The organism is Aquisalimonas sp. (assembly GCF_007120195.1).
Lineage (GTDB): Bacteria > Pseudomonadota > Gammaproteobacteria > Nitrococcales > Aquisalimonadaceae > Aquisalimonas.
In genome coordinates this window covers 1-51,286 of sequence record NZ_SKOG01000105.1, presented here as the reverse complement: position 1 = coordinate 51,286, position 51,286 = coordinate 1, and the positions used below count along the sequence as shown (strand labels likewise).

46 protein-coding genes are annotated in these 51,286 nt (G+C 64.1%); 14 read left to right on the top strand and 32 right to left on the bottom strand.

Going from position 1 to position 51,286, the window contains the following annotated elements; genetic code table 11:
- Positions 1-179 precede the first annotated feature (179 nt).
- The 5 genes from QZT63_RS08400 to QZT63_RS08380 form a co-directional block, all read right to left on the bottom strand.
- A complete protein-coding gene (locus QZT63_RS08400) occupies positions 180-614 on the bottom strand; it encodes an HIT domain-containing protein (protein WP_290650254.1) in 435 nt (144 codons plus the stop codon).
- Positions 615-650: 36 nt separating this feature from the next.
- Positions 651-2,585 (bottom strand): selenocysteine-specific translation elongation factor, encoded by a 1,935-nt coding sequence (gene selB, locus QZT63_RS08395; protein ID WP_290650253.1) that lies wholly within the window; start codon positions 2,583-2,585, stop codon positions 651-653.
- Positions 2,582-3,997, bottom strand: a complete 1,416-nt coding sequence (gene selA, locus QZT63_RS08390; protein ID WP_290650251.1) for an L-seryl-tRNA(Sec) selenium transferase — start codon at positions 3,995-3,997, stop codon at positions 2,582-2,584. Before selA ends, selB begins: the two co-directional genes overlap by 4 nt.
- A 63-nt stretch (positions 3,998-4,060) precedes the next feature.
- Positions 4,061-4,585: a UGSC family (seleno)protein gene (locus tag QZT63_RS08385; RefSeq protein ID WP_290650250.1), complete on the bottom strand. Its 525-nt coding sequence runs from the start codon at positions 4,583-4,585 to the stop codon at positions 4,061-4,063.
- Positions 4,582-6,018 (bottom strand): thioredoxin family protein, encoded by a 1,437-nt coding sequence (locus QZT63_RS08380; protein ID WP_290650248.1) that lies wholly within the window; start codon positions 6,016-6,018, stop codon positions 4,582-4,584. Before QZT63_RS08380 ends, QZT63_RS08385 begins: the two co-directional genes overlap by 4 nt.
- 296 nt (positions 6,019-6,314) lie before the next feature.
- Here QZT63_RS08380 and dctP point away from each other — a divergent pair, with 296 nt between their 5' ends.
- Positions 6,315-7,358 carry a TRAP transporter substrate-binding protein DctP gene (gene dctP / locus QZT63_RS08375; RefSeq protein ID WP_290650247.1) on the top strand — a complete coding sequence of 348 codons (1,044 nt, stop codon included), beginning with the start codon at positions 6,315-6,317 and terminating at the stop codon, positions 7,356-7,358.
- A 598-nt stretch (positions 7,359-7,956) separates the two neighbouring features.
- Entirely contained in the window at positions 7,957-8,151 is a 195-nt protein-coding gene (locus QZT63_RS08370; protein WP_290650245.1) for a CsbD family protein, read from the top strand.
- Positions 8,152-8,432: 281 nt separating this feature from the next.
- Here QZT63_RS08370 and QZT63_RS08365 read toward each other — a convergent pair whose 3' ends face one another.
- Entirely contained in the window at positions 8,433-9,101 is a 669-nt protein-coding gene (locus QZT63_RS08365; RefSeq protein ID WP_290650259.1) for a protein-L-isoaspartate(D-aspartate) O-methyltransferase, read from the bottom strand.
- A complete protein-coding gene (gene surE, locus QZT63_RS08360; RefSeq protein ID WP_290650244.1) occupies positions 9,101-9,853 on the bottom strand; it encodes a 5'/3'-nucleotidase SurE in 753 nt (250 codons plus the stop codon). The genes QZT63_RS08365 and surE overlap by 1 nt, the downstream gene beginning before the upstream one ends.
- 136 nt (positions 9,854-9,989) lie before the next feature.
- Between surE and QZT63_RS08355 the strand changes: the two genes are divergently transcribed.
- The gene (locus QZT63_RS08355; protein WP_290650243.1) at positions 9,990-10,532 is read left to right on the top strand and encodes a Smr/MutS family protein; all 543 of its coding nucleotides are present in this window, start codon (positions 9,990-9,992) and stop codon (positions 10,530-10,532) included.
- On the opposite strand, the gene QZT63_RS08350 is transcribed toward QZT63_RS08355, so the two are convergent.
- From QZT63_RS08350 to dnaE, 10 genes are all read right to left on the bottom strand, one after another.
- Complete coding sequence (locus QZT63_RS08350) at positions 10,502-11,566, bottom strand: tRNA pseudouridine(13) synthase TruD (protein ID WP_290650241.1); 1,065 nt, start codon at positions 11,564-11,566, stop codon at positions 10,502-10,504. The genes QZT63_RS08355 and QZT63_RS08350 overlap by 31 nt on opposite strands.
- Positions 11,559-12,041: a 2-C-methyl-D-erythritol 2,4-cyclodiphosphate synthase gene (gene ispF, locus QZT63_RS08345; protein ID WP_290650239.1), complete on the bottom strand. Its 483-nt coding sequence runs from the start codon at positions 12,039-12,041 to the stop codon at positions 11,559-11,561. The genes QZT63_RS08350 and ispF overlap by 8 nt, the downstream gene beginning before the upstream one ends.
- 2 nt (positions 12,042-12,043) lie before the next feature.
- Positions 12,044-12,775, bottom strand: a complete 732-nt coding sequence (ispD, locus tag QZT63_RS08340; protein ID WP_290650237.1) for a 2-C-methyl-D-erythritol 4-phosphate cytidylyltransferase — start codon at positions 12,773-12,775, stop codon at positions 12,044-12,046.
- Positions 12,772-13,044: a cell division protein FtsB gene (gene ftsB, locus QZT63_RS08335; protein WP_290650235.1), complete on the bottom strand. Its 273-nt coding sequence runs from the start codon at positions 13,042-13,044 to the stop codon at positions 12,772-12,774. The genes ispD and ftsB overlap by 4 nt, the downstream gene beginning before the upstream one ends.
- Positions 13,045-13,155: 111 nt before the next feature.
- Positions 13,156-14,445 (bottom strand): phosphopyruvate hydratase, encoded by a 1,290-nt coding sequence (eno, locus tag QZT63_RS08330; RefSeq protein WP_290650233.1) that lies wholly within the window; start codon positions 14,443-14,445, stop codon positions 13,156-13,158.
- A 61-nt stretch (positions 14,446-14,506) separates the two neighbouring features.
- Complete coding sequence (kdsA, locus tag QZT63_RS08325) at positions 14,507-15,340, bottom strand: 3-deoxy-8-phosphooctulonate synthase (RefSeq protein ID WP_290650257.1); 834 nt, start codon at positions 15,338-15,340, stop codon at positions 14,507-14,509.
- The gene (locus QZT63_RS08320; RefSeq protein WP_290650232.1) at positions 15,336-16,997 is read right to left on the bottom strand and encodes a CTP synthase; all 1,662 of its coding nucleotides are present in this window, start codon (positions 16,995-16,997) and stop codon (positions 15,336-15,338) included. The genes kdsA and QZT63_RS08320 overlap by 5 nt, the downstream gene beginning before the upstream one ends.
- A 220-nt stretch (positions 16,998-17,217) precedes the next feature.
- The gene (tilS, locus tag QZT63_RS08315; RefSeq protein WP_290650230.1) at positions 17,218-18,534 is read right to left on the bottom strand and encodes a tRNA lysidine(34) synthetase TilS; all 1,317 of its coding nucleotides are present in this window, start codon (positions 18,532-18,534) and stop codon (positions 17,218-17,220) included.
- A 60-nt stretch (positions 18,535-18,594) separates the two neighbouring features.
- Entirely contained in the window at positions 18,595-19,551 is a 957-nt protein-coding gene (locus QZT63_RS08310) for an acetyl-CoA carboxylase carboxyltransferase subunit alpha (protein WP_290650228.1), read from the bottom strand.
- 158 nt (positions 19,552-19,709) lie between these two features.
- Positions 19,710-23,213 (bottom strand): DNA polymerase III subunit alpha, encoded by a 3,504-nt coding sequence (gene dnaE, locus QZT63_RS08305; RefSeq protein WP_290650226.1) that lies wholly within the window; start codon positions 23,211-23,213, stop codon positions 19,710-19,712.
- Between the two features lie 51 nt (positions 23,214-23,264).
- On the opposite strand from dnaE, the gene lpxA (QZT63_RS08300) reads away from it, so the two are divergent.
- The 3 genes from lpxA (QZT63_RS08300) to QZT63_RS08290 are packed head-to-tail and all read left to right on the top strand — an operon-like array spanning position 23,265 to position 26,256.
- Positions 23,265-24,158: an acyl-ACP--UDP-N-acetylglucosamine O-acyltransferase gene (gene lpxA / locus QZT63_RS08300; protein ID WP_290650224.1), complete on the top strand. Its 894-nt coding sequence runs from the start codon at positions 23,265-23,267 to the stop codon at positions 24,156-24,158.
- Entirely contained in the window at positions 24,155-25,117 is a 963-nt protein-coding gene (locus QZT63_RS08295) for a Gfo/Idh/MocA family oxidoreductase (protein ID WP_290650222.1), read from the top strand. Before lpxA (QZT63_RS08300) ends, QZT63_RS08295 begins: the two co-directional genes overlap by 4 nt.
- A 38-nt stretch (positions 25,118-25,155) precedes the next feature.
- Positions 25,156-26,256 (top strand): DegT/DnrJ/EryC1/StrS family aminotransferase, encoded by a 1,101-nt coding sequence (locus tag QZT63_RS08290; RefSeq protein ID WP_290650221.1) that lies wholly within the window; start codon positions 25,156-25,158, stop codon positions 26,254-26,256.
- A 140-nt stretch (positions 26,257-26,396) separates the two neighbouring features.
- Here the strand turns inward: QZT63_RS08290 and rnhB are convergent, their stop codons facing one another.
- The 15 genes from rnhB to rpsB all read right to left on the bottom strand — a co-directional run bounded on the left by rnhB (position 26,397) and on the right by rpsB (position 41,180).
- Complete coding sequence (gene rnhB, locus QZT63_RS08285) at positions 26,397-27,032, bottom strand: ribonuclease HII (RefSeq protein ID WP_290650220.1); 636 nt, start codon at positions 27,030-27,032, stop codon at positions 26,397-26,399.
- Complete coding sequence (lpxB, locus tag QZT63_RS08280; RefSeq protein WP_290650219.1) at positions 27,029-28,198, bottom strand: lipid-A-disaccharide synthase; 1,170 nt, start codon at positions 28,196-28,198, stop codon at positions 27,029-27,031. The genes rnhB and lpxB overlap by 4 nt, the downstream gene beginning before the upstream one ends.
- Before the next feature lie 55 nt (positions 28,199-28,253).
- Complete coding sequence (lpxA, locus tag QZT63_RS08275; RefSeq protein ID WP_290650217.1) at positions 28,254-29,024, bottom strand: acyl-ACP--UDP-N-acetylglucosamine O-acyltransferase; 771 nt, start codon at positions 29,022-29,024, stop codon at positions 28,254-28,256.
- Positions 29,021-29,461, bottom strand: a complete 441-nt coding sequence (gene fabZ, locus QZT63_RS08270) for a 3-hydroxyacyl-ACP dehydratase FabZ (protein ID WP_290650215.1) — start codon at positions 29,459-29,461, stop codon at positions 29,021-29,023. Before fabZ ends, lpxA (QZT63_RS08275) begins: the two co-directional genes overlap by 4 nt.
- A gap of 280 nt (positions 29,462-29,741) precedes the next feature.
- The gene (gene lpxD / locus QZT63_RS08265; protein ID WP_290650213.1) at positions 29,742-30,758 is read right to left on the bottom strand and encodes a UDP-3-O-(3-hydroxymyristoyl)glucosamine N-acyltransferase; all 1,017 of its coding nucleotides are present in this window, start codon (positions 30,756-30,758) and stop codon (positions 29,742-29,744) included.
- Between the two features lie 158 nt (positions 30,759-30,916).
- Positions 30,917-31,438 (bottom strand): OmpH family outer membrane protein, encoded by a 522-nt coding sequence (locus QZT63_RS08260; RefSeq protein ID WP_290650211.1) that lies wholly within the window; start codon positions 31,436-31,438, stop codon positions 30,917-30,919.
- A 122-nt stretch (positions 31,439-31,560) separates the two neighbouring features.
- Positions 31,561-33,840 (bottom strand): outer membrane protein assembly factor BamA, encoded by a 2,280-nt coding sequence (bamA, locus tag QZT63_RS08255; protein ID WP_290650209.1) that lies wholly within the window; start codon positions 33,838-33,840, stop codon positions 31,561-31,563.
- Positions 33,841-33,882: 42 nt separating this feature from the next.
- Positions 33,883-35,238 (bottom strand): RIP metalloprotease RseP, encoded by a 1,356-nt coding sequence (gene rseP / locus QZT63_RS08250; protein ID WP_290650207.1) that lies wholly within the window; start codon positions 35,236-35,238, stop codon positions 33,883-33,885.
- Positions 35,235-36,431, bottom strand: a complete 1,197-nt coding sequence (locus tag QZT63_RS08245; RefSeq protein ID WP_290650205.1) for a 1-deoxy-D-xylulose-5-phosphate reductoisomerase — start codon at positions 36,429-36,431, stop codon at positions 35,235-35,237. The genes rseP and QZT63_RS08245 overlap by 4 nt, the downstream gene beginning before the upstream one ends.
- Positions 36,422-37,237, bottom strand: a complete 816-nt coding sequence (locus tag QZT63_RS08240; RefSeq protein WP_290650203.1) for a phosphatidate cytidylyltransferase — start codon at positions 37,235-37,237, stop codon at positions 36,422-36,424. The genes QZT63_RS08245 and QZT63_RS08240 overlap by 10 nt, the downstream gene beginning before the upstream one ends.
- Positions 37,230-38,000: an isoprenyl transferase gene (locus tag QZT63_RS08235; RefSeq protein ID WP_290650201.1), complete on the bottom strand. Its 771-nt coding sequence runs from the start codon at positions 37,998-38,000 to the stop codon at positions 37,230-37,232. The genes QZT63_RS08240 and QZT63_RS08235 overlap by 8 nt, the downstream gene beginning before the upstream one ends.
- Positions 38,001-38,068: 68 nt before the next feature.
- A complete protein-coding gene (gene frr, locus QZT63_RS08230; protein WP_290650199.1) occupies positions 38,069-38,626 on the bottom strand; it encodes a ribosome recycling factor in 558 nt (185 codons plus the stop codon).
- Positions 38,627-38,631: 5 nt separating this feature from the next.
- Positions 38,632-39,351, bottom strand: a complete 720-nt coding sequence (pyrH, locus tag QZT63_RS08225) for a UMP kinase (RefSeq protein WP_290650197.1) — start codon at positions 39,349-39,351, stop codon at positions 38,632-38,634.
- A gap of 25 nt (positions 39,352-39,376) precedes the next feature.
- Positions 39,377-40,258 (bottom strand): translation elongation factor Ts, encoded by an 882-nt coding sequence (gene tsf, locus QZT63_RS08220; RefSeq protein ID WP_290650195.1) that lies wholly within the window; start codon positions 40,256-40,258, stop codon positions 39,377-39,379.
- A 148-nt stretch (positions 40,259-40,406) separates the two neighbouring features.
- Positions 40,407-41,180, bottom strand: a complete 774-nt coding sequence (gene rpsB / locus QZT63_RS08215; RefSeq protein WP_290650193.1) for a 30S ribosomal protein S2 — start codon at positions 41,178-41,180, stop codon at positions 40,407-40,409.
- Positions 41,181-41,493: 313 nt separating this feature from the next.
- Between rpsB and map the strand changes: the two genes are divergently transcribed.
- The 8 genes from map to QZT63_RS08175 all read left to right on the top strand — a co-directional run bounded on the left by map (position 41,494) and on the right by QZT63_RS08175 (position 51,159).
- On the top strand, positions 41,494-42,267 hold the full coding sequence (map, locus tag QZT63_RS08210; RefSeq protein WP_290650256.1) for a type I methionyl aminopeptidase: 774 nt from the start codon (positions 41,494-41,496) through the stop codon (positions 42,265-42,267).
- A 9-nt stretch (positions 42,268-42,276) separates the two neighbouring features.
- A complete protein-coding gene (gene glnD, locus QZT63_RS08205) occupies positions 42,277-44,979 on the top strand; it encodes a [protein-PII] uridylyltransferase (protein ID WP_290650191.1) in 2,703 nt (900 codons plus the stop codon).
- A 2-nt stretch (positions 44,980-44,981) separates the two neighbouring features.
- Complete coding sequence (dapC, locus tag QZT63_RS08200) at positions 44,982-46,175, top strand: succinyldiaminopimelate transaminase (RefSeq protein ID WP_290650190.1); 1,194 nt, start codon at positions 44,982-44,984, stop codon at positions 46,173-46,175.
- 72 nt (positions 46,176-46,247) lie between these two features.
- Positions 46,248-47,066 (top strand): 2,3,4,5-tetrahydropyridine-2,6-dicarboxylate N-succinyltransferase, encoded by an 819-nt coding sequence (dapD, locus tag QZT63_RS08195; RefSeq protein WP_290650188.1) that lies wholly within the window; start codon positions 46,248-46,250, stop codon positions 47,064-47,066.
- A gap of 2 nt (positions 47,067-47,068) precedes the next feature.
- Positions 47,069-47,404 (top strand): ArsC/Spx/MgsR family protein, encoded by a 336-nt coding sequence (locus tag QZT63_RS08190; protein ID WP_290650187.1) that lies wholly within the window; start codon positions 47,069-47,071, stop codon positions 47,402-47,404.
- Between the two features lie 49 nt (positions 47,405-47,453).
- Positions 47,454-48,599: a succinyl-diaminopimelate desuccinylase gene (gene dapE, locus QZT63_RS08185; protein WP_290650186.1), complete on the top strand. Its 1,146-nt coding sequence runs from the start codon at positions 47,454-47,456 to the stop codon at positions 48,597-48,599.
- A 34-nt stretch (positions 48,600-48,633) separates the two neighbouring features.
- Positions 48,634-49,785 carry an MFS transporter gene (locus QZT63_RS08180; protein WP_290650185.1) on the top strand — a complete coding sequence of 384 codons (1,152 nt, stop codon included), beginning with the start codon at positions 48,634-48,636 and terminating at the stop codon, positions 49,783-49,785.
- Between the two features lie 159 nt (positions 49,786-49,944).
- A complete protein-coding gene (locus QZT63_RS08175; RefSeq protein WP_290650183.1) occupies positions 49,945-51,159 on the top strand; it encodes a YeeE/YedE family protein in 1,215 nt (404 codons plus the stop codon).
- The last annotated feature ends 127 nt before the right edge of the window (positions 51,160-51,286 follow it).

Below are 51,286 nucleotides of genomic sequence, written 5' to 3'. Positions count from 1 at the left end.
TGCTCGTTGACCTGATTGATCGTTGGGTTGCTCATGGCTAAAACCTCATTTGGTTGCGGATTCTGACAAGGTCTGGAGCCCTTCTCCAACCTTGTTGCGGTGCACTATAGCAGCGGGAATGTTGCGATGCAACATTTTCTTCGCGCTATTTCACCAGCGCCGGGCCATTGAAGGAACGGTCACGAGTGGTCGCAGCGCTCGCTCTCGTCTGCCAGGGCCCCATCCAGCGCGGTCTGAATGGCGCGAAGTTCGCTCATGCACCTTGCAGCGGCCGGTGGCAGGTTACCCCAGACCACGTCCGGCCAACACGGGTCGCCTGGCGAGCGACCCACGACGTGTATATGCAGTTGCGGTACCCGATTGCCGATGGCCGCGACATTAATGCGCTGGGAACGGTGGTGGTGTTTGATGAAACGGGCAAGGGAGTCGGTGATGCGATCGACCTCCAGGCGCTCCCGCAGCGTCAACTCGTGGAGCTCAAGCGCTGCCGTCTCCGGAACGACAATATACCAAGGCACGCCCGGGTTCGTGTGCAACAGCACCTGGCACGAAGCGATACGGCCAAGGTCGTGGCAGTCCGCCTGCAACTGTGCGTGTATCTGCAGTATCGCCATAGCAAAGCACCGCGGTCATGCGCCGACATGTGGCGCCTACACAGTACCAGCACCGCCGTGGTACGCAACGGCTCCCGGTGCCATGCTGCGCCGATCCCCGGCGAATCGCGTGATGCCGGCGCGATCCAGGAATTCCAGCACCTGGATGGTGACGTTACGCCCGATGCCGGAGCGGTCGCGATAGGCGGCCGCATCGAACGTCCCCTCCAGCGACTCAGCGGCAAGTTCGGCCGCGATACGCGCCAGTGCCGCCAAGGTTTCCGGCAGGAAAAAGCGGTTGGGTGCCACACGCACGAGATAACCCAGATGGGCGAAACGTTCCAGGGACTCGCGAAGGGCTATCTGTTCCATCTCGAGCGATTCAGCCAGTTTGCCGACGACCGGCGGCCGTAAGTTGGCGCAGCGCAGCACCTCGCAAACGGCCTCCAGCAGCGCGGCATCGCTTGTGGACAGACGCGGCTGATGATCGGGCAGGCGCAGGCTGAAACCATCGCGAACCGCCTCGCCTTGTGCCAACATCGAGCGGATGGCCGCACGGATCGCCGGGGGCGCGTCCATCTCACCAAGCCTGGTCACCAGCGCAGCCTCACTCAGGCCGAGACTCGCCGGGTGCTGAGCGTGCTGATCGTGCAGTGCCGCGCGCACGCGCTCGCGAAGGGCCTGCCAGTGGCCGGGTGTCAGGCCGATCGCACCCTCACCGTGAACAATGCGCTGCATCGGCAATGCCTGGTAGAGCGTCTGCGCCTCTTCCTGCGTGAGGTTGTAAGCCCGGGTGAAGCAATCGAGATTGACTCCCGCCGAGTCGATGGCAAGCAACGCCGACAGCGCACCTCGCGGTGTCGAGCCTGACATGGCGGACAGCCGCGCGCGGCGTTCGGGTTTGCTGCGTCCCCGCTTCACGGCGAATGGGTCGACAACGAGGCCTCCGGCGACGGTCCGCTGTGCGGATGGATCCCGCAGCACGAAGCGGTCACCGTGGACGGCGTTGATCGGGCAATCGAGCACCAATTGCGCCAAACCCATTGCGCCTGGCTCGATGTGGCGGCCTTCCAGGGGAACCGCGCGCGCGTTCACCGCCGCGGCGCCGATGTGCAAGCGAACGGGTGCCCAATGGCAAAGGGGTCGCTGCTCCGTGGCAAGCACCTGCAGCCGGGTGTCAAACATCGCGGTGGGCGCGTGCGCCGGTCCGGCCACCAGCCAGTCGCCACGCCCCGCCTCCGCATGGCGGGTGTCGCTGGCGGTGATATTGAGCGCGCAGCGCATCCCGGCGCGCGCCGATTCCGATCGCTGGCCGTTGCTGTGGATTCCGCGGATGCGCACGCTGATGCCCTGGGGGGAGATCACCAGTTGATCGCCCACCTGCGTAGTGCCCGCAGACACCGCGCCGGTCACCACGCGGCCCACGCCACTGAGCGTGAAGCTCCGATCCACAGCCATGCGGAAATACCCGTTCGCTGGGTGCGCAGCTAATGTGCGGCTGATCGTCAGCAAGTGATCCCGCAGCGCAGCGATCCCCCTGCCGATCGGCGGCGCGACCGAAAAAACTGGTGCCTCACGGAGCCGGCCGCCCGCCAGCAGGGTTGCCACCTCATCGGCCACCGCCCCGACACGCCCAGGCGCTACGCGGTCGATCTTGGTGATGGCGACCGCACCCTGTTGCAGGCCGAGCAACTCCAGAATGGCAACGTGCTCGGCGGTCTGGGGCATGGGGCCATCGTCCGCCGCGACCACCAACAGGGCAAAGTCCAGGACGGAGATGCCGGCGAGCATGTTGCGGATAAAACGCGCGTGGCCAGGCACATCGACAAATCCGAGAAGTTGGTCGCTACCGGCTTGTACATAGGCGAACCCCGGCTCGATGGTGAGGCTGCGCCGCTTCTCTTCCTCCAGTCGATCGGTATCAACGCCGGTTAGCGCCTTGACCAGCGATGTCTTGCCGTGATCCACGTGACCCGCAGTGGCAATGATCATGGCGCGCAGGAGCGCTGGAACAGCGCCCGAAATCCCGCCTCATCCTCAAGGCAGCGCAGGTCCAGCAGGAACGCTCCATCGGAGACGCGTCCGATGACGGGAGTCGGCAATGCACGGAATCGACCGGCGATGCGCTTGAGTGCCCGGCCCGACGCAACGTGCCCAGGAGGTGATATGCGCAGGGCAAAGCTCGGTAACAGGTTCACCGGTAGCGAGCCACTGCCGATCTGACTCGCCACCGACACCACCTCAACATGGGTCTGCTCGCCGCCGAGCCACTGTGCGACGAACGGCCGCAAGCGCTCGGCCAAGGCGCGAATCTCCAAGGCAGGACGGGCCAGCAGACGCAGTGTCGGCACATGCTCCAGCAACCGATCCGGATCACCGTAGAGGCGCAGCACGGCCTCCAGCGCAGCTAGCGTTACCTTGTCGCAGCGCATGGCGCGTTTCATGGGATTGCGCTTGATGCGTGCCACCAGATCGGCGCGGCCGGCAATAATCCCCGCCTGGGGACCCCCCAGCAGCTTGTCGCCACTAAAGGTGACCAAGTCCGCGCCGCTCGCCAGCGTGCCCGCCGGCGTGGGTTCGCGCGGGAGCCCGAAGCGGCTGAGATCCACGACTGTACCGGCGCCAAGGTCGACGACGAAGGGCACACCGTGCTCGCCGGCCAGCTTGCCGAGCGCGCGCTCGTCGGCGTGCGCCGTGAATCCTTCGATGCGGTAATTGCTGGTATGGGCCTTGAGCACCAGCCCAGTCCTCGGCCCAATGGCCTCGGTGTAGTCGTGCAGGTGGGTGCGGTTGGTGGTGCCGACTTCGTACAGCTTGCAGCCTGCCCGCGCCATGATATCGGGCAGGCGGAATGCGCCGCCGATCTCGATCAACTCACCGCGAGAGACAATCACTTGCCGGTGTCTTGCGAGGCTGTTCAGGGTCAGCAATACCGCAGCGGCGTTGTTGTTTACTACGGTCGCCGCCTCTGCTCCGGTGAGGCGGCGCAGCCAGACTTGCACGTGATCGTCGCGATCGCCACGCTTGCCGGTGTCGAGGTTGTATTCGAGGTTGGACGCGCCAGAGGCGACCGCGACCATGGCGTCGATTGCCGCCATGGGTAGCGGAGCGCGGCCGAGGTTGGTGTGCAGCACCGTTCCGGTGAGATTGATGACCTTGCGCTGGGACGGTGCGACGACTGCGAGGACCCGGGCCTCGACATCGTCGACAAGCGCTTGCGCGGGGGCCGGCTCGTTTACAAGCCGCCGCGCGGCCAGAGCCTCCCGTATGGCCTCCACAATCAGGGGCCGGCCGTGCGTGCTGACAAGCGCAGCGATAGCCGGCCAGCCCAGCACCGTGTCAACGGCGGGCAGCCGGCTCCGGGCGTCGGGATGCACCCCTGTCATGCCGCGCCCATCGGCCATGGCGACCTGCGGTGCGGTGAACAAAACGCGGACCACCGCCCCCTGCCGGTGGCCGGCGGCGCATCAGCGCCCGGTAAGCTTGCGCAGGATTTCCTCCAGCGCCGCGTCGGCGAGCTCACGTAGTTCAGCGTCGCTACGATCCTGTATGGGATGATCGACGAACACCATCGCCGGTTCGAACCCCAGGGCACGCGACTGCATCTCCGATGCTTCAACGAATTCAATGGTCGCAACGCCGACTCCCGGAATGTCCCGACCTTCAAGATCCGCGATGTCATGCATACAGCACGACGTGCAGGATCCTCAGTCGGCCAGGCCTTCAACGATCACGCTGCATTCCGCCGCCATCTGCTGCTGTAGCTCGGTGGGAGCAATCCGGGTAAACGTCGGTTTGCGGTAGCGCTTGACTTCAATCCCGCGCTCGCCGAATCGCTCCTCGAGGCGTCCCAGAAACACGTCCCCGCGCGGCTTCGAGATGTCCAGCAGGCCGACCGTCAGCCCCTCAAGACGCTGCGGCCGCGCCGCGCGGGGCCGCTCCGCGGCCGTGCGTTCGGCCGTGGGATCGAGCAGGATTTCGGGCTCTGTCATACACTGACCTCCCTTGTTACTGGCGTTGATCCGGTGGGACCGGAGGCGGCCCACCCCGGGATGATGGCTGAAAACAGGCCGGCTGTACCACCGACGCGCACAATGTTAATGCCGCCGGGGCGGAACTTGGGCACCATGCCGCCGGCGAACTTTGCCGGTAGCCCTTCGGCGATGCCGTTGGCGCCGGTGACCATCTCGTCGCCCGGCAGCTGCAACAGGCCCTCCAGTTCCTCCAGCAGGCGTGCCTTGGACCAGCCGGCATCGGTGAACACGCGGCAGTGATCCGGTGAGACGGCCAGAAAGACGTCCGCGGCCATCGCCAGTTTGGGATGGTCCACCGTTCGCAGGCAGGCGGCAAAGGTGCGCGCCAAAGACTCGGGTGTGCGGGACTTTTGGTCAACGACGGTCTGCACCCCTTCGCCGGCGAACAGTGTCACTGTGGATGTCCCCGGTGCGAACCCCCGTTGCTGGGAAAGCGGCTCCCACCGATCATCCTCCGCCTCGGCAAAGCAGAAGGTGTACTTGCCCGGTGTGCCCATAGTGGCGCGATCCACTTCGCCGGGCCGCCCGCCGCCCACGTTGCGGACAACAAGCTGCAGCGCGCGGCCGATTGTAGCGTTGGCACGGTTGCCCTGCCCCAGCGCGTTAACCCCGGAATTCATGCCGATGGCGCGGGCCACTGGTCCGTTCACCACGACCATGGGGCCGCAGAACATCGTTGTGCACAGTACGCCGTGCATGCCGAACTCCTCCGCCAGCGCGGCCTCAACGGCGGCGAGCACCACCGGCATGTACTCTGGTTTGCAACCCGCCATCACCGCATTGACAGCAACCTTTTCCACGGTGCATGGGGCCTGGTCCGGAGGCACCTGGCCGATCAGCTCATCGGCAGCACGCCCAGTTCCGCGGAGCATGCGCAGCACGCGCTCGCCCGTGGGCGGCACCACTGGCAACCCGTCGGTCCAGCCGCGCTCGAAACAGGCTTCGATGGCATCTTCGAATTCCCCCAGCGTTATCTGGCGGGACGTCAGGCCGGCATCACCGAAGCGTACCGCCAATGCCTCGGCAATCCCCGGATCCAGTGTCTTCGAACCACAGCCGGGACGCATTTCCGGTAGCGCCAGCCCCAGGCCCCGGCAACCGGTGATTTGCTGCCAGTCACCTCGATGCCAGCCATACGTACGCTCGACTTCCTGCCCATGCTCGACACGGATCAGCGTCGGTACGAACTCGATGCTCAGACGGTAAGAGATCTCCAGGGTCCGGTCATGGACCACATTGGGAACATCCGCGGCGTAGTCCGGTTCATCCTGGGAGTAGACCGTGAGCGCGTGACCACCACGCGCGAGCTCGCCGAGCAGGGGCTCGATGAGCGTGCAAGTCGGGCAGTCGCGCTTGGCAACCACGATGAGACCGTCGGGCAAAGCGGACATGGAACCGGTTATCCCCAGAAACGCAGAGCTCCAGTTGGCAGCCCAGGAGACCCAAAACGCCGTCAGCGCCGTAAATTGGGTGCAGCCCCGCGCGTTGTCGACACGCCGCCGGCAATGGCACCGTCCACCATCATAGCCTATATATAAGAGACTTACCGACCTGCTCCAGCAGATCCTTCCCGCTGGAGCGCGCAGATCTTGGGAGCAGGAGCGCGAGCGCTGTGCCCGCTTGGGCACGCGATCACGGATGGGTTGCTGTGGACAACCAATATGAAAGTGAGGAGGAGGGCAAGACGATGCTGTCATTAAACAAGATGTCTGGACGAATTTCAGTCGCTGCAATGGGCGCGCTATTGGCCACTGCCGTTGGCTTATCGCCGCTGAGTGCGGACGAAGTCATCACCTGGAGGGTGCAGTCCCACTGGCCCAGCGCCAGCAGCTCCTATGGGGACAGCCTGGAGCTGCTGCGGGACACGGTCGACGAGCGCACCGACGGGCGCCTGAAACTGGAGCTCCACCCGGCAGGCTCCCTGTTTAGTTTCGGGGAGATCTTCAGCGCAGTGAGCCGCGGCGTCATTCCCATGGGCACGATTTCACCCGCCTACGAAATGGACCGGCTGTCGACGGCCGGTATCGCCTTCGGTCTTCCGGGGGCGTTCCAGGAGACATGGGAGGCGGTCTACTTCTTCAAGCATATGGGCTTCGAGGACATGATTCGCGAAGAAGCCGCCGAGTACGACGTCTTCTATGCCACCGAGAAGGTGTATCCCACGGAGATGGTCGCCAAGGAACCAATCGAGTCACTGGCGGACTTTCGGGGCCTGAACATCCGCTCCTCGGGCACACTGCAGACATTCCTCACCGAGACCGGTGCTGCCGCGTCCATGATCCCGGGCGAGGAGCTCTACTCCGCGCTGCAAACGGGCATCGTTGACGGCGCCCACTGGGGTGCCGTGCAGGGCGCCCAGAGCATGTCCCTGTACGAGGTGGCCCGCTACCACGTGCGCCCACCGCTCAACATCGGTGGAATCGACGCCTGGGTCATCAACCAAGAGGCCCTGGATGACCTGCCGGACGATATCCGGACTGTTCTCCTGGATGCCATCGAGGAGCAGTTCTGGTGGCGGACCACTGAGTACATGTACCAGGAGCAGGTGGCCCTGGCACAAGCCATGGCCGAAGAAGGCGTCGAGCTTATCAACCTCCCAGACGACGTGCAGGCGAGGATGGTGGAAGTCGGCGAAAAGATGTGGGAGGAACAGGCCCGGGAGAGCGAACGCGCCGCGGAAGCCATCGACATGCTGCGGGAGTTGCTCGCTGACCTCGGCTACATCGACTGAATGCGACCCTCCGCCCGCGCGGCGATCGGCCCGGTGTGAGCGCAGCCGATCGCCACGCGCGGCGAGGCGCAATCTATAGCGCCCGCCCGCCCCGACCCGCCGCTTCCGTCCCGGCACGTCCCATCGCCGAAACCCGGGGCGAGACAGACGGCACTGGCTCTTAGTGACCTTTCCGCGTGCAGGGCACGGACCAGCGTTTCCGCTAACTGGAACGATCCACGCCTTGCCGGCGTATACCTTTCAGGCGCAGTTGCTCACGACGCTGGACTCGCGATCTGGGGCCGGCTCGTCAATACATCAGGTCGCTGATTGGAGGCCACTATGAAGTACATTCTGGCATGGATCCTCGGGGTGCCCGCCTCAATTCTTGTGCTGATTTTCATCTTCTCCCGAGTGATCTGAGATGGCCTGCCAAGCCAGGCAGGCTCGGTGCATTGGCTGCCCAGCGTGGTCACGATTGCGGAACCGCATCGCCACCCCAGGCGTAGTTCACGGGGTGTCGCCCACGGCCTAAGTGAGCCGACACTGCCGACACCACGCGCCTGAGGCCTGTGCGCAGGCGGCCAACATCACAACTGGCAACATGGAGCTTGGAGCAATGAACGAAGACCGACTAAAGGGAAACTGGGAAGAGATGCGCGGGAAGGTGCAGCGCAAGTGGGGCGAGCTGACCGATGACGAGCTGGACCAGGTGAAAGGGTCCCGCAAAGAGCTTGTCGGCATCCTGCAGAAGCGCTATGGCAAGGCGAAAGACGAAATCGAGCGCGAGGTCAAGTCCCTCGAAGAGAGTTGATCGCCGGGCCGAGCTGACGGTCTAGCACTTATCCGCTAGGCCGTGACGCCTGTCGATAGGAGCGCGGATGGGTACCCACAGCAGGTACCCATTCCTTTGATTGCGGCATTGAAGCCGGCGACCTTAGGCGCCGGTGTTGCGCGCGGTCATAGCCAGGCGGTCGTCGTGGCTGCCTTGGCCATTCACCACTGTCCGCCCGCAGGTAACCGTCGGCGAGACACACCACTGAAACCCGCCATGCAACCCGGGTGTATCCGAGCAATTCCTGTTTCCCGGCTTCGCTAACCGGCGGTCCCACGCAGCATGGGGACGAAACTCACCAGCCCCAGACAGGTCCGGGTTGTCTGCTCGCCCTGGCGGTGGTAGCAGACCAGCTCCTGCGCCTGCCCTTGTTCGCCCTCGGGGGCAATCAAGCGGCCGCCGTCGGCGAGCTGCTCCAGCAGTTCCGGTGGCACGCCGTGGGGCGCTGCCGTTACCAGAATGCCATCGAACAGCCCGTCACCGTCCCAGCCGGCATTGCCATCGCCAAAGCGGACACGGACATTGCGATACCCCAGCTGCCGTAACCGGCGTTGAGCCTGGTCGGCCAAACGGCGAATCCGCTCCACAGTGCAGACTTCTGGCACCAGCTGCGCGAGGATTGCGGCCTGATAACCGGATCCTGTGCCCACCTCCAGCACCTTGTTGGGGATCCCGTCGTCGACGAGCGCCTCGGTCATCCGCGCCACGACATACGGCTGAGAAATGGTTTGCCCGGCACCGATCGGCAGGGCCGTATCCTCGTACGCACGGCTGGACAACGCCTCGTCCACGAATAGGTGCCGTGGTGTATTGCCAATGGCGGCGAGGACGGACTCATTGCGAATGCCCTCATTACGCAGCCGCTGCACGAGGCGTTCACGGGTGCGTTGGGAGGTCATGCCGATCCCGCGACGCTGCTTCTCGTCCATCATTCATTCAGCCCTGTCACCCAGCCCGCGATCTTGTCCAGCGCCTGGTAGCGCGTGAGATCCACCTGGATCGGCGTCACGGACACGCAAAACCTGCGCACGGCGTGGAAATCGGTTCCCGCGCCCGCATCTTGTTCCCGACCCGGCGGCCCGATCCAGTAAATCGGCCGGTTGCGCGGATCCCGCGCCGGGATCAGCGGTTCCGACCGGTGGCGCTGACCCAGGCGCGTCGCCTCGAAGCCCCGGAGGCGATGCCAGGGGACGTCCGGCACGTTCACGTTGAGAATGGTATCCGCCGGCAGTGGGTCACTCACCAGGCGCTCCACCAGCAGTGCCGCCACCCGAGCCGCCGTCTCGTAATGCCGCGCGTGCTGCGTCGCCAGCGATACCGCGATGGCGGGAAGGCCAAGAAAACGCCCTTCCGTGGCCGCGGCAACGGTGCCGCTATAGAGAACATCATCACCCATGTTCGGACCGGCATTGATGCCGGAGACTACCATATCCGGGTCATCCTGCAGCAGCCCCGTCACCGCCAGGTGGACACAGTCCGTCGGGGTCCCCTCAACCCGAAACCAGCGCTTGCGAGTTTCCACGGCACGAATGGGGAGATCCAGGGTCAAGGAGTTGCTGGCACCGCTGCGGTCACGGTCCGGGGCCACAACGGTAATCGCCGCAATGCGCTCGAGCTCATCGGCCAAGTACTGGATACCCGGCGCCTGGTAGCCGTCGTCATTGCTGACAAGTATGTGCATTCAAGGCCCTATTGTTGCGACGAAACGCACGCCGTGCGTCTGGCGTTTCCCTGCGGCGCTTAGTATACCGGCAGTCTTTCCGTCGCCAACACCCGACCCGTATAATTCTGCACAGCGTGTCGAGGGAGACCGTGCCGTGAGCAACGATTACGACCACGACGACAACGCCCTGTTCCGTGAAGCCATGCGCGATGTCCACATCCTGCGCCATGACCTGGCCTCGGTCCGGCCGCCGAAGCCGAGCCCCCGGCCCCGCCAACTTGAGGCCGACGAGCGGCGTGTTGTCGACGAACTTCTGGCCGGCGACCTCGATCCGGGCGAGTTGGAGACAGGCGACGAGCTGGCGTTTGTGCGCCCAGGGGTGCAACGCCGGGTGCTCCGCAAGCTGCGGCGCGGCCAGTACCCCGTCCAGGCCGAGCTGGACCTCCACGGCATGACCCTCCCAGTGGCCCGCGCTGCACTGCGAGAGTTCATCAATGCATGCCGCACGCGCGAACTGCGTTGCGTACGCGTCATCCACGGCAAGGGCCTACGCTCCCGTAATCGCGGACCAGTGCTCAAGGGCCTTGTTGACCGTTGGATGAGGCAACTCGACGAAGTCCTTGTGTTCGCGTCCGCCCGACCCGTTGACGGGGGCACAGGTGCCGTCTACGTGTTGCTTAAGGCGCGCTCGCGCTGAGTGCAGCATTCACGCAGCACGGCCGTGGCAAAGGCACCGGCTGGCAACCAGAAGCCGATGCGCAGCACGCCGTGGGCCGGCCAGTCCCACGCCAGCTCCCGGACCGGCAGGCGCAGGGCGCGTCGCGCCGCATCCACGCCCAACCGGGCAAGTGCCTGTTGCTGCGCCTGCCATGGCGCCAGAGTCTCCGCCTCCAGGGCACCCGCGTCTGCCTCCGGCTGCCAGCCTCCGCGACCGGGCAACGGACCGGAGGGATGCACGTCGGCAGCCGGCACGCGTGCATCGCCGGGCGCAAGCTCGGCCGCCGGGAACAGGCTCGCACTGGAGGTAAACGTCATCAGGTCTCCGGCAATAACCGCATCCCACAGCCCCGGCCGAACCCGGGCCGCCAGTACCTGATTGAACATGAACGCGCGCGCCGCCGAGAGAAACAGGCCGCGCCGTTGGCGGTTGCGTACCGGCATACCGTCCAGCAACCGCCAGGCACCAGACAGGTTGCCGCCACCGTGGCCGAAGCGCTGACCGCCAAAGTAGTTCGGCACGCCACGGTGGGCGATGCGCAGCAGCCGCCCGCCGAGTTCCTCGAGCGGCCCTTCCACCTCCCGCAGGGTGAGCCGGAACCGGTTTCCCTGCAGCATGCCCGTGCGCAGCTTACGCCCATGCCGTTGTGTCGCCAGGATCGCGATACCCTCGGGTGGCGTCGGCAGCTCGGGAATCCCGCCGCCGCCGGGCCGATGCACGCCAAACCATTGCTCGGCCACCGCATGGCGATCCTTGAGTCCCGCCCAGGTCACATCCCGGGGCGAGCGTCCAAGCGCCCGCGCCAGCCACTGGCCCACATCGGCTGTGTTCCACCCGGTCTTGCGAACGTGAACCCAAATGTGCTCCCCCGCACCGTCGGGGGCGACGCCCAGGTCCTCCATCACCCGGAAGTCCTCGGGCTGTTGACGCACCGCAGCGGCGATTGGAGGCCGGCCATAAGCAAACGGCAGCCCCTCCCAGGCGGTGAGCAGATCCGGGGCACCCTCAGTCATCGGCGGTCAGAAGGATGACGGCCTCGGCAGCAATCCCTTCGCCGCGGCCGGCGAAGCCGAGTCGTTCGGTAGTGGTGGCCTTGACGCTCACATCGGTGGTGCGAACCTCCAGGACGCTCGCCAGCAACCGACGCATGGCTGGGATATGGGGGGCCATGCGGGGGGCCTGGGCGATGACGGTCGCATCCAGGTTGTTCACGCGATAGCCCGCCGCGGTGGCCCGCTCCATGACGCGGGAGAGGAGGTCAACGCTGTCAGCACCCTGCCAGCGTGGGTCATCATCCGGAAAGTGCTGGCCGATATCGCCGTCGGCCAGTGCGCCAAGCACGGCGTCAGCCACGGCATGAAGGAGCACGTCACCGTCGGAATGGGCGGCAATCCCCAGGTGATGGGGGATCTCCACACCACCGACCATCAGGCGGCCCCCCTGCTGAAAACGGTGGACGTCAAATCCCTGGCCGATACGCAGCCGCATGCTCAGTCCTCCTGTCGGTGGTGCCGGGCACGCAGAATGGACTCGGCCAGAGGGAGGTCACCCGGCCGCGTGATCTTCACATTGGTGCTCTCGCCTTCCACCAGCAACGGCGCGTAACCCGCAAGCTCCATGGCCTGGGCCTCGTCGGTCACTTGCCCGCCGGCATCGCGCGCTGCCTCCAGGGCATCGAGCAACAGCCCCAGCGGGAACAGCTGCGGGGTCTGCGCCTGCCACAGTGAGTCCCGACTGGTGGTCTCCGCCACCGTGGCGTCGGCGGCGCTGCGTTTCAGGGTATCGCGTACGGGGATGGCCAGCAGGGCGCCGTGGGCATGGGAGAGTCCCTGATCCAGCAGCCGGGTCAACGCGGCCGTGGTCAAACAGGGACGCACGGCATCGTGGACAAGCACCCAGTCGCCGGGCCGTGCCATGTTACGGCGAAGACAGCGCAGCGCCTCCAGCACTGAATCGGCCCGCGCCGCGCCGCCAATGACGCAATACAAGGTCTTGCCATGCGGTGGCGTCCAGCTGTGCCACCAATGATCATCGGCGCCCAACGCCACGACGCCCCCGACCACCCGTGATTCGGCCAGCAACGACTCCACGCTCCACCGGATCACGGGATGCCCAAGCAGGGGCAGATACTGCTTGGGAATCCGAGTGGCCATGCGGCGGCCGACGCCCGCCGCCGGCACCACCGCCCAGACCGGCGGGACCCTATGGGTGCCCGGCGTCATTCATCGGATACCTGGTAAAACACCTCGCCATCCCTGATCATGCCAAGCTCGTCCCGGGCCCGCTCCTCCACGGCCTCCAGGCCGTCCTTGAGGTCATCGACGTCCGCCTCCAGAGCCCGGTTGCGTTGATACAGCCGCTCGTTCTCCGCCTGCTGCTCGTCGACCGCGTCCTGGAGCTGCCATACCGCGGGCAAGCCGCCTTTGCCGGACCATAGCTGCGCCTGAAAGATCACAAACAGCGCCACGAGGCTGGCGATTAGAATGCGCATTGCCCCTTGCTCCTTGCTCCCTGCTCCTAAACCCTCAGCCAACGCCCACGGCGGCGTCAACCAAGCCAAGCCCCCGAAACCACCCGAACGCGCCAGCACCGAGCGGCATCCTCACCATTTCTTCAAGTTGGGGAATGCCTTGCGCCCAGAATAAACGGCGGCCTGGCCGAGGTCTTCCTCGATGCGCAGCAACTGGTTGTACTTGGCAACACGGTCAGAGCGGCACAAGGAACCGGTCTTGATCTGGGTCGCGCTGGATGCGACCGCGAGGTCCGAGATGGTGGTGTCCTCGGTTTCCCCGGATCGGTGCGAGATCACCGCAGTGTAGCCGGCAGCATCCGCCATGGCGATGGCATCCAGCGTCTCCGTTAGGGTGCCGATCTGGTTGAACTTGATCAGGATGGAGTTCGCGATACCGCGATCGATCCCCTGCTGCAGAATCCGGGTGTTGGTCACGAACAGGTCATCGCCCACCAGCTGGCAGCGTTCGCCGAGGCGCTCACTGAGCAGCTTCCAGCCCTCCCAATCACCCTCGTCCATGGCGTCCTCGATGGTGATGATCGGGTAGCGGTCCACCCAGTCCGCGAGCACGCTCACATACTCCGCCGCGCTGTAGCGCTTGCCCTCCGAGGCGAGGACATAGCTGCCGCCGGTGTAGAACTCCGAGCTGGCGACGTCCAGACCAAGCCAGATGTCATCGCCCAACGCGTAGCCGGCATCGGCGATGGCTTCGGCAATGGTCTCCAGGGCCGCCTCGTTGGAAGGCAGGTCCGGAGCGAAGCCGCCTTCATCGCCGACCGCCGTGCTCAGCCCCCGCCCGGCGAGCACCTTTTTCAGGGCGTGAAAGACTTCCGTGCCTGCGCGCAGCGCTTCACGAAAACTGTCAAACCCGATCGGCAGGATCATGAATTCCTGGAGATCGACGTTGTTGTCCGCATGGGCGCCGCCGTTGAGGATATTCATCATCGGCACCGGCAGCACGTGTACGCCACCAGGATTCAGGTGGCGGAACAGCGGCACACCGTGATCATTCGCCGCTGCCCGCGCAACCGCCAGCGACACTGCCAGCAGGGCATTGGCCCCCAGCCGGCTCTTGTTGTCCGTACCATCCAGCTCCAACATCCGCTGGTCCACGGCGCGCTGGTCGTGCGCGTCCATCCCCCGCACGGCATCAGCGAGCACGGTGTTGGCATTCTCGACCGCCCGCTGCACGCCCTTACCCAGGTAACGCCTGGCGTCACCGTCGCGCAACTCAACGGCCTCACGCGTTCCGGTCGACGCACCGGAGGGCACGGCCGCGCGCCCGAACGCACCGCTGCTCAAGGTGACATCCGCCTCGACGGTCGGGTGTCCTCGGGAATCAAGAATTTCCCGTGCCTTTACTGCCGCGATTGTCGCCATACGCCGTCACGCCTCTTCGTTGTCTTAAATACGCGCCCGCCGGTGGAACTCGAGCACCCTCCTAGAGCGACGCCTCGACCAGCCCGTCCGCCTTGACACGTTCATCCAGGGCCAGCAGCGTCGTCAGCAGGTTCTCCATCCGCCCGAGCGGCCACGCGTTCGGGCCGTCGGACAGCGCCCGGTCGGGATCGGGGTGGGTTTCCATGAACAAACCGGCCACACCGGCGGCAACGGCCGCGCGCGCCAGCACGGGCACGAACTCCCGCTGACCGCCCGAGACCTGCCCCTGCCCCCCGGGAAGCTGCACCGAGTGCGTGGCATCGAACACAACCGGGCAACCGGTCGCACGCATCACAGCCAGCGCCCGCATGTCGGCGACGAGATTGTTGTAGCCGAAGGTCACGCCGCGCTCACAGACCATGATCGCGTCATTGCCCACGGCCCGGGCCTTGTCCACCACGTTGGTCATGTCCCAGGGCGCGAGGAACTGGCCTTTTTTGATGTTTACCGGCAGCCCCTGGCGGGCGACATTCTGGATGAAGTTGGTCTGCCGGCATAGAAACGCCGGCGTCTGCAACACATCCACCACGCTCGCCGCCTCCGCGAGCGGCGTATCCTCATGGACATCGGTGATGACCGGGATGTTGATTTGCCGGCGCACCGTCTCAAGCACGCGCAGCCCTTCCTCGATACCCGGCCCGCGGAAGCTCGCGTGGGATGAGCGATTGGCCTTATCGAAGGACGACTTGTAGATGAGTGCAACCTTGAGGCGCTCACAGAGTTCCTTGAGCGCACCCGCGGTGTCGAGCGCCAGTTGCTCGGATTCGACAACGCACGGGCCGGCAATCAAAAACAGTCGCTCATCGAGCCCTGCGCGAAAGCCGCAAAGATCAATGCTCGCCATATTGGCTACCTCCGGCGGCGCAGTACGTAGTGCCGCGACGGGCGCGCGCTGCTTCGACGAAACCACAGAATAGCGGGTGGCCGTCCCGCGGAGTCGAGGTGAATTCGGGGTGAAACTGGCAGCCGAGATACCAGGGATGGGCCGGCAGTTCCACCACCTCGACCAGGTTGCCGTCACCGGACCAGCCGGAGATACGCAGCCCTGCCCGCTGCAGCGATTCAGCGTAGTGGTTGTTGAATTCGTAGCGGTGGCGATGGCGTTCGATGATTTCCGGCTCAGCGTACATCCGTTTCGCCAGCGAGCCCTCTTGCAGACGGCACGGTTGGCCACCGAGGCGCATGGTACCGCCCAGATCGTCGCCGGGGCCCCGAACTTCGATGCCGCCCTCGCCGGTCATCCACTCGGTGATCAGACCGATCACGGGATGGGGTGTATCGGCCTGGAATTCCGTACTATGGGCTTGTTCCAGACCCGCCACATGACGGGCATAATCGATCACCGCGACTTGCATGCCGAGACAGATTCCCAGGTACGGGATCGCGTTCTCGCGGGCGTAGCGCGCCGCCAGAATCTTGCCCTCCACGCCCCGCTCACCGAAGCCGCCAGGGACTAGAATCGCATCCGCATCACGCAGCTGTTGCGTCCCGAGCCGCTCAAGCTCTTCGGAGTCGATCGAGCGCACATGCAAGCGCGTATGCGTATGAATCCCTGCATGAATCAACGCCTCGGTCAGGGACTTGTACGCATCCGCCCGGTTGACATACTTCCCCACCATGGCGATGGTCACCTCGCCATCAAGGCGGTCACGGGAATCGACCACCCACTCCCAGTCGGAGAGGTCCGCCGGCGGAAGCTCCAGGCGCAGTTTTTCGGTGACAATGTCGTCGAGGCCCTGGTCGTGCAATGCCAGTGGCACCTTGTAGATATCATCCACGTCCAGGGCCGAGATGACCGCCTCGTGCTCGACATTGGTAAATAACGCGATCTTGCGGCGTTCCTCATCGGGAATCGGCCGGCTCGACCGGCACAGCAGGATATCCGGCTGGATACCGATGGAACGTAGCTCCTTGACCGAGTGCTGCGTGGGCTTCGTCTTCATCTCTTGGCTGGGCCCGATAAAGGGCACCAGCGTCAAATGGATGAACAGGCTGTCGCGCCTGTGCTCGACGCCCATCTGGCGAATCGCTTCCAGGAATGGCAGCGATTCGATGTCGCCAACCGTGCCACCGATCTCCACCAGCGCGATGTCATGCCCCTCAGCGCCTTCGCGGATGCAGCGCTTGATCTCGTCAGTGATGTGCGGGATGACCTGCACCGTGCCACCGAGGTAATCCCCCCGGCGCTCCTTGCGGATGACGTTCTCGTAGATGCGCCCGGTGGTGTAGTTGTTGACCCGACCGGTGCGCATACGCACAAAACGCTCGTAGTGGCCAAGATCGAGATCCGTCTCGGCGCCGTCCTCCGTCACGTAGACCTCACCGTGCTGAAACGGGCTCATCGTTCCTGGATCCACATTGATGTAAGGATCCAGCTTGATCATGGTGACGTTGGCGCCGCGAGCCTGAAGGATGCTTGCCAGTGACGCGGAGGCGATGCCCTTGCCAAGCGAGGACACAACGCCACCAGTGATGAAAATATATCGGGTCATAGAGACTCTGCCTTTCGCACGATGGGTCGCGGTAGCCCGCGTCCGGAAGGCACTGGAAACAGGAGTGCGCCCCAGGACGGGGCCATGAGACCCGTCACCCCAGGCGCGAGCAGCTTGGCCGAAGCAACCCCCCGCGGCTACGCCGGCGACCCGATCGCCGCCACCTGAGTGGCGCTAAAAGTAACAGAACGCCTACCCGCGCACAACGCGGACCGATCGGTCAGTCTTGCTCCCAGATCACCATGAGGCCCTGCTGGTCCCTCGGGGCCTGGTACCCTTCGCACACGCAAATGCCGGGGATTACGGCCAGTCCCTCATCCGCTGCCAGCAAGGGCCAGTGAAACCGATCCCAGTGCGGCACACCAGCCTCCTGGAACAGCTTCTTCAGGGGCCGTGACGGGCGCCCGGCCGGCCGGCAGCGTTCACCGCCGGCGCGATAGGTAATAGCGAACCCGTCCGCGGGAATTGTCGCTGGATCCAGCCCGCCGCGCCCCGGCAGCACGCGCAGCCAGCCCCCATCAAGCCGCAGATCCCGGTCGCCGTGCCAGGTCGCCCCCCGGGGGTGGCGCTCATTGCCCGTGGATGAACGACCCGCGTCAGCGATGAGCGCGTCCCGGAAGCGCCTCACGCGCCCACCGGGCCAGAGGAATTCCGGCGTGCGATCGGCCCGCGCCTGGATCAGCATGGCACAGCCCGCCTCCAACTGGCGCGCATCCGGCAGCGGCAGGCCCTGCTGGCGCAGCCATTGGCGCAAGACCAGCCGCTGCTCCTCCGGGGCGAGCTGGCGTAACGGCTTGCAGCGGAGCTGCTCGCCCCGGCGCGCCCCGCGCTCCAGCGACAGGGCGTAACGCTCCAGCAGGCCACGACCCTCCCGCAGCAACGCCCCGGCGCGGCTGACCGAGCGATCCGCCTGGGGCCAACGCTCGGCGATCAGGGGCAGCACGCGATGGCGCAAAAAATTGCGATCTGCCGCAAGGTCGTCATTGCCGGGATCCCGCAGGCTGCGCAGGTCGTTGCGCAGGGCGTACCCCTGCAATGCCGAGCGGGGGACGTCCAGCAACGGCCGCCCGACCCAGCCGCAGCCAAGTGCGCGCACCTGCGGAATACCACCGAGGCCATCCACGCCTGCACCACGCAGCAGCCGCAGGAGTACCGTTTCGGCCTGATCGTCCTGGTGATGCGCCGTCAACAGCATCTCCGAGGCAACCAGCCGAGCGGAAAACAGCCGGTAGCGTTGCTCCCGCGCCCAGGTCTCCCCCGCATCCGCCGGCGGTCTGCCGGTAACCGCTGCAACAACCAGCGGGATGTGCAGCAAACGGCTGACCTGCTCGCAATGGGCAGCCCAGTCGGGGGCTTGCGCGTGCAGGCCGTGATTGACGTGCATTGCGCGCAAGGGCGCCGGCAGGCGGGTTCGTACCGCGGCCAAGGCGTGCAGCAGGGCATGGGAGTCCGGGCCGCCGCTGAAAGCGACACAGTAGGCCGAGGCCTTCCCGAGCGCCAGCACCCGATCAGCAATGCCTTCGGCGGTGATGGTCATGGGTCGTGCGCTCCGGAGACATCCCGTCAGCGCGCTCTAGTGCCCTAACTCATCAGGGCACTACGTGCGAAAATGACCGTAACCCTCAAGTTTGCGGGCGCGCTCATCGAGCAGGGTTTCGAAGTCCTTATCGTCCAGTATGGCAAGTTTCTCAAGCAGCTGGCTGCGAAGCCGTCCGGCCATATCCGCCGGATTCCGGTGAGCACCGCCAAGAGGCTCCTCCACCACGCTGTCGATCAGACCGAGCTCAAGCAGCCGCGGTGCGGTAATCCCCATGGCTTCCGCCGCGTCCTGCGCGCGGTCGGCACTCTTCCAGAGAATGGAGGCACACCCCTCCGGGGAGATCACCGAATACATGCTGTAGCCGAGCATCATCACCTGATCCCCCACGCCGATGCCCAGGGCCCCGCCGGAGCCACCCTCTCCCACGACTGTGACCACGATGGGCGTGCGCAGACGGGCCATCACCATCAAGTTGCGGGCAATGGCTTCGCTTTGCCCCCGCTCCTCGGCACCGACACCGGGATAGGCACCCGGGGTATCGATGAACGTGAGCAACGGCAGGTCGAAGCGTTCCGCCATTTCCATGAGGCGCAGTGCCTTGCGATATCCCTCCGGGCGCGGCATGCCGAAGTTCCGCTGCACCTTCTCCTTGGTATCCCGGCCTTTCTGGTGCCCGATCACCATGACCGGCCGCCCGTCAAGCCGGGCCACACCGCCGACAATGGCGGGGTCGTCCGCGAAGCCCCGGTCACCGTGCAGCTCATGGAAGTCGGTAAACATGTGCTCGATGTAATCCAGGCAATGCGGGCGCTGGGGATGGCGCGCGAGCTGTGCGATTTGCCAGGAGGTGAGATTGGCGAAGATCTGTTCAGTCAGGCTGACGCTCTTCTCCTGCAACCGCCGAATCTCTTCGCTGATATTGAGATCGTTATCATCGCCCACGTAGCGCAGCTCTTCGATCTTCGCTTCAAGTTCGGCGATAGGGCGCTCAAAATCAAGAAAATTGAGATTCATTGGCTCGCTTTTCGCGTTGACGGCTGGAAGCCCGATACCCTATCCAGTCGTCGCCGAAGTGACAAGTCCGGACTGCCGCCAGCGGGACATCGACAAACCTTTCGAGAGGTATACCCGTGCTGCCTAGTGTGCTGTAACCGAAATTCGGTTACAGCACACTAGTATTCGATGCGGACGTTCCCCTCTCCCGAGAGCCCGTCGAGCCGCTTGATCAGCTCGTCGGTGGGACGCACCCGCCACGCATTGCCGAAGCGAAGCAGTGCGCGCGAGTCCGGGCGCTGATAGTCCAGCCAGACCGGGCACTGCCCCTCCCGAAACGGCGTCAACGCCTCCTCCAGGTGTTCCAGGGCGCCATTGCCAAGTTGCGAGCTGCTCATGCGCACCACCAGACATCGCGCATAAACCTCACGCAGGTCACCGATTTCGTGGACCTTCTCGGCGCTCACGCGCCAGGCGTCGCTGAAATCGTCGTAACTGAGAGCTCCCTCCACCACCAGCAGCTTGTCCTTGCCCAGGAGAGCGCCGTATTTCCGGAACGCCTCGGTAAACAGGCTGACTTCGATGCGCCCGGTGCGATCATCGAGCACCAAAAAACCCATCTTGTTACCGCTTTGCGTGGTGCGCACACGCAGGGACATCACCAGCCCCGCGGTCACTACGCTCTTCTCGCGGCGACTGTCGCCGCCACCCGCCCCGGCCATGAGGTCACTGATCCGGCCCGTGACGATCTTCTCCAACTCGCCTTCATAGCGTGTAATGGGGTGGCCCGTCAGGAACAGGCCCAGGGTGTCTTTTTCCCCCGCCAGGCGTTCTTCCTCGTCCCACTCGGGCAAGCACGCCACGGCAACACTCGGGAGCTCTTGGCTTTCCGCCGCCACACCGAGTCCGAACATGTCCGTCTGGCCGGCCTCCGCGTTGCGCAGGCTCTGCTCCGCCGCCTTGAGCGCCGGCCCGATCTGCGCGAGCAATGTCGCGCGGTTATGACCGATACTGTCCAGACAGCCCGCACGCACCAGCGCCTCCAGCACGCGCCGATTCACGCGCCGCAGGTCCGCCCGCCGGCACAGGTCGTAGACATCCGCGTAGGCGCCGTTGGCATCGCGCTCGCCCACGAGCGCTTCGATGGCGGACTGTCCCACACCCTTGATGGCACCAATGCCGTAAACCACGGTGCGCTCATCCGAGGCGCGGAACTGGTAGCTGGAACGGTTGATATCCGGTGGCAAGACGCCCAGGCCCATGGAGCGGCATTCGTCGATCAGGGTCACCACCTTGTCGGTGTGGTCCATGTCGGAGGAAAGCACGGCGGCCATGAAGGGCGCAGGGTAATGCGCTTTCAACCAGGCGGTCTGATAGGACAACAGCGCATAGGCCGCCGAATGGGATTTGTTGAAGCCGTAACCGGCAAACTTCTCCATCAGGTCGAAGATGCCTTCGGCATGCGCCTGGGTGAGCCCGTGCTCCAGGGCGCCCTTGAGAAAGATCGCCCGCTGCTTCGCCATCTCCGCGGGCTTTTTCTTGCCCATGGCACGGCGCAACAGGTCGGCCCCGCCCAGACTGTAACCCGCCAGCACCTGGGCGATGCGCTGCACCTGCTCCTGGTAGAGGATCACGCCATAGGTTGGTTTCAGCACCGCCTCGAGATCCGGATGCTGCAGCTCCGCAGTGGGATAGGCGACCTGCGAATGCCCGTGCTTGCGGCTGATGAAGTCTTCCACCATGCCCGATTGCAGCGGGCCGGGACGAAACAACGCCACCAGGGCGATGATGTCCTCGAAGCTATCCGGCTGCAGGCGCTTGATGAGATCTTTCATGCCGCGGGATTCAAGCTGAAACACGGCGGTCGTGGCACAGCGTTTAAGGAGGTCGAACGTGACGCGGTCCTGCAGTGAAATCGTGTTGATATCCAGCGCGTGGTCGCCGCGCTGCGCACGGATGGCGTTCACCGCCTTGACGGTCCAGTCGATGATGGTCAGTGTGCGCAGCCCCAGGAAGTCGAACTTCACCAAGCCCACCGCCTCGACATCGTCCTTGTCGAAGTGCGTGGCGAGCCCCTGGCCATTCGGCTCGCAGTACAACGGCGTGAAGTCGGTCAGCGGCGTGGGGGCGATGACCACACCGCCCGCGTGCTTGCCCACGTTGCGCGCAATGCCTTCGAGCTTCATCCCCAGGTTCAGCAGTGTCGTGACCTCTTCATCGTCTTCGTAGCGGGCCTTGAGATCGGGCTCCTGCTCCAGGGCCTTGGCCAGGGTCATGCCCAGCTCGAACGGAATCAGCTTGGCGAGGCGGTCGACGAAGCCGTAACCGTGCCCCAGCACCCGACCCACATCCCGCACCACGGCGCGGGCCGCCATCGTGCCGTGGGTGGTGATCTGCGAGACCTGGTCGCGGCCATACTTATCCGCCACGTACTCGATGACGCGATCGCGTTTCTCCATGCAGAAGTCGACATCGAAATCGGGCATGGAAACCCGCTCCGGATTTAGAAACCGCTCGAAGAGAAGGTCATAACGTATTGGATCAAGATCCGTTATTTCCAAAGCATACGCCACCAGTGAACCGGCACCGGAGCCGCGGCCGGGCCCCACTGGAATGTCCTCGCTCTTGGCCCAACGGATGAAGTCGGCGACGATCAGGAAGTAACCGGGGAAGCCCATCTGACTGATCACGCCCAACTCGCGCTCCAGGCGCTGCCGATACACCGCACAGTGCGCTTCCGCATCCGGGGCGTTGACATCGACCAGCCGGGGCAGGCGTTCCTCCAGGCCGCGCTGGGCTTCCTGCGCGAGGTATGCGTCGATGGTCAACCCGTCCGGGATGGGGAAATCCGGCAGATAGTCCTTGTCCATGCTCAATTCGAGATTGCAGCGTCGCGCAATTTCAACTGTGTTATCAATTGCCTCCGGGATATCCTCGAAAATCCGGATCATCTCTTCGCCGGTGCGCAGATACTGCTCCTCAGTGAACTCCCGCGGGCGGCGGCGATCATCCAGGGTGCGACCCTCATGGATGCAAACCCGGGCCTCGTGGGCCTCGAAGTCACCGGCGTTGACAAACCGCACGGCATTGGTGGCCACCACGGGTATATCAGCTTCGGCGGCCAGTGCCACGGCCTCGTGGAGCTGGTCTTCGTCGCCGGGTCGACCGCATCGATGCAGCTCCAGATAGTAGGATTCGGCGAAAAGCGACTGCCAGAATGCAAGCTTGCGCCGCGCCAATGCCCGGTCGCCGTTCAAAAGCGCGCGGCCGACATCGCCCTCGCGGCCGCCGGAAAGCACGATCAGCCCGGCACAATCGTGTTGCAGCCAGGCCCGCTCAATCACCGGGCGATCACCCTGCTGGCCCTCCAGGTAACTGCGACTGATGAGGCGGGTCAGGGTGGTGTAGCCCGTGTCGTCTCGGCACAGCGCGGTGATCCGGGAGCGCGCTTGAGGCGCATCCCGGTCCTCGACCCAGAGGTCCGCCCCGACGATGGGCTTGACACCGGCATCGAGGGCCGCCTTGTAGAATTTCACCATGCCGAAAAGGTTGCCCTGGTCGGTAATCGCCACGGCAGGCATTCCGCTCGCCGCAGCGGTGTTGACCAGCTGCTTGATGCGAACGATCCCGTCCACCAGCGAGAACTCGGTATGGACATTGAGGTGGACAAAGGGCTGGGCCATGTTCGGGCTTTTCCTGTGCTAATCGGTGAAGGCTCACGCTGGGAGGGTATTATGAATGAGGGATCGTCGCGCGAAAATGCCACGGCCGACTTCGGCTATGGCCCTCCTGTGTCCACTCCGGTAGGGTACGAATCGATGGCCCGCAGTGACTCCCATGAGGATCCCGTGCCGATGATCCACCCCACTGCCGTAATCGATCGCGATGCACACCATACAGAGTATGTGGCGATCGGGCCCTATGCCTGTATCGGCGCCGGCGTGGTGCTCGGGGACGGTTGCCGGGTCGGTGCCCACGCGGTCCTGGAAGGGCCCACCACTTTCGGCGAGAACAACCGGATTGGCCCCCATGCCATCATTGGCACCCCACCCCAGGACCTGGGCTACAACGACGAGCCGACTCGCCTGGAGATCGGGCACGGCAACATAATCCGCGAGTTCGTCACCATCCATCGCGGCACAGCCAAGGACCGGGGCGTCACGACCGTGGGAGATCACAACATGTTCATGGCTTACTCCCACGTGGGCCATGACTGCATTGTGGGCGATCATGTCATTATGGCAAACGGGGCGACACTTGCGGGGCACGTTACGGTGGAGAACCGGGTCAACATCGCGGGGCTGTGCGCCATTCACCAGTTCGCCCGCATCGGTGAGTACGCCATGCTCGGTGGGGGCACCATGGCGTCCATGGACATTCCTCCCTACGCGATGGCCTCCGGAAATCACGCCCGCCTGTATGGGCTCAACCGCAGAGCACTCAAGCGTGGCGGCTTTCATGCCGACGCAGTCCAGGCCCTGCGCAGCGCCTACCGGGTGCTGTTCAAGTCCGGTCTGCGGCTCGAGGATGCGCTCGCGCAGATCGACCAGGACGGCTCGCTGGCCACGGCGGAGGTCCGCCATCTGGTTTCTTTTATCCGCGCCTCAAAACGGGGAATCACACGATGAACAGGGTGCGCGCGGCCGTGATTGGGGTCGGCTATTTGGGTCGATTCCACGCCCAGAAGTATCACGCGCTCGAGGACGCGGATCTTGTCGGCGTGGTGGACATCGACGCCGAGCGCGCCGAGGCGGTGGCGGATGAGGTGGGCACTGAGGCCTATACCGACTACCGGGAGCTGCTCGGTCGGACTGACGCCGTCAGCGTTGTCGTACCAACGCGATTCCATTATGCGGTGGCCGCGGAATTCCTGCGCCAGGGCACCCACGTGCTACTGGAAAAGCCCATCACCACTACCCTCGACGAGGCGGATGAGCTGATTCGGCTCGCTGCCGAGCGCGGTTTGCGCCTTCAGGTCGGACACCTGGAACGCTTCAATGCGGCCGTGCGCGAACTGGCCGACCTCGTGGGTACCCCGATGTTCATCGAGTCCCAGCGCGTCGCCTCGTTCAACCCGCGCGGTGCGGATGTCAGCGTGGTTCTGGATCTGATGATCCATGACATTGATATTATCCTGAAACTCGTCAATCGTCCCGTGAGTCGCATCGACGCCAATGGCGTCCCGGTCATCACGTCCGATATCGATATCGCCAATGCCCGCATCCAGTTCGATAACGGCTGTGTAGCCAATGTGACTGCAAGCCGGGTGAGCCTAAAGGCCGAGCGCAAGATGCGGCTTTTTCAGCGCAACAGCTACATCGCGCTGGATTTTCAAAAGCGCAGCCTGGACATTCGCTCCCGCCTCAATACCCATCGCGACGCGCCGGCGATGCAGGACATCCACAGCGAGCAGCGCGCATTCGAGGACGGTGATGCGCTTCGCGCGGAAATCACGGACTTCATCGGTTGTATTCGCGAAGGACGGGAGCCGCTGGTGACGGGGGCGGATGGGCGGCAGGCGTTGGCCACGGCCATCGAAATCACCCGGCAGTTGCGCGACAATCCCCTACCCAATCAACCACAGTAGTCAGGCCTGTTCACACGCCCCAAGAGGACGCGCAGCTGATGATTCCGATGGTCGATCTCAAAGCCCAGTACGCTGACCTGCGCGAGGAAATCGAACAGGGTTTCACGGCGGTTCTGGACAGCGCCCAGTTCATTCTCGGCCCGAATGTGCAGGCGCTCGAAGAGGAGGTGGCCAATTATCTAGGGACGGCTCACGCGGTTTCCTGCAACTCGGGAACCGACGCCCTGCACCTCGCGCTGTCTGCGCTGGGTGTGGGCCCCGGCGACGAGGTCATCACGACGCCATTCACCTTCATCGCCACGGCGGAAGCCATTCGCTATGTCGGCGCCACGCCCGTGTTCGTGGACATCGACGGGCAGACATTCAACATCGACCTCAACCAGGTCGAGGACGCCATCAGCCCGCGGACCCGGGCCATCATGCCCGTCCATTTGTTCGGTCAGCCGGTCGATTTGGCGGCGCTGATGCCACTGGCGGAACTCCATGGGCTGATGGTGGTCGAGGACTGCGCGCAGTCCTTCGGTGCCGCCGTGGACGGCCGCATGACCGGCACCTTTGGTGCCGCCGGGGCCTACAGTTTTTTCCCCAGCAAGAACCTGGGCGCCTACGGTGACGCGGGGCTCGTCGTCACCAGTGACGCCACGACCGCGCAAGAGTTGCGTGTGCTGCGCAACCATGGCAGCCGTGAGCGCTACCATCACAACGTCATCGGCTACAATAGCCGCCTGGACGAGATCCAGGCCATGATTTTGCGTGCCAAGCTAAGCCGCATTGACCGTTACAATGCCTGCCGGCGCCGTGTCGCCCAGAGCTACCGTGAACGCCTGGCCGGTGTTCCCGGCATCGCACTACCCCATGAAGACGGCCGCGGCCGCCATGTCTATCACCAGTACACGCTGCTGGCATGCGACCGCGATGCCATCATGACGGCCTTGCGCTCGGCGAACATCGGGTGCGCCGTTTACTACCCCGTGCCGCTGCACCGCCAGCCGGTCTTCCGCGACGCGTACGCCGACGTCAGTCTGCCGATGGCGGAAAAGATATCGGAGCACTGCCTGTCCTTGCCGATCTATCCGGAGTTGGACGATCAGCAGATCATGCGCGTGGCGCAGACGATCCGCCACGCCGTGGATGCATGATCCCCAATGCCGCGGCTGGCATGCCAGCCGCGCACCGGCCCGGCAGCCAGCACGGCCGCAGTCTGGCCTCCAGGGCCGGGTTCCCAGCATGGCCGCGGCCGCAGGCGCCGCCATGGCGCCGGGGATTGCCCGTGACGTTGCTACTCCGCCAGCGGCAACGGTGGTGCCTCCAGGGCATCGCGGACCGGGGCGAAGGAGCGCCGATGCACGGGCGTCGGGCCGAGGCGGCGCAGAGCCTGGACGTGAGCTCGCGTTGGATAGCCCTTGTGGCGTGCGAAGCCGTAGCCAGGCCAGACGGCATCGAGCTCAACCATCACCCGGTCCCGATCCACCTTGGCAAGTATTGAGGCGGCACCGATGGCCGGTTCCAGGCCATCGCCGCCGATCAGTGCCTCGCCGCGGCACGCCAATGCCGGGCAGCGATTGCCGTCCACAAGGGCCCGGCTCGGGCTCAAGGGCAACTGCACGACTGCTTCCTGCATGGCACGCAAGGTGGCCTGCAGGATGTTGACGTGATCGATCTCTTCGGGCCCGGCATGGACCACCGCCCAGGCCAGTGCCTGGTCGCGGATCTGCGTGGCCAGCCGTTGCCGCTGTGCGGCGCTAAGGCGCTTGGAATCCGTGATTCCGGCCACCGGGTTGCGCGGATCGAGTATCACCGCTGCGACCACCACTGGCCCGGCAAGGGGGCCACGGCCCGCCTCATCGATGCCCGCCAGGCGGTGTTCAGAAGCGATCGCGCGACCGGAGCCATTGCCACCGCTGAACACCTTCATGTCATCCCCCTTGTTTCGGCTATCCGGCCGCGGCGTGCTTCCAGCAGCCGTGAGACGGCCTCGGCGGCCTGCACACTGGCATCCTGGCGCAGCCGTTCATGCAACGCGCTGAACTCCGCAACCAGCCGGTCGCGTTTTTCCGGGTGTTCGAGCAAATCCAGCACGGCCGGCCCAAGATTCCCGGGCACCGCATCGTGCTGGGCGAACTCCTCAACCATGCGCCGGTCGGCGATGAGGTTGGGCATGGCGAAATGCGGAACCTTGATCAGGTATCGCGCCAGCCAGCCCGTGAGCAGCGAGACCTTGTAGGCGACCACCATCGGGCGTTTATGAAGCATCGCTTCCAGACTGGCTGTCCCGGAAGCCAGCAGTGCAACGGTGGCGGCCGAGAGGCTCTCCCGGGCGCGCCCGTCCACCAGGGAGATGGGCATACCCTCGTTACGCGCCGCGGCCAGACCGCGCATGTGGGCGGCGATGGCGTCCGTCGCGCAGGGTACAATGAAGTGCAGATCAGGCCGATGCTGGTATAACCAGGCCGCCGTCTCAAGAAACACCGGCCCCAGGTACTTTGCCTCGCTCATCCGACTGCCTGGCAGCAGCGCCACCACGGGCCCGTCTGCCGGCAGTCCAAGGGCCTGCCGTGCTTCGCCTTGATCCGGGGTCATGGGGATCTCGTCGGCAAGCGGGTGGCCCACGAACGTGGCCGGCACGGCGTGATTGCGGAAGAATTCGCGTTCGAAGGGAAAAATACACAGCATGCAGTCCACCGACTGTGCGATCTGTCGAATACGGCCCTGCCGCCAAGCCCAGACCGTCGGGCTGACGTAGTGAACCGTTGGCACTCCGACATCCCGTAACCGGCGCTCCAGCCGGAGGTTAAAGTCCGGCGCGTCCACACCGATGAATAGCGCCGGCGGGTCTTCCCGAAACCGCCGCACTAGGGCCCTGCGGATGCGCAGCAAGTGCGGCAGGTGCCGGAGCACTTCCACGAGCCCCATGACGGAAAGCGCCTCCATGGGATAGACGCTGGCGAGCCCCTCGGCCTGCATCCGGCGGCCACCGACACCCTCGAAGCGCGCATGCGGATAAATGCGTCTGAGCTCGCGCATCAATCCGGCACCGAGATAGTCGCCGGACATCTCACCTGCGACAATGCCGATTCGCATGGCTGCCGCCGAGCCCTGTTCACGGGCACTGCCGCCACCGCCTGACACAGGTGATCTAGCGCACAATGCCGCGTTGGCTCTGGCGAATGAAATCCGCAAGTCGCGACACCACCGGGCGATCACGGGCGATCTCCTCGACCTTCTGGAGGGCCTCCTGCAGGCGCAGACTGGATCGATAAACGACGCGGTAGGCCTGTCTCAAAGCCACCACCTCGTCGCGCGTAAACCCCTGCCGCCGCAGCCCTTCGCTGTTGACCCCGTAGGGAGCAGCCGGATTCCCAGCGACAGTCACAAAGGGTGGCACGTCCTGCTTGATGCAGCTCCCCATGGAGGCAAAGCTGGACGCGCCGATCCGGCAGAATTGGTGAACCAGCGTAAAACCACCGAGAATCACGTCGCTCTCCACATCCACATGACCCGCCAGGGATGCCCCGTTGGCGAAGACGATCCGATTCGCCACCACCGAGTCGTGGGCGATATGGACATAGGCCATGATCCAGTTGTCGTCGCCAATCCGTGTCACGCCCTTGTCCTGGACCGTGCCGCGGTTAATGGTCACGAACTCCCGGATCGTGTTGCGATCGCCGATCTCAAGCCGTGTGTCCTCCCCGGAGTACTTCTTGTCCTGGGGCTCTGCGCCGATCGAGGCAAACTGGAATATGCGATTTTGCGCTCCAATGCGCGTCGGCCCGTACACGGTGGCGTGCGGTCCGATCTCACAGTCATCCCCAATTACCACGTGGGGGCCAATAACCGCGTATGGACCGACGCGCACGTTGCGGCCGAACTGCGCCGAGGAGTCAACGATCGCGGTGGGATCGATCAAAACTCGGCGTCCCGCATCGTGCACATCACTTCTGCCTCTGCGGCAACCTCGCCATTGACGGTTGCTTTGCCGGCGAACACCCAGATGCCCCGGCGCACGCGCAGCAACGATACCTCGAGGTGGAGCTGATCACCCGGCTCGACGCGGCGCTTAAACCGAGCCTTGTCGTAGCCGACAAGGTAGAACAGTGGATTCCCTTGAGGGTGTTCTTCGACACTCTCGTAGGCGAGCAACCCGCAGGCCTGGGCGATGCCCTCGAGCACCAACACTCCCGGCATCACCGGGCGGATGGGGAAATGGCCCTGGAAAAACGGTTCATTGATGGTGACATTCTTGAGAGCCACGAGGCGCTCACCCGGCACGCTTTCGACCACCTTGTCGACAAGCAGAAACGGGTAGCGGTGCGGAAGCAGCTTTCTGATTTGATTGATATCCATAAAAACGCCATGTGCCCATCTATTGTTGCTGGTCTCGACTAGCGAATCGCTCAGCGCTTCCCTGGTGATCGTAGCCGGAAGAGCGTGCCATTTTCCGGGCCCACCGCATCGTCGAATCGAGACCGGCCAACGAAGGCCTCGCCTGTGTCGACAAGGCACAACGGCCCGCTTGCAAAGGGGGTGAGCCTCCTTGCTTGGGGTGCGCCGGTGCGCGCGCAAATGGTACGCACATCCAGATACGGACACTAGTGTTCCGTAACCGAATCTCGGTCACAGGACACTAGTCTTCGCGACCCAGCTTACGCTCGAGTTGCCGCAGCCGGCGCGCGATGTCATTGAGTTGATGGAAGCGCGCGACATTGCGCCGCCAACTGCGGTTGTCCTCGATGCCGGTGCCAGACGAATAGACGCCCGGCTCGGTAAGGCTTTTCGTGACTTGCGCCATCCCCGTGATGTGCACGTTGTCAGCAATCACAAGATGCCCTGCGATCCCCACGGCCCCTGCAATGGTGCAGTAACGCCCGACTCGGGTACTTCCGGAGATCCCCACGCAAGCAGCCATCGCCGTATGCTCGCCCACGTGGACGTTGTGACCGATCTGCACCAGGTTGTCGATCTTGACACCGTCCTCGAGGACCGTATTCCCGATGGCCCCGCGGTCGATCGTCGAGTTCGCCCCCACATCAACCTCATCGCCCAGCCACACCGAGCCGACCTGGGGCACGCGTTCCCAACGGTGGCCATCACGGGCAAAGCCGAACCCCTCGGAGCCAATAACCGAACCGGCATGAATCTGGCAGCGCGCGCCGATACGGGCACTCCCCATAATCACTGCCCGAGGATAAATGATGGTCCCGGCGCCGACAGCGACATGATCGCCGATGACAGCCCCGGCCCCAACCTGAACGCCATCCTCAAGCCGTACGTGTTGACCGACCGATGCGAGCGCATCGACGGCGACGTGCTCGCCAATACTTGCCGAGCTGTCCAGGCTCGCCAGGGGGTGAATGTCGCTGCGCCGGGTTACCGGATACAAAAGCCGCGCTGCGCGCGCGAACGCAAGATGGGGATCTTCGGCAATCAATCCATTCCGGGGGACCCGAGCGGCGTCCCCCGGCGCCACGATGACAACCCCGGCCCGACTCGCCTGAAGATGCTTTCGCTGGCGGGGGTCGGCAAGGAAGGTGAGTGCATCCGGGCCAGCATCCTCGAGGGAAGCGATGCGCTCGACCTGGTGATCCGGGTCGCCCCGCAAATCCAAGTCAAGCGCCGAGGCCAACTCCCCTAACCGTTTCATGCAACGCTATCCCTCCAGGCCGAGAACTCTGACAGACCAAAGCCCGCCATCGTCGTGCTGCACAAACGAACCAAGCCGGAGCAACGTCGCTTTATCCGGCCGCGGAGACATTCCAGTTCTGTCGCGCATGCCCTGCGCTGCATGCGCCGCGGGCTGCTTCAGTTGTTGTCGAAATCCCTCTGCAGGCGCTCCAGGACGCGATCTGTAATATCGACGCGATCACTGGCATAGATGACGCCCTCGCTGACAATCAGATCGAAACCCTCGGCCTCGGCGAGGTCATTGATCGCCTCCACAATGCGTCGCTGCAAACGGCCAAGCTCCTCGTTGCGGCGCATGTTGAAGTCCTCGCGGAACTCCTCTTCTGCGCGACGCAATTCCCGCTGGCGCGCTATCAGATCCCGCTGCAGGGCCTGTTGTTGACCTTCGCTCATCGCCGCACTGTCACGGTTGAGCCGGTCCTCCAGCTCACGCAGCGCCTCCTGCTCCTCGGACATCGCGCGATCCCGGGCCCCGAACTCTTCCTCCAGGCTTGCGCGTGCGGCCTCGGCTTGCGGCGCCTCAGAGGTGACACGCCCTGCGTTGACAAAGCCGATTCTGGTGTCTGCGGCGGCAACGCCACCCCACGCCAGCGCTGCGGCCAACAGCACTGGCAAAGCCGCTCGAAGGGCTCTGATCATCCCCACTCCAAACACCGCGTCGAAGCTGCGATCACTGCCCATCCCTCCAAGTCGATACCGGACCTACGGGGACGACCGTTCACCTCGGGCTGGCCGCTCGCGGCTTCGCGTCCAGTGCTTCATCAAAAGAACTGACCGAGGGAGAACTGGAACCGGTCGAGGTCATCTCCCGGCTCGTCATTTAACGGCTCGGCCAGGCTCATTGTCAATGCGCCCAGGGGCGACATCCAGGTAAACGCAACACCGGCCGAATACCTCAGGTCGTCAAATCGAACGGACTGTTCCCGGGTGTCAAAGACCTGCCCGCCATCGACGAAGCCGGAAAAGCGAACCGCGTCGGAATCGATAAATGGCACCGGGAAGAAGAGCTCGGCGTTGGCCACGGTGCGGACGTTACCGCCAGTGGCACGATCATCCTCGCCTCGCAGACCCAGCGAGCTCGTGCGGTAGCCACGCACCGAGTGAATACCGCCGGCAAAGAAGTTCTCGAAGAACGGGAGCCGGCTGGTGTCTCCGAAGCCCTCACCAAAACCGACGCGCCCCTGAAGCGAGAAGGACCAGTTGTCGGCAATGGGAAAGAAGCGCTGCTGGCTGTAGTTGAGCTTGTAATACTCCAGATCGCTCTCGGGCAGCGAGAGCTCAAGACCAACGGACTGACGGGCTCCGCTCGACGGGAAGATGCGCCGGTCAAAGGTGTTTCGCGTCCAGGTCGCCGCGGCCTTGTAGTTGAAGAAGCGATCGCCAAACTCATCCACAAAGCCTCGCTGGTCGTCGGTGGCCTGGGTGCCGAGGTTCAGCCGCAGGTCCTCGATGCCCACGTCGAGGCGGATCTCATCCTCTTCGTTGACTGGGATGCCGAAGCCGATGTCCAGGTTCCCTGCGCGCAGGCCGTAGTCGGACAGGCGCGCCCGGCGGGCATCGGTCTCCCGCAGGCTGGCATTGAAGTGACGCGTCACGCCGTCAACGGTGTAATAACGATCTGTATAGCTGAGCTGGTAGAGGGACTGCACCCGGCTGTTGTTGAGCGCAAGCTGCAACCGATCACCGGTGCCCAGCAGGTTATCCTGCGCCACGGAGAAGTTGAGCAGGACGCCCTGCCCGCTACCGTAGCCAATGCCCGCCTGGAGGCTTCCGGACAGCCCCTCGGTGACATTCACGTTGACATCGATCTTGTCGGGCTCGCCCGGCACCTGGGGCGTCTCGATGTCCACCTGCTCGAAGAAACCCAGCCGGTTCAGGCGAAGACGCGAGGTTTCGATGTTCTCCGAGGAGTACCACCCCCCTTCCATCTGCCGCATTTCGCGCCGGATCACCTCGTCGTCGGTGCGATAGTTACCGCTGATGTTGAGCCGGCGCACATAGGCGCGGCTCCCCGGATCCACGAAATAGGTGAGATCCACCTTGTTCTCGTCACGGTCAACATCGGGAACCGGATTCACATTGGCAAAGGCGTAGCCTTCCACACCGAGCCGGTCGCGAATGTTGTTGGCCCCTGAAGCGATTTGCTCCTGGGAGAACAGATCGCCATCGCGGAGCGCAACCAGCTCGAGCAGCTCGTCCGGGTCGATAATCGTGTCCCCGACGACCCGGACGTCGCCCAACCGATATTTCTGACCCTCATCGATGTTGACAGTGATATAGATCGCACTGCGGTCTGGGGTCAGGGCGACCTGGCTGGAATTGATGGCGAAATCTGCATAGCCGCGGTTCATGTAGTAGGAGCGCAGATTCTCCAGATCACCGCCGAACGCCTCCCGGGAATACCGGTCGCGGCTGGAGAATGGCAGATACCATGGCCTCGGACCCAGATTAAATACGCGCCTGAGCTCACGATCACTGAAGGCTTCGTTACCGACAAAGTGCACGTCCCGGATGCGCGCCGCTCGCCCTTCATCGACGTCTATCCGAATCGCCACCCGGTTACGCGGCAGGGGTGAGACGGTGGTCTCGATGTCGACGTTGTACCGTCCTTGACCTAGATACTGCCGGCGCAGCTCGCGCTCGATGTTCTCCAGCATTCCGCGGTTGAATGTCTCCCCTTCCGCGAGCCCGGAATCCCGCATGGCCTGCAACAGCGCATCCGTGGGAATGACCGTATTCCCGGTGATGTCGATGTCGGCGACGGCAGGGCGTTCGACCACGTTCACGATCAGCACATTGCCGTCGCGTTCGAGCGCCACGTCCTGGAAAAAGCCGGTGTCGTAAAGGCTGCGCACGGCCTCGGCCGCTAGCTGCTGGTCGACTTCGTCATTGGTGGTAATGGGCAAGTAAGTGAACACTGTGCCCGGGGCAATACGACGCAGCCCGTCGACCTGGATATCCTCGACAGTGAACGCCTCGAACGCCTGCACCGGGGAAAACGCGGCAACACACAGGGCGAGTGCAACAACCAGTTTGCGCATATATAAAGTGTCTTTGCATCGTGTCGGTGCTGTCTGACTTCGTCAGCCGATGAGTCTTGCTATGTCGTTGTAAAAAGCGAGACCCATAAGCAGGAACAGCATCAGAATTCCGATTTGTTGCCCGATGACTTGCGCCTGCTCGGACACGGGGCTGCCTTTGATGGCCTCGGCAAGGAAGTAGAGCAGGTGCCCCCCGTCAAGGATCGGGATGGGCAACAAATTGATAATGCCGAGACTGATACTGACGATGGCGAGGAATTTGAGGAACGGTACCAAGCCCGTCGAGGCGGTGTCCCCCGCATACTGCGCGATGTTAATCGGACCGCTCAGATTCTTCAGCGACGCCTCGCCGACGACCATCTTCCACAGCACTTGAACGGTCAGCGCGCTTGTCTGCCAAGTGCCTCGCACCGCCTCTCCGACCGATTCCATCGGCCCATATCGCACCGTATGAAACATATGCTCGAAGGCATCCGGGGCAATATCAGGCCGCACCCCGAGTACCCCACGATCCGATCCGAGTTCGTTGAGTTCCACGTCGAAATCACGCGCCGCGCCCTCACGCTCGGCAATCAGCGTCACGCGCTCCCCCGCGCGTGCATTCAGGGCCTCGACAAGTTCCCGCCACTCCTCCAGCGATTGCCCGTCGACGCTGACAATCTCATCCCCCGGCTGCAGACCGGCCCGATCAGCGGCGCCGCCATCGACGAGCTCACCAACCCGCGGAGGGATGTTCGGCTGCCAGGGCTGCAGCCCGATCACGCGCAGCAGATCCGGATCATCCCCAATTCTGGGCAGGCCGCTCAGGTCGAGTTGGCGCTCCAACTGCCGTCCTTCTTCCGTACGCACCTCGACATCGACGGCACGCCCGCGCAGCCCGCTGTCCATCAGGCCCATCAGAACACGTTCCCAGGTCGGCGTTTGCCGGCTGTCGAGCGCCAGCAACTCGTCGCCTTCCTGAAAACCCGCCTCAGCCGCTGGTGTCTCCGGCTCCACCGGACCGATCACGGGCCGCATTTCCTGTGTGCCGACAACGAAAAGCAACCAGTAGACCAGGATGGCGAACAGGAAATTGGCCGCGGGTCCCGCACAAACAATCAATGTGCGCTTCCACAGCGGTTGCACGTTAAAGGCCCGGTGGCGTTCCTCTTGGGCCACAGCGCCTTCGCGCTCGTCGAGCATCTTGACGTAGCCGCCGAGCGGGATCGCAGAGATTGCGTACTCCGTACGGTCGGCCCCCCCGCGCCAGACAAGCAGCGTCTTGCCGAAGCCGATGGAAAAGCGCAGCACTTTCACGCCAAGGCGCCGCGCTGTCCAGTAGTGACCGTACTCATGGAACGCCACAAGAATGCCGATGGCGACAATAAAGGCGAGCACATTGGTACCAATGCCACTCACAACGCGATCCCCGCCATTTCCCGTATGACAGCTGTCGCGCGCACTCGCGCCGCCGCGTCCACCGCCATAATGTCATCCACCCCGGTGACGGCTTGCAGTGGCTCGCGCGCAAGTGTGCGTTCGATCACCGCCGGTATTGCCGTAAACGCCAGGCGTTCCTGCAGAAACGCAGCAACGGCCTCCTCGTTGGCCGCATTCAACACGGCCGGTGCCGTACCCCCAGCCCGCAGGACCTGGTAGGCGAGCCCAAGGCAGGGAAAGCGCTGGGTATCCGGCGCGGAAAAATCCAGCCTTCCAAGCCCAACCAGGTCCAGCGGCCCGACCCCTGAAGCCAGACGGTCAGGCCAGCCCAGGGCATGGGCGATGGGCACCCGCATATCCGGGTTTGCCAGGTGCGCAAGCATGGATCCGTCTCTGTACTCCACGAAGGAATGCACAATGCTCTGGGGATGGATCACAACCTCCAGCGCCTCCGGCGCGACGCCGAACAGCCAGGAGGCTTCGATGACCTCAAGCCCCTTGTTCATCAGTGTGGCCGAATCCACCGAGATCTTGCGGCCCATGGACCAGTTGGGATGAGCACACGCCTGATCCGGCGTCACGCCCTCCAGCTCGGCCGTGGATGACTGTCGAAACGGACCGCCCGATGCGGTCAGCACCACGCGAACCACACCGCTATCGACGAGCCGGGTGCGGGAAAAGTTCCCCGGCAGGCACTGGAACACGGCGTTGTGCTCACTGTCCACCGGCAGCAGCAGGGCATCGCTCGCGGCGACGGCATCCATGAACAGCGCCCCGGCCATCACCAGGGATTCCTTGTTCGCCAGCAGGATACGCCCACCACCGCGGACCGCGCGCAACGTGGGTCGCAAGCCGGCTGAGCCCACGATCGCCGCCACGGTAATGTCGGCACCGGCTCCCGCGGCCTGCTCAAGCCCTTCGGCACCGTGAAGCACCTCGGTGCCGAAACCGCCAAGCAGGGAGCGCAGTTGCGCTGCGGAGGCCGCATCGGCGACCACGGCGAGCTCCGGCGCAAACCGCTGGCACTGCTGCGCGAGCAACATCACATTCCTGTGGCCAGTGAGCGCGCGGACACGGAAGCGCTCCGGATGCCGCGCCAGCACACCCAGGGTGCTTGTGCCGATGGAGCCGGTCGCCCCAAGCACGGTAATGGAGGCCGTCTCTAAAGCCATAACAGGCCTGTCGCAAACACCGGCGCCGTGGCCGTGAGGCTGTCGATGCGATCGAGGATACCACCATGGCCCGGCAGCAACGCGCCGCTATCCTTTACACCGCAACGGCGCTTGATCATGCTCTCCACCAGGTCACCGAGGACCGAGGCCACGAATGTCAGAAGCGCCAGCATAACAAGGGTGGCCCCGCCAGGGAGAGCCACGGGGAAATAAGCCGCCAGCAACCCGGCAGCCGCCAGAGTGAGAATGAGCCCGCCCGCTGCCCCTTCCAGCGTCTTGCCGGGACTGGTCCGTGGCGCCAGCCGACGGCGTCCGAAGGCGCGGCCGGCGAAGTATGCGCCAACATCCGCCGCCCAAGTCAACACGAATACCGTCAGCAGCATCCACGCCCCGTCCGGGCGCGCGTGCAGCCAGACCAGCGCGAACCACGCGGATACGAACAACAGGAGACCGACGGCACCGGCCGTAGCGCCCGTGACAGCGGTATCGGCTGTCAGACCCCGCTCAAAACGCAACAACCAAAACGCCAGGACGACCCACGCCAGGGCGCCCAGGGTCAAGATCACCGCGGCACCCACGGCATCTGCAAGCAGGAGTGCGCTTCCCGCCATCAAGACCAACAGGGCGAAGACGTGCAGCCGCCGGTCACGCAGGCTCGCAATGCCGATCAGCCGCGTCCACTCCCAGGCCGCCAGCGCCACCACGACAGCCGCCGCCAAGGCGAAGCCGCCGGTCGGCAGAAAGAATACCGCCCCCAGGACCAGGGGCAACAGAACGAGGGCGGTGGCGAACCGCCATTTAAGCACGGCTCAAGCGCTCCGCCTGCTCCTCGGTGCGTCCGAATCGCCGCTTGCGTCCGCCGAAGTTTTCCACCGCCGCCTTGAGTTCCTCGGCGCCGAAATCCGGCCAAAGGGTATTGACGAAATGCAGCTCCGCGTAGGCGAGATGCCAGAGAAGGAAGTTGCTGACGCGCTGCTCGCCCCCGGTGCGGATCAGCAAATCGGGGTCCGGCAGGCCACCCAGGCTTAAGTAGCCGCTGAAGCGCTGCTCGTCCAGCTCGTCCGCAGACAAGAGACCGGACTGGACGTCCTCGGCAACCTGACGCGCGGCTTGGAGAAGATCCCAGCGACCACCGAAACTCGCGGCGATTACCAGTGTCAGCCCGGTATTGCTGGCGGTGAGCTCCTCCGCGGCGGCAATTTCCTGGCGCAGCCGCAGCGACAACCGTGAGCGCTCGCCGATCAGGCGAATGCGCACGTTATGCTCGTGGAGCCGGGCCGACTCCTTCTGCAGCGTGCGCAACAGGAGGTCCATCAACACCGAGACTTCTTCGGCTGGCCGGTCCCAGTTTTCACTGCTGAAGGCAAACAGTGTTAACACCTCAACGCCCAGTTCCCCGGCGGTCTCCACCACTTTGCGCACCGAGCTGACTCCAGCGCGATGCCCGGCATGCCGCGGCATAAATCGAGCCCGCGCCCAGCGCCCATTGCCGTCCATGACGATGGCAATGTGGCGCGGCACACCACCCTCGAACCGATTCCTTTCCGCTGTATTGTTGTTGCTCATCATTATCCGCCGCCGTAGGGATGCCACCCCGGAGTTTCCCAGGACACGACCGGGACCGGCTCAATCCGGAGTCAGATCGCCATGAGTTCCTGTTCCTTGTTCTCAAGCAGCTCATCAACCTGAGCAACAAACTGATCCGTTAGCTTCTGAATCTGTTCTTCGCCGCGCCGCTGGTCATCCTCAGTAATTTCCTTTTCCTTGGCCAGACTCTTCAAATCCTGGTTGGCATCGCGCCGGATGTTGCGAATCGCGACTCGAGCCTGCTCCGCTTCGTTACGCACGACCTTGACCAGTTCCTTGCGTCGCTCCTCGTTGAGCGCCGGCATCGGGACACGCAGCACGTCGCCCTGCGATGCGGGGTTCAGCCCGAGGTCGGACTGCATAATGGCTTTTTCGATTTTGCCGATCATGCCCCTTTCGTAAGGCGTGACCAGAAGCGTGCGCGCGTCTGCGGCCGAGACATTGGCCACCTGGTTAATGGGGACCTCTGCGCCGTAGTACTCCACGGTGACATGATCCAGCAGGCTTGAATGGGCGCGCCCGGTGCGGATCTTGACGAGCTCGGACTTCAGCGCCTCGACCGATTTCTTCATCCGGCCGCGGGCATCTTTCTGAATATCCTCGATCACGGCAATTAACCTCTCTCGACGATCGTGCCCACATCAGCACCCAGCACCAGCTCCATGAGCGCGCCCGGGTGGGTCATGTCGAACACCTGAATGGACAATCCATGATCACGGCACAGGACAATGGCGGTGGCATCCATGACCGACAGCTTGCGGTCCAGGACCTCGTCGAACGTCAAACGGCGATAACGCAACGCCTCACTGTCGCGGACCGGATCGGCGGAGTACACCCCGTCGACCTTGGTCGCCTTGATCATGATATCCGCGTCCACCTCGATGGCCCGCAAACTCGCTGCGGAATCCGTGGTAAAGAACGGATTACCCGTTCCAGCTGCGAACACGACGACACGCCCCTTCTCCAGGTGTCGGATAGCACGGCGACGAATGTAGTCCTCACAGACCTGATTGATCTTGATCGCGGACATCACCCGCGTGAAGACGCCTGCCTGTTCCAGCGCGTCCTGGAGCGCAAGCGCATTCATGACCGTCGCCAGCATCCCCATGTGATCGGCCGTCACCCGGTCCATTCCCGCTGCCGCCAGACCAGCACCACGAAAAATGTTGCCACCGCCAACAACCAGCGCGATCTCCACGCCCAATTCCCGCACCTCGCGGATTTCCCGCGCAAGACGCCGGCTCACGGCCGGGTCGATGCCGTAATCGGCACTGCCCATCAGGCCTTCCCCGCTGAGCTTAAGCAGGATTCGACGGTAGATCGGCTTTGTCATGCAGCCGTGATCCTCTCATACCGGCTCAGGAACCGCGAACCTGCGCCATCACCTCATCGGCAAAATTGCCATCCTGCTTGTCGATACCTTCGCCGACCTCGTAGCGGGTGAAACCCTTGACGGTAGCACCCGCAGACTGAAGCAGCGCCTCCACGCTCTGGTCCGGATCCTTGACGAAGGGCTGCCCCAAAAGCGTGGTCTCCTTCAGAAACTTCTTCACCCGGCCGTCGAGCATTTTCTCGACGATCTCCGGCGGCTTACCACTCTCTTCGGCCTGGGCCTTGAGAATCCCGCGCTCCTTCTCGAGCACCTCAGCGGGAATGCCCTGCTCGTCCACCGCCATGGGGTTGCTCGCGGCAATATGCATGGCGATGTCACGACCGAGCTGGGCGTCACCGCCCTCGAGTTCCACCATGACGCCGATGCGGGAACCGTGGAGGTAGTAGTGCAACTGCCCCGATTCCGAGGCATACAGCTGGAAACGCCGCAACTGTATGTTCTCGCCGATCCTGGCAACCAACTCCTGGCGGGCGGTGTGAACGTCGCGCTCGTCATCGAAAGGCAGCTCAATCAGCGCGTTCACGTCCCGGGGCTGCTCCTTCAGCAGGATGCGCGCCACAGCATCGGCGAAACGATTGAAGTCCTCACCCGCGGCGACAAAATCGGTTTCACTGTTCATTTCCAGGATAACGCCCTGACGGCCGTCATCGCTGATGCACGTCACAATTTTGCCCTCGGCGGCAACCCGATCCGCTTTCTTCTCCGCCTTGGCCAGGCCCTTCTTGCGCATCGCCTCGATCGCCTGATCGATATCGCCATCCGCTTCGACCAGGGCCTTCTTGCATTCCATCATCCCGGAGCCCGTCCGCTCCCGGAGCTCTTTCACCTGCGCTGCCGTAATTGCCATGTCCGGTCCCTCTCGTGTTCGGTCAGTTCAGAGCGGCTCACCGCGCGACGCTCCGCCATGAGCGCGTCAACCGCGCATCGGCGCCAGCGGCCGGGCGCCTATTGCAGGCAGCCCCGCCGCTACAGCGTCGCGCATCGGTGCTGCCGTGTTACTGGGCGCGGGCGCCCTCACCCTCCGCGGCATTCGGGTTTTCCCGCACCTCGACGAAGTCGTCCGTTTCGCTGGCACCCGGCTTCACGGACGAGGCCTTGGCGTCCTCGATCGCATCCGCCGCACCTTGGGTGTAGAGCTGAATCGCGCGAATGGCATCGTCGTTACCCGGGATCACGTAGTCCACGCCCTTGAGCGAGTTGTTCGTGTCCACTACCCCAATCACCGGGATGTTGAGCTTTTGCGCTTCCTTGATTGCGATCTTCTCGAACCCGACGTCGATCACGAACATGGCGTCGGGCAACCGCTCCATGTTCTTGATACCCGACAGTGAGCGGTCCAGCTTGTCCTTCTCGCGGGTGAGCTCCAGCGCTTCCTTCTTCACCAGTTTGCGGAAGGTGCCGTCTTCCTCCTGCTGCTCCAGATCCTTCAGGCGCCGGATGGACTGCTTGACCGTGCGGAAGTTGGTCAGCATCCCGCCCAGCCAGCGATGGTCCACAAACGGCATGTTGCAGCGCTGGGCTTGTTCGCGCACGGCCTCGCGCGCTGCGCGCTTGGTGCCGACGAACAGCACCTTGCCCCCGTTGGCGACGAGCTTTCCCATGAAATTAAGGGAATCCTGATAAAGCGGCAGGGTCTTCTCGAGGTTGATAATGTGAATCTTGTTGCGTTCGCCGAAGATGTACGGCGCCATTTGGGGATTCCAGTAACGGGTCTGGTGCCCGAAGTGGACACCCGCTTCCAGCATCGCGCGCATGGATACGTTGGCCATGATGATCGTCTCCTGACCGGGTTTGGGCCTCCCCGCATCCCAGACAGGAACCCGTTTCCAGGCAACCCGCTGTCCGGTTCATGATGATGCGGGTGTGATTTCAGTCGCCTTGTGGCGACCGCACTCTTTGGCCCTCGGCATTTGCCTGAAGGGCGCGCGCTTTATACCATAACTGGCCTATCGCGACAATTTCACACCCCGCCCAGAGCGCGCCAGCACCTCGGTTCCGAGAAACCACGGTACTCTGGCAGCAGGTCAGACTGTGGCGGTGGCCCATGCCATCGACCCCGAGCCGGGAGATCTTCACACCCCCATGTCGGTAACCATCAAGTCCAGTGCGGAAATCGAGAAAATGCGCGCCGCCGGCGCCCTTGCCGCCGAGGTCCTGACACTCCTGGAGCCATACGTCGAACCCGGCGTGACCACGGAGAAACTGGACCGGATCGCCCACGACTTTATCGTCCATCAGCACCACGCTATTCCGGCGCCGCTCAATTACCGTGGATTCCCCAAGTCCATCTGCACATCGGTGAACCATGTGGTCTGCCACGGCATTCCGGGCCCGAAGAAGCTGAAGAAAGGCGACATCCTCAATATCGACATCACCGTCATCAAGGATGGCTACCATGGCGATACCAGCCGGATGTTCTATGTGGGCGAGCCCACCATTCAAGGCCGGCGGCTCAGCGAGGTGGCGCATGCCGCCATGTGGGAAGGCGTCCACGCTGTGCGCCCCGGCGCCCGGCTGGGCGATATCGGCCATGCCATCCAGCGCTGCGCGGAGAGCCACAACTACTCCGTGGTGCGTGAATATTGCGGGCACGGCATCGGCGCCGAATTTCACGAGGAGCCCCAGGTGCTGCACTACGGCACGCCGGGAACCGGTATGGTACTCGAGGCAGGTATGACGTTCACCATTGAGCCCATGATTAACGCCGGACGCAAAGAAACCCGCCTGCTCAGGGATAACTGGACCGTGGTCACCAAAGACCACAGCCTATCCGCACAGTGGGAGCATACGCTGCTGGTCACGGCCTCGGGTTTCGAGGTGCTCACCCTTCGCCATGACGAAGTCATTCCTAACTGAGGCGCACCCATGTCTACAGCCAGCGCCTATCCCAGCGAAGCCGACGCCGTGCTCTTCGACCGCGTCGAGCTGCAACGCCGACTCGCCGCCGGTGAGCCGGCCCTACGCGTGTTCCGTGACGCCCGCGAACACGGTGATGCCATTCTCATGGGGCGATTTCGGGAAGGGACCCCTGCCCGGATTCTCGTGCCGTTGCGCGTGAGGTTGATCGACGAGCTGCTGCAGCGCGCCTGGGACCGGATCATGGACAACAGCTGTTCGGACATCGCCCTGATTGCGGTGGGCGGCTACGGGCGCGGGGAACTGCACCCCGGCTCTGACATCGACCTGATGCTGCTACTGGATGACCCGGGCCTGGCAGGCCGCGACCGCTATATTGAAGCGTTTCTGACCTTTCTTTGGGATATCGGTCTGGACGTCGGTCACAGCGTGCGCACCCTGGACGAGTGCGTGACGGAGTCGGAACGGGATATCACCGTCGTCACCAATCTGATGGAATCCCGTCTGCTCAAGGGCCCGGAGCCCTTGTATCGGGCCATGCGCGAGGCGACCGGCCCGCGGCAAATCTGGCCCAGCCGCGCCTTTTTTGAAGCCAAATGGCGTGAGCAGCTGGTGCGCCACGCCAAGTATCACGACACCGCTTACAACCTCGAGCCCAATATCAAGGAGAGCCCGGGCGGCCTGCGCGACATCCATATGGTGGGCTGGGTGGCAAAACGCCACTTCGGCGCCGAAACCCTGCATGACCTCGTGGACCAAGGCTTTCTCACCGAACAGGAATACCAGGACCTCGTCAGCGGCCAGAACCTGCTGTGGGATATCCGTTTTGCCCTGCATACCCTCGCCGGACGCCGCGAGGACCGGCTGGTGTTCGATCACCAGGTCGCGCTCGCCAAACAGTTCGGGTACACCGATCAGGCCCATACCCTGGCCGTTGAGCAGTTGATGCAGCGGTACTTCCGCACAGTCATGGAGTTGAGCCGACTTAATGAGATGCTGCTGCAGCTCTACCAGGAGGTTATTCTCTACGCCGAAGACTGCGAGCCTCCCCAGCTGATTAACAAGCGCTTTCAGTGCCGCAAGGGCTTCCTGGAGGTCACCCACCAGAACGTGTTCCAACGCTATCCATTTGCGCTGCTCGAGGTGTTCCTGCTGCTGCAGCAACACCAGGAGCTAAAGGGGGTGCGCGCGTCGACGATCCGGTTGATCCGCGCCAACCGCCACCTGATCGATGAGCGCTTCCGCAGCGACCTGCGCTGCCGCAGCCTGTTCATGGAGATACTGCGCCAGCCCCGGGGGATCACGCATGAACTCCGGCGCATGCACCGCTACGGGCTGCTCGGCCGCTACATCCCTGCCTTCGGCGCCGCCACGGGGCGCATGCAGTACGATCTGTTCCACGTCTACACGGTGGATTCCCACACGCTGTTCGTGGTACGCAACCTGCGGCGCTTCGCCCTGACGGAGCATGCCTCGGAGCTACCCTTCTGCCACACAATCATGCAGCGGCTGCCCAAGCCTCAGTTGCTGTACTTGGCCGCGCTCTTTCATGACATCGCCAAGGGGCGGGGCGGGGATCACTCGGAACTGGGTGCGGAGGATGCCTACACCTTCTGCCAGGAACACGGGCTGAGCCAGTACGACTCCAGGCTGGTGGCCTGGCTCGTGCGCCACCACCTGCTCATGTCGATGACCGCCCAACGCAAGGACATTTCCGACCCCGAGGTCATCAACGCATTCGCCGACCAGGTAGGGGATCGCTCGCGGCTTGATTACCTCTATGTGCTCACGGTTGCCGACATCCGAGCCACGAATCCGGGAATATGGAACTCCTGGAAAGGCGCCCTGTTACTGGAGCTCTACACCTTGGCCAAGCGCGCCCTGCGCCGTGGGCTCGAACACCCCATCGACACGGAAGAGCTGATACGCGAGACCCAGGCCCAGGCGCGTCGGCGTTTGAAGGTCAAGGGCCTGCACCACATGACGGTGAAATCGGTCTGGCGTCATTTCACGCATGACTATTTCCTGCGCTATTCCGCCGAGGAGATCGCCTGGCACACCGAGGCCATCGCCCGGTGCGATCCGGCAGACCTACCGCTCGTGCTGCTGGACGAACACGGCGCCCGGGGTGGCACGCAGGTATTCGTCTACACCACGGACAAGGACCACGTCTTTGCCCTGACCGTCTACGCCATGGACCAGCTCAACCTGAATATCCAGGACGCGCGCATCATCACCACGCGCAACGGCTACACACTGGACAGCTATCTGGTGCTGGAGGACGACGACAATCCCGTCCAAGGGCCGCGGCGGAAACAGGATATCGTCGCGCGATTACGTGCCGTGCTGAGTCAGAGCGAACTGCGCCCGCCGACCCGACGGCCGATACCACGCCAACTGCAGCATTTCAATATCGGCACCCACATCGGCTTCATGGACGATGTGAACAACGAACGCACCGTCCTCGAGCTGATCGCTGCCGACCGGCCAGGGTTGCTAGCTCGGGTTGGCTACACCTTCGCCCGCTGCGGTGTGCGCGTGCAGAACGCCAGGATCGCCACCATTGGCGCTCGGGCCGAAGACGTGTTCTTTATCACCGACCAGCACAATGCGCCGCTGCGCCATCAGCACCAGTTCGACGCCATCCGCCGCATGCTCACGGAACTGCTGGGCGAGAACCGCGACCTGCTGGAACAGGCCAACGGGCTTTGACGATGAACCCAAACCTGGAGCGACTGCAACCCTACCCGTTCGAGCGCCTGAACGCGCTCCTCGCAGGCGTGCAAGCGCCGCTGGGTGCGGCGATCAACCTCGGCATTGGCGAGCCCAGACATCCGCCGCCAGAGCTGATCCGCAAGGCACTGGCCGAGAATCTGGATGGTCTGGGTCGTTACGCCGCCACCGGCGGTACCCAGGAATTGCGGCACAGCATTTGCCGCTGGCTGGAACGTCGCTTTGGCCTCGGTGACGGCGCTCTCGACGCGGACACGAACGCGCTACCGGTGGCCGGAACCCGCGAGGCGTTGTTCGCCATCAGCCAGGCAGTGGCGCCGGCGACGCCTGGCGCCCGGGTGCTCCTGCCCAACCCCTGCTACCAAATCTACGAGGGTGCCGCCCTGCTCGCCGGAGCCGAGCCTGCCTATATGAACACCACCGCCGCCACGGGCCATGTGCCGGACCTGGCGGCAGTCCCCGAGGCCACGTGGCGCGATTGCAAACTCATCTATATCTGTTCACCGGGTAATCCCAGCGGGGCCGTTCTCCCCGAATACTGGCAGCGCCGGCTGATCGAGCTGGCCGACCGGTACGACTTTGTAATTGCCGCCGACGAATGCTACAGCGAACTCTACCCGGACGAGGACAACCCGCCGCCCGGGCTGCTGCAAGTCTGTCACGCCGTGGGCCGCGAGGACTACCGGCGCTGCCTCGTCTTTCACAGCCTGTCCAAGCGCTCCAACGTCCCCGGCCTGCGCTCCGGCTTCGTCGCTGGCGACGCCGGCATTCTTCGCGACTTTCTGCGCTACCGCACCTACCAGGGCTGTGCCCTGCCCCTGCATGTGCAGGCCGCCAGCCGGGCTGCCTGGGACGACGAAGCCCACGTCAGGCATAATCGCGCGCGCTACCGGGCGAAGTTCGACTCCGCGCTGGAGATCCTGGGACCGGTTCTCGACGTCAGCCGGCCCGACGCCGGATTCTACCTGTGGCCGCGCACGCCCCTGGATGACACCGCGTTTGCCCGGCAACTGTTCGAGCAGCAGAACGTGCGCGTGCTGCCAGGCAGCTACCTGTCCCGGGACAACGAGGGGGAGAACCCGGGTGCGGGGCATGTGCGCATGGCATTGGTGGCGGACGAGGCGGAGTGCGAAGCCGCCATGTGGCGCATCAGGCGGTTTGTGGAGGCGTTGTGACTGGGCCTCGGCGAACGCCCCGTCGCCGGCCCGGAATTCAGTGAACACGTGAACAACTCAAGGATAAACTACATGGAAAACACACGCGCCATTATTGAAGACGCGTTCGAGAAACGCGCCGAAATCACCCCCCGCAACGCCAGCCCTGAGGTGGTGGATGCGGTGGAAGAGGCCATCATGTTGCTCGACCGCGGCGAAGCTCGGGTAGCGGAAAAGCGCAACGGCGAGTGGACAGTAAACCAGTGGTTGAAAAAGGCCGTCCTGCTCTCCTTCCGACTGCAGGACAACCAAGTCATGCGCACCGGCGCTGTCAACTTCTTCGACAAGGTCCCGCTCAAGTTCACCGACTACAACAGCCAGGACTTCCGCAGCGCCGGTGTTCGCGTGGTCCCGCCAGCCGTCGCCCGGCGCGGCGCCTTTATCGCCCCCGGCGCGGTGCTTATGCCCTCGTACGTCAACATCGGCGCCTACGTGGACGCAGGCACCATGGTCGATACCTGGGCGACCGTCGGTTCTTGCGCCCAGATCGGCAAGGGCGTGCACCTCTCCGGTGGTGCCGGCATCGGCGGTGTACTGGAGCCGCTACAGGCCAACCCCGTCATCATCGAGGACAACTGTTTTATCGGCGCCCGCTCCGAGGTCGTCGAAGGCGTCATCGTCGAGGAAGGCGCCGTCATCTCCATGGGCGTATTCATCGGTCAGAGCACAAAAATCTACAATCGGGAGACGGGCGAAGTCGTCTACGGGCGGGTGCCCAGGGGTGCCGTGGTCGTCTCGGGCAACCTACCGTCGGCAGACGGGACACACTCCCTGTACTGCGCAGTGATCATCAAGCAGGTCGACGCCAAGACCCGCGGCAAAGTCAGCATCAACGAACTGCTGCGGCCCTGACAATGACCACACTCTATGGAATCAAAGCCTGCGATACCTGCCGCAAGACCATGAAATGGCTCGGGAACGCCGGCGTCGATGTCACCTTCCACGACCGGCGCCCGGACGGCGTCCCGGCCGCGCGGCTGCATGCCTGGGTTGATCAGCTCGGCACCGCCGAGCTGATCAACCGGCACAGCGTCACCTGGCGCGGGCTCGACGCCACCCAGCGTGCCCGGGCCGAGAGCGCGCTGGAGGCGTTGCTGTGGGAGCAGCCCACACTGATCCGGCGCCCGCTGCTCGAGCACGGCGAGACTGTGCGAGTGCCCTGCAACCGAATCTCGGCTACAGGACACTAACGGGCTTCGTTGAAGCCGCCTATCGGCGCACCTTGGGACTGGAGGCCGCATGACCGATTCCGCCACCGTTGCTCTGGCCATGGAACTCATCCGCCGCCCGTCGGTGACCCCCGAGGATGCCGGTTGCCAGGGGGTGATCCAGGACCGCCTGCGGCCGCTCGGTTTCATCGGTGAAAGCATGGTCTTTGGCCTGGTCAGCAACCTGTGGAGCCGCCGGGGAACCCGGGGGCCAGTCTTCGCGTTCGCCGGCCACACGGACGTCGTGCCCACTGGCCCGCAGGCGAGTTGGTCATCGCCTCCGTTCGAGCCGGAGGTTCGTGATGGCAGGCTCTACGGGCGCGGTGCCGCCGATATGAAGGGCAGCCTGGCCGCGTTTGTCACCGCCTGCGAGCGTTTCGTTGCCGCCCATCCCAACCACCGTGGTTCCATTGCCCTGCTGATCACCAGCGACGAGGAAGGACCGGCGCGTGACGGAACGGCACGCGTGGTCGACGACTTGCAGACCCGCGGTGAGGCCATCGACTGGTGCCTGGTGGGTGAGCCCAGCAGCGAAGACCGGGTTGCGGATACCGTGAAGACCGGCCGCCGCGGCTCCCTAAACGGAACATTGCGGGTGCACGGCACTCAGGGGCACGTCGCCTACCCGCACCATGCGCGCAATCCGATCCACGCCCTTGCGCCGGCCCTCGCAGAGCTTGTGGACACACAGTGGGATGCCGGCAACACGCACTTTCCACCCACCACCTTTCAAATCTCCAACGTCCTGGCGGGCACCGGCGCCACCAATGTGATTCCGGCCACCGTGGAGGTACAGTTCAACTTCCGTTTCTCGACGGAGAGCACTGCGGAAGGGCTCAAGGAGCGGGTAACACAGCGCCTCGACGGGCACGGACTGGACTACGAGCTGGACTGGCACCTCTCCGGGCAGCCTTTCATTACCAGGGCGGGTGAACTGGTCGCGGCAACCCTGGACGCCATCCGTGACGTCACCGGAACCGATGCCAGCCTGTCCACCGGCGGCGGCACCTCCGACGGGCGGTTCATCGCAGCGACTGGTGCACAGGTGCTCGAGCTGGGACCCGTGAACGCCACCATCCACCAGATCGATGAGCACGTTGAGGTGGCGGATCTGGATACGCTTTCAGCCATTTACGAGCGCTTGTTGGAGCGATTGCTCACGACCCCCGACCGCTAGTTTAGGGGCCGCACCATGCCTGGGAGATTCGCCCATGCCGCTGCTGCTGACGGCCACTGTGCTGGTTTTCTGTACGCTCTATGCGCCTCAGCCCCTGTTGCCACTGCTTGCGGCGGCGCACGGAGTCCCCGAGACCCGGGCGGCACTGCTGATCACCGGCACACTGCTGCCGCTCAGCGTCGCACCGATCCTCTACGGGCTGTGGTTGGAGCGCCTAAGCGCCCGGCGCATCATGGCACTCTCGGTCGTTCTGCTCGGTCTCGCGCAACTCGTCTTCGCCATGGCGGAGAGTTTCAGCGTGCTGCTCGCCTCGCGCGTCGCGCAAGGCGTGGTGATCCCGGCGGCGCTAACGGCACTGATGACATTCATCGCCGGGCGCACCGCGCCGGAGCGCTTGGCAACCACCCTGGCGGCTTATATCGCCGCGACGGTGCTTGGTGGTTTCCTGGGCCGACTGCTGGCCGGCCTGATCTCGACGTACTGGACGTGGCCAGCCGCCTTCTGGCTGCTGGGCCTTGCCTTAATCTTGCTGGGGCCGCTGCTGCTGCGACTCCGCGGTGATCAGCCGCCGAACACCACCCGCATCCGCTGGCAGGAATGCCGCGGCGTCCTGGCACGCCCGGGGGTGGCGCCCACCTGCCTTATCGGTTTCAGCGTGTTTTTTGTCTTCGCCGCGCTGCTCACCTACTTGCCCTTCCGCGCCGTAGAGCTGCAACCCGGGATCGGTGAGGACACGATCGCACTGCTCTACGGCGGCTATCTCATGGGCATTGTGGTGGCCCTGGCGTCCGGGCGCGTCACGGCGTGGACGGGGAGTCAGCGCGGCACTATCCGCCTGGGGTTGCTCGTGTTCCTCACGGCAACCGTTGCTTTTCTGCTCCCCTCGCTGCCCCTGCTATTCGCCGTCATGATTGTGTTTTGCGGCGGCATGTTCCTGGTCCATGCAACGGCGCCCGGGTTGATTAACGCCCTTGCCCCGGACCGGCGGGGCGTGGTCAATGGCCTGTACATCGCCTCCTATTATGCCGGCGGCACCCTGGGCGCCTGGCTGCCCGGGATACTTTTCAGCCAAGCGAGTTGGACAAGCATGGTGCTGGCGATCACCGGGATGCTGATCGTCGCCACGCTGGCAACGCGTGGCCTGCCCGGCCGGCGCCCGTTCATCAAACCAGACCCGGGCGCATGAGCTGCGCCGCTGCTGGCGCGTTGCGTGTTGGCCAGGCGCCCGCTGCACGCAGCGTTCTACCCGCGAGCCTAGTTCTAACCATAGGCACATCCAGCCTTTCACATAGCCCCGGTCACACCGGTAGGCTCTGCGCCGTACCGAAACCGTGGAGAGTATTCGATGGCCGTTTCGCCCCACGCGATGTCCGCACAACCCGGCGGCATGCATCCGGCAGGCTGGGTGGCCCTGGCGCTGCTGGCCATTGGGCTGCTGTATGTCGGGCAGGCCATCAGCCTGACCCAGTCGGCCCTGTTTGTGGTGGGTGGTGCGCTGGGTGTCGTCCTCTACCATGCTGCGTTCGGCTTTACCGCGGCCTGGCGCGTATTCATTACCGATCGCCGTGGCCAAGGCCTGCGTGCGCAGATGATCATGCTGGCTGTGGCCGTGGTGCTGTTTTTCCCGGTGCTTGATGCCGGATTTGCCTTCGGCAACCCTGTCAATGGCTTTGTGTTCCCGATCGGCACCGCAGTGATCGTGGGGTCGTTCATCTTCGGGATCGGCATGCAGCTCGGGGGCGGCTGCGCCTCCGGTACGCTGTTTACCGCCGGCGGCGGCAACATGCGCATGGTCATTACCCTGATCGGATTCATCCTGGGCTCGGTCATCGCCACCCATCATGTGGAGTGGTGGTGGGATCAACCCGCGTTCGAGGCCGTGTCACTGGTGGACTCCCTGGGCCTCACCGGCGGCCTGGCCCTGAGCCTCGCCCTGTTCGGGGCCATCTATGCGCTGACCGTACGCCTGGAGCGACGCCGCCATGGCGATTTGGAAAAGCCGGCGGCCAGTACCCGTGACGGCTGGCGCCGTTTCCTGCGCGGCCCCTGGCCGCTGATCTGGGGGGCGATCGCGCTCGCGCTGCTCAACTTCATCACGCTGCTGCTCGCCGGTCGGCCTTGGGGAATTACCGCCGCGTTTGCGCTGTGGGGCGCCAAGCTTTTCCAGGGCATCGGCATCGATGTCAGCCAATGGGGCTACTGGCAGCTCCCGGGTAACGCGCAGGCGCTGGAGGCCAGCATCGTCGCCGACGCAACCTCAGTGATGAACATCGGTATCCTCCTGGGTGCCCTGCTGGCCGCAGCCCTCGCCGGGCGTTTCGCACCCAGCCTGCGCATGCCGTTGCGACCGCTGCTTGCGGCCATCCTCGGCGGCCTCCTGCTCGGCTATGGCGCGCGACTCGCCTTCGGTTGCAACATCGGCGCCTATTTCAGCGGCATTGCCTCCGGCAGTCTGCACGGGTGGGTATGGCTGATTTTCGGCTTTCTCGGCAATATGGCCGGCGTCTGGCTTCGCCCCTGGTTCTTCGGTCGGCAACCCAAGCAGCCAGCGTCCTCCTAGTGTCCCGTCCCGTAAATAAGTTGCGAAAATTGGCGTGGATCCTGACGGTTCCTGGCAAGGCGCGCCGACGAGGCGTAGCGGGGACTACGGCGAGGAGGCGCAACGCCGCCAGGGGCCGTCAGGGCCG

Bases quoted from the DNA above. Each gene is read 5' to 3' on its own strand.
- QZT63_RS08400 (WP_290650254.1), bottom strand. From the start codon at position 614: ATGGCGATACTGCAGATACACGCACAGTTGCAGGCGGACTGCCACGAC.
- selB (WP_290650253.1), bottom strand. From the start codon at position 2,585: ATGATCATTGCCACTGCGGGTCACGTGGATCACGGCAAGACATCGCTG.
- selA (WP_290650251.1), bottom strand. From the start codon at position 3,997: ATGGCCGATGGGCGCGGCATGACAGGGGTGCATCCCGACGCCCGGAGC.
- QZT63_RS08380 (WP_290650248.1), bottom strand. From the start codon at position 6,018: ATGTCCGCTTTGCCCGACGGTCTCATCGTGGTTGCCAAGCGCGACTGC.
- dctP (WP_290650247.1), top strand. From the start codon at position 6,315: ATGCTGTCATTAAACAAGATGTCTGGACGAATTTCAGTCGCTGCAATG.
- QZT63_RS08370 (WP_290650245.1), top strand. From the start codon at position 7,957: ATGAACGAAGACCGACTAAAGGGAAACTGGGAAGAGATGCGCGGGAAG.
- QZT63_RS08365 (WP_290650259.1), bottom strand. From the start codon at position 9,101: ATGGACGAGAAGCAGCGTCGCGGGATCGGCATGACCTCCCAACGCACC.
- surE (WP_290650244.1), bottom strand. From the start codon at position 9,853: ATGCACATACTTGTCAGCAATGACGACGGCTACCAGGCGCCGGGTATC.
- QZT63_RS08350 (WP_290650241.1), bottom strand. From the start codon at position 11,566: ATGACTGAGGGTGCCCCGGATCTGCTCACCGCCTGGGAGGGGCTGCCG.
- ispF (WP_290650239.1), bottom strand. From the start codon at position 12,041: ATGCGGCTGCGTATCGGCCAGGGATTTGACGTCCACCGTTTTCAGCAG.
- ispD (WP_290650237.1), bottom strand. From the start codon at position 12,775: ATGACGCCGGGCACCCATAGGGTCCCGCCGGTCTGGGCGGTGGTGCCG.
- ftsB (WP_290650235.1), bottom strand. From the start codon at position 13,044: ATGCGCATTCTAATCGCCAGCCTCGTGGCGCTGTTTGTGATCTTTCAG.
- eno (WP_290650233.1), bottom strand. From the start codon at position 14,445: ATGGCGACAATCGCGGCAGTAAAGGCACGGGAAATTCTTGATTCCCGA.
- QZT63_RS08320 (WP_290650232.1), bottom strand. From the start codon at position 16,997: ATGACCCGATATATTTTCATCACTGGTGGCGTTGTGTCCTCGCTTGGC.
- tilS (WP_290650230.1), bottom strand. From the start codon at position 18,534: ATGACCATCACCGCCGAAGGCATTGCTGATCGGGTGCTGGCGCTCGGG.
- QZT63_RS08310 (WP_290650228.1), bottom strand. From the start codon at position 19,551: ATGAATCTCAATTTTCTTGATTTTGAGCGCCCTATCGCCGAACTTGAA.
- dnaE (WP_290650226.1), bottom strand. From the start codon at position 23,213: ATGGCCCAGCCCTTTGTCCACCTCAATGTCCATACCGAGTTCTCGCTG.
- lpxA (WP_290650224.1), top strand. From the start codon at position 23,265: ATGAATGAGGGATCGTCGCGCGAAAATGCCACGGCCGACTTCGGCTAT.
- QZT63_RS08295 (WP_290650222.1), top strand. From the start codon at position 24,155: ATGAACAGGGTGCGCGCGGCCGTGATTGGGGTCGGCTATTTGGGTCGA.
- QZT63_RS08290 (WP_290650221.1), top strand. From the start codon at position 25,156: ATGATTCCGATGGTCGATCTCAAAGCCCAGTACGCTGACCTGCGCGAG.
- rnhB (WP_290650220.1), bottom strand. From the start codon at position 27,032: ATGAAGGTGTTCAGCGGTGGCAATGGCTCCGGTCGCGCGATCGCTTCT.
- lpxB (WP_290650219.1), bottom strand. From the start codon at position 28,198: ATGCGAATCGGCATTGTCGCAGGTGAGATGTCCGGCGACTATCTCGGT.
- fabZ (WP_290650215.1), bottom strand. From the start codon at position 29,461: ATGGATATCAATCAAATCAGAAAGCTGCTTCCGCACCGCTACCCGTTT.
- lpxD (WP_290650213.1), bottom strand. From the start codon at position 30,758: ATGAAACGGTTAGGGGAGTTGGCCTCGGCGCTTGACTTGGATTTGCGG.
- QZT63_RS08260 (WP_290650211.1), bottom strand. From the start codon at position 31,438: ATGATCAGAGCCCTTCGAGCGGCTTTGCCAGTGCTGTTGGCCGCAGCG.
- bamA (WP_290650209.1), bottom strand. From the start codon at position 33,840: ATGCGCAAACTGGTTGTTGCACTCGCCCTGTGTGTTGCCGCGTTTTCC.
- QZT63_RS08245 (WP_290650205.1), bottom strand. From the start codon at position 36,431: ATGGCTTTAGAGACGGCCTCCATTACCGTGCTTGGGGCGACCGGCTCC.
- QZT63_RS08235 (WP_290650201.1), bottom strand. From the start codon at position 38,000: ATGATGAGCAACAACAATACAGCGGAAAGGAATCGGTTCGAGGGTGGT.
- pyrH (WP_290650197.1), bottom strand. From the start codon at position 39,351: ATGACAAAGCCGATCTACCGTCGAATCCTGCTTAAGCTCAGCGGGGAA.
- tsf (WP_290650195.1), bottom strand. From the start codon at position 40,258: ATGGCAATTACGGCAGCGCAGGTGAAAGAGCTCCGGGAGCGGACGGGC.
- rpsB (WP_290650193.1), bottom strand. From the start codon at position 41,180: ATGGCCAACGTATCCATGCGCGCGATGCTGGAAGCGGGTGTCCACTTC.
- map (WP_290650256.1), top strand. From the start codon at position 41,494: ATGTCGGTAACCATCAAGTCCAGTGCGGAAATCGAGAAAATGCGCGCC.
- glnD (WP_290650191.1), top strand. From the start codon at position 42,277: ATGTCTACAGCCAGCGCCTATCCCAGCGAAGCCGACGCCGTGCTCTTC.
- dapC (WP_290650190.1), top strand. From the start codon at position 44,982: ATGAACCCAAACCTGGAGCGACTGCAACCCTACCCGTTCGAGCGCCTG.
- dapD (WP_290650188.1), top strand. From the start codon at position 46,248: ATGGAAAACACACGCGCCATTATTGAAGACGCGTTCGAGAAACGCGCC.
- QZT63_RS08190 (WP_290650187.1), top strand. From the start codon at position 47,069: ATGACCACACTCTATGGAATCAAAGCCTGCGATACCTGCCGCAAGACC.
- dapE (WP_290650186.1), top strand. From the start codon at position 47,454: ATGACCGATTCCGCCACCGTTGCTCTGGCCATGGAACTCATCCGCCGC.
- QZT63_RS08180 (WP_290650185.1), top strand. From the start codon at position 48,634: ATGCCGCTGCTGCTGACGGCCACTGTGCTGGTTTTCTGTACGCTCTAT.
- QZT63_RS08175 (WP_290650183.1), top strand. From the start codon at position 49,945: ATGGCCGTTTCGCCCCACGCGATGTCCGCACAACCCGGCGGCATGCAT.